54 protein-coding genes and 1 riboswitch (2 of these 55 cut by a window edge) are annotated in these 56,050 nt (G+C 69.6%); of the genes, 20 read left to right on the top strand and 34 right to left on the bottom strand.

From position 1 onward, the window contains the following. The 8 genes from MRBLWH10_RS15505 to MRBLWH10_RS15540 form a co-directional block, all read right to left on the bottom strand. Positions 1-1,411: the 5' portion of a peptide ABC transporter substrate-binding protein gene (locus tag MRBLWH10_RS15505; RefSeq protein WP_341940604.1), read on the bottom strand. It extends 398 nt beyond the left edge of the window; 1,411 of the gene's 1,809 nt are visible here — the first part of the coding sequence; the start codon lies at positions 1,409-1,411; the stop codon falls past the left edge of the window. A 156-nt stretch (positions 1,412-1,567) separates the two neighbouring features. After that, complete coding sequence (locus MRBLWH10_RS15510) at positions 1,568-3,055, bottom strand: M81 family metallopeptidase (RefSeq protein WP_341940605.1); 1,488 nt, start codon at positions 3,053-3,055, stop codon at positions 1,568-1,570. A gap of 78 nt (positions 3,056-3,133) precedes the next feature. Continuing rightward, positions 3,134-4,309: an ROK family transcriptional regulator gene (locus tag MRBLWH10_RS15515; RefSeq protein ID WP_341940606.1), complete on the bottom strand. Its 1,176-nt coding sequence runs from the start codon at positions 4,307-4,309 to the stop codon at positions 3,134-3,136. A 93-nt stretch (positions 4,310-4,402) separates the two neighbouring features. Continuing rightward, on the bottom strand, positions 4,403-5,161 hold the full coding sequence (locus MRBLWH10_RS15520; RefSeq protein WP_341940607.1) for a glucose 1-dehydrogenase: 759 nt from the start codon (positions 5,159-5,161) through the stop codon (positions 4,403-4,405). Positions 5,162-5,171: 10 nt separating this feature from the next. After that, the gene (locus MRBLWH10_RS15525; protein ID WP_341940608.1) at positions 5,172-6,314 is read right to left on the bottom strand and encodes an NAD(+)/NADH kinase; all 1,143 of its coding nucleotides are present in this window, start codon (positions 6,312-6,314) and stop codon (positions 5,172-5,174) included. A 6-nt stretch (positions 6,315-6,320) separates the two neighbouring features. Beyond that, positions 6,321-7,928, bottom strand: a complete 1,608-nt coding sequence (gene gcvPB, locus MRBLWH10_RS15530; RefSeq protein WP_341940609.1) for an aminomethyl-transferring glycine dehydrogenase subunit GcvPB — start codon at positions 7,926-7,928, stop codon at positions 6,321-6,323. Continuing rightward, positions 7,925-9,319 (bottom strand): aminomethyl-transferring glycine dehydrogenase subunit GcvPA, encoded by a 1,395-nt coding sequence (gene gcvPA, locus MRBLWH10_RS15535; RefSeq protein ID WP_341940610.1) that lies wholly within the window; start codon positions 9,317-9,319, stop codon positions 7,925-7,927. Before gcvPA ends, gcvPB begins: the two co-directional genes overlap by 4 nt. Beyond that, positions 9,316-11,394, bottom strand: coding sequence for a beta-galactosidase (locus MRBLWH10_RS15540; protein ID WP_341940611.1), 2,079 nt, complete (start codon positions 11,392-11,394; stop codon positions 9,316-9,318). Before MRBLWH10_RS15540 ends, gcvPA begins: the two co-directional genes overlap by 4 nt. Positions 11,395-11,541: 147 nt before the next feature. On the opposite strand from MRBLWH10_RS15540, the gene MRBLWH10_RS15545 reads away from it, so the two are divergent. Beyond that, the gene (locus tag MRBLWH10_RS15545; RefSeq protein WP_341940612.1) at positions 11,542-12,198 is read left to right on the top strand and encodes a GntR family transcriptional regulator; all 657 of its coding nucleotides are present in this window, start codon (positions 11,542-11,544) and stop codon (positions 12,196-12,198) included. 108 nt (positions 12,199-12,306) lie between these two features. On the opposite strand, the gene MRBLWH10_RS15550 is transcribed toward MRBLWH10_RS15545, so the two are convergent. The 4 genes from MRBLWH10_RS15550 to MRBLWH10_RS15565 are packed head-to-tail and all read right to left on the bottom strand — an operon-like array spanning position 12,307 to position 17,198. Further along, entirely contained in the window at positions 12,307-13,980 is a 1,674-nt protein-coding gene (locus MRBLWH10_RS15550) for a hypothetical protein (RefSeq protein WP_341940613.1), read from the bottom strand. A gap of 1 nt (position 13,981) precedes the next feature. Beyond that, positions 13,982-14,926, bottom strand: a complete 945-nt coding sequence (locus MRBLWH10_RS15555; RefSeq protein ID WP_341940614.1) for a carbohydrate ABC transporter permease — start codon at positions 14,924-14,926, stop codon at positions 13,982-13,984. Continuing rightward, positions 14,923-15,885: a sugar ABC transporter permease gene (locus tag MRBLWH10_RS15560; protein ID WP_105673124.1), complete on the bottom strand. Its 963-nt coding sequence runs from the start codon at positions 15,883-15,885 to the stop codon at positions 14,923-14,925. The genes MRBLWH10_RS15555 and MRBLWH10_RS15560 overlap by 4 nt, the downstream gene beginning before the upstream one ends. A 2-nt stretch (positions 15,886-15,887) precedes the next feature. After that, positions 15,888-17,198 carry a sugar ABC transporter substrate-binding protein gene (locus MRBLWH10_RS15565; protein WP_223587309.1) on the bottom strand — a complete coding sequence of 437 codons (1,311 nt, stop codon included), beginning with the start codon at positions 17,196-17,198 and terminating at the stop codon, positions 15,888-15,890. 236 nt (positions 17,199-17,434) lie between these two features. On the opposite strand from MRBLWH10_RS15565, the gene MRBLWH10_RS15570 reads away from it, so the two are divergent. The 5 genes from MRBLWH10_RS15570 to MRBLWH10_RS15590 are packed head-to-tail and all read left to right on the top strand — an operon-like array spanning position 17,435 to position 20,257. Further along, complete coding sequence (locus tag MRBLWH10_RS15570; RefSeq protein WP_341940615.1) at positions 17,435-18,517, top strand: M4 family metallopeptidase; 1,083 nt, start codon at positions 17,435-17,437, stop codon at positions 18,515-18,517. Then, entirely contained in the window at positions 18,474-18,803 is a 330-nt protein-coding gene (locus tag MRBLWH10_RS15575; protein WP_341940616.1) for a protealysin inhibitor emfourin, read from the top strand. Before MRBLWH10_RS15570 ends, MRBLWH10_RS15575 begins: the two co-directional genes overlap by 44 nt. Before the next feature lie 33 nt (positions 18,804-18,836). Continuing rightward, entirely contained in the window at positions 18,837-19,178 is a 342-nt protein-coding gene (locus MRBLWH10_RS15580; RefSeq protein WP_341940617.1) for a hypothetical protein, read from the top strand. 18 nt (positions 19,179-19,196) lie between these two features. Beyond that, entirely contained in the window at positions 19,197-19,412 is a 216-nt protein-coding gene (locus MRBLWH10_RS15585) for a hypothetical protein (RefSeq protein ID WP_105673119.1), read from the top strand. Between the two features lie 59 nt (positions 19,413-19,471). Next, positions 19,472-20,257 (top strand): ribonuclease H, encoded by a 786-nt coding sequence (locus MRBLWH10_RS15590; protein WP_341940618.1) that lies wholly within the window; start codon positions 19,472-19,474, stop codon positions 20,255-20,257. Positions 20,258-20,363: 106 nt separating this feature from the next. Here MRBLWH10_RS15590 and MRBLWH10_RS15595 read toward each other — a convergent pair whose 3' ends face one another. From MRBLWH10_RS15595 to MRBLWH10_RS15610, 4 genes are all read right to left on the bottom strand, one after another. Beyond that, positions 20,364-21,341, bottom strand: a complete 978-nt coding sequence (locus MRBLWH10_RS15595; RefSeq protein ID WP_341940619.1) for an SRPBCC family protein — start codon at positions 21,339-21,341, stop codon at positions 20,364-20,366. A gap of 1 nt (position 21,342) precedes the next feature. After that, complete coding sequence (locus tag MRBLWH10_RS15600) at positions 21,343-21,723, bottom strand: helix-turn-helix domain-containing protein (RefSeq protein WP_223587315.1); 381 nt, start codon at positions 21,721-21,723, stop codon at positions 21,343-21,345. 137 nt (positions 21,724-21,860) lie between these two features. After that, positions 21,861-22,178 carry a helix-turn-helix domain-containing protein gene (locus tag MRBLWH10_RS15605; protein WP_258132480.1) on the bottom strand — a complete coding sequence of 106 codons (318 nt, stop codon included), beginning with the start codon at positions 22,176-22,178 and terminating at the stop codon, positions 21,861-21,863. Next, the gene (locus MRBLWH10_RS15610; RefSeq protein ID WP_341940620.1) at positions 22,175-22,648 is read right to left on the bottom strand and encodes an SRPBCC family protein; all 474 of its coding nucleotides are present in this window, start codon (positions 22,646-22,648) and stop codon (positions 22,175-22,177) included. Before MRBLWH10_RS15610 ends, MRBLWH10_RS15605 begins: the two co-directional genes overlap by 4 nt. Positions 22,649-22,830: 182 nt before the next feature. Between MRBLWH10_RS15610 and MRBLWH10_RS15615 the strand changes: the two genes are divergently transcribed. Continuing rightward, positions 22,831-24,423 (top strand): SDR family oxidoreductase, encoded by a 1,593-nt coding sequence (locus tag MRBLWH10_RS15615; RefSeq protein ID WP_341940621.1) that lies wholly within the window; start codon positions 22,831-22,833, stop codon positions 24,421-24,423. Between the two features lie 24 nt (positions 24,424-24,447). Here MRBLWH10_RS15615 and MRBLWH10_RS15620 read toward each other — a convergent pair whose 3' ends face one another. From MRBLWH10_RS15620 to MRBLWH10_RS15635, 4 genes are all read right to left on the bottom strand, one after another. Then, entirely contained in the window at positions 24,448-26,148 is a 1,701-nt protein-coding gene (locus tag MRBLWH10_RS15620) for an AarF/UbiB family protein (protein WP_341940622.1), read from the bottom strand. A 48-nt stretch (positions 26,149-26,196) separates the two neighbouring features. Then, on the bottom strand, positions 26,197-26,757 hold the full coding sequence (locus tag MRBLWH10_RS15625; RefSeq protein WP_223587331.1) for a PadR family transcriptional regulator: 561 nt from the start codon (positions 26,755-26,757) through the stop codon (positions 26,197-26,199). A gap of 68 nt (positions 26,758-26,825) precedes the next feature. Further along, positions 26,826-27,308, bottom strand: a complete 483-nt coding sequence (locus MRBLWH10_RS15630; RefSeq protein ID WP_341940623.1) for a hypothetical protein — start codon at positions 27,306-27,308, stop codon at positions 26,826-26,828. 183 nt (positions 27,309-27,491) lie between these two features. Further along, positions 27,492-27,797 (bottom strand): helix-turn-helix transcriptional regulator, encoded by a 306-nt coding sequence (locus MRBLWH10_RS15635; protein WP_105673110.1) that lies wholly within the window; start codon positions 27,795-27,797, stop codon positions 27,492-27,494. Positions 27,798-27,877: 80 nt separating this feature from the next. Here MRBLWH10_RS15635 and MRBLWH10_RS15640 point away from each other — a divergent pair, with 80 nt between their 5' ends. Then, positions 27,878-29,101: an MFS transporter gene (locus tag MRBLWH10_RS15640; RefSeq protein ID WP_341940624.1), complete on the top strand. Its 1,224-nt coding sequence runs from the start codon at positions 27,878-27,880 to the stop codon at positions 29,099-29,101. 288 nt (positions 29,102-29,389) lie between these two features. Here the strand turns inward: MRBLWH10_RS15640 and MRBLWH10_RS15645 are convergent, their stop codons facing one another. Both MRBLWH10_RS15645 and map read right to left on the bottom strand, forming a co-directional pair. Further along, positions 29,390-30,733, bottom strand: a complete 1,344-nt coding sequence (locus MRBLWH10_RS15645) for a DUF222 domain-containing protein (protein WP_341940625.1) — start codon at positions 30,731-30,733, stop codon at positions 29,390-29,392. 93 nt (positions 30,734-30,826) lie between these two features. Then, on the bottom strand, positions 30,827-31,600 hold the full coding sequence (gene map / locus MRBLWH10_RS15650) for a type I methionyl aminopeptidase (RefSeq protein ID WP_341940626.1): 774 nt from the start codon (positions 31,598-31,600) through the stop codon (positions 30,827-30,829). Positions 31,601-31,663: 63 nt separating this feature from the next. Here map and MRBLWH10_RS15655 point away from each other — a divergent pair, with 63 nt between their 5' ends. Then, a complete protein-coding gene (locus tag MRBLWH10_RS15655) occupies positions 31,664-31,942 on the top strand; it encodes a helix-turn-helix transcriptional regulator (protein WP_223587489.1) in 279 nt (92 codons plus the stop codon). A gap of 52 nt (positions 31,943-31,994) precedes the next feature. Here MRBLWH10_RS15655 and panB read toward each other — a convergent pair whose 3' ends face one another. Genes panB through MRBLWH10_RS15675 form a run of 4 tightly spaced genes read right to left on the bottom strand, consistent with a single transcriptional unit; the run spans position 31,995 to position 34,937 of the window. Next, entirely contained in the window at positions 31,995-32,864 is an 870-nt protein-coding gene (panB, locus tag MRBLWH10_RS15660; RefSeq protein ID WP_341940627.1) for a 3-methyl-2-oxobutanoate hydroxymethyltransferase, read from the bottom strand. Beyond that, positions 32,861-33,232, bottom strand: coding sequence for an aspartate 1-decarboxylase (gene panD, locus MRBLWH10_RS15665; RefSeq protein ID WP_341940628.1), 372 nt, complete (start codon positions 33,230-33,232; stop codon positions 32,861-32,863). Before panD ends, panB begins: the two co-directional genes overlap by 4 nt. 11 nt (positions 33,233-33,243) lie before the next feature. Next, positions 33,244-34,188, bottom strand: coding sequence for a pantoate--beta-alanine ligase (gene panC / locus MRBLWH10_RS15670; protein ID WP_341940629.1), 945 nt, complete (start codon positions 34,186-34,188; stop codon positions 33,244-33,246). Continuing rightward, entirely contained in the window at positions 34,185-34,937 is a 753-nt protein-coding gene (locus MRBLWH10_RS15675; RefSeq protein ID WP_341940630.1) for a Rossmann-like and DUF2520 domain-containing protein, read from the bottom strand. Before MRBLWH10_RS15675 ends, panC begins: the two co-directional genes overlap by 4 nt. A gap of 310 nt (positions 34,938-35,247) precedes the next feature. Between MRBLWH10_RS15675 and MRBLWH10_RS15680 the strand changes: the two genes are divergently transcribed. Together MRBLWH10_RS15680 and MRBLWH10_RS15685 are read left to right on the top strand one after the other, a co-directional pair. After that, complete coding sequence (locus tag MRBLWH10_RS15680) at positions 35,248-36,297, top strand: hypothetical protein (RefSeq protein ID WP_341940631.1); 1,050 nt, start codon at positions 35,248-35,250, stop codon at positions 36,295-36,297. Positions 36,298-36,610: 313 nt separating this feature from the next. Further along, positions 36,611-37,693: a hypothetical protein gene (locus tag MRBLWH10_RS15685; protein WP_341940632.1), complete on the top strand. Its 1,083-nt coding sequence runs from the start codon at positions 36,611-36,613 to the stop codon at positions 37,691-37,693. A gap of 95 nt (positions 37,694-37,788) precedes the next feature. On the opposite strand, the gene MRBLWH10_RS15690 is transcribed toward MRBLWH10_RS15685, so the two are convergent. After that, positions 37,789-38,343 carry a TetR/AcrR family transcriptional regulator gene (locus MRBLWH10_RS15690; protein WP_341940633.1) on the bottom strand — a complete coding sequence of 185 codons (555 nt, stop codon included), beginning with the start codon at positions 38,341-38,343 and terminating at the stop codon, positions 37,789-37,791. A gap of 72 nt (positions 38,344-38,415) precedes the next feature. On the opposite strand from MRBLWH10_RS15690, the gene MRBLWH10_RS15695 reads away from it, so the two are divergent. Then, positions 38,416-39,411 (top strand): SDR family NAD(P)-dependent oxidoreductase, encoded by a 996-nt coding sequence (locus MRBLWH10_RS15695; protein WP_341940634.1) that lies wholly within the window; start codon positions 38,416-38,418, stop codon positions 39,409-39,411. A gap of 13 nt (positions 39,412-39,424) precedes the next feature. Here the strand turns inward: MRBLWH10_RS15695 and MRBLWH10_RS15700 are convergent, their stop codons facing one another. Next, positions 39,425-39,931, bottom strand: coding sequence for a hypothetical protein (locus MRBLWH10_RS15700; protein WP_223587348.1), 507 nt, complete (start codon positions 39,929-39,931; stop codon positions 39,425-39,427). A 321-nt stretch (positions 39,932-40,252) separates the two neighbouring features. Between MRBLWH10_RS15700 and MRBLWH10_RS15705 the strand changes: the two genes are divergently transcribed. From MRBLWH10_RS15705 to MRBLWH10_RS15720, 4 genes are all read left to right on the top strand, one after another. Then, positions 40,253-40,516 carry a type II toxin-antitoxin system prevent-host-death family antitoxin gene (locus tag MRBLWH10_RS15705; protein WP_341940635.1) on the top strand — a complete coding sequence of 88 codons (264 nt, stop codon included), beginning with the start codon at positions 40,253-40,255 and terminating at the stop codon, positions 40,514-40,516. Further along, entirely contained in the window at positions 40,513-40,887 is a 375-nt protein-coding gene (locus tag MRBLWH10_RS15710) for a type II toxin-antitoxin system VapC family toxin (RefSeq protein ID WP_341940636.1), read from the top strand. The genes MRBLWH10_RS15705 and MRBLWH10_RS15710 overlap by 4 nt, the downstream gene beginning before the upstream one ends. A gap of 82 nt (positions 40,888-40,969) precedes the next feature. After that, complete coding sequence (locus MRBLWH10_RS15715) at positions 40,970-41,779, top strand: class I SAM-dependent methyltransferase (protein WP_341940637.1); 810 nt, start codon at positions 40,970-40,972, stop codon at positions 41,777-41,779. A gap of 195 nt (positions 41,780-41,974) precedes the next feature. Continuing rightward, positions 41,975-42,081, top strand: a riboswitch (TPP riboswitch). Beyond that, positions 42,076-43,356 carry an MFS transporter gene (locus MRBLWH10_RS15720; RefSeq protein ID WP_341940638.1) on the top strand — a complete coding sequence of 427 codons (1,281 nt, stop codon included), beginning with the start codon at positions 42,076-42,078 and terminating at the stop codon, positions 43,354-43,356. Its footprint overlaps the riboswitch before it by 6 nt. A 127-nt stretch (positions 43,357-43,483) precedes the next feature. Here the strand turns inward: MRBLWH10_RS15720 and MRBLWH10_RS15725 are convergent, their stop codons facing one another. Then, a complete protein-coding gene (locus MRBLWH10_RS15725) occupies positions 43,484-43,933 on the bottom strand; it encodes a VOC family protein (protein ID WP_341940639.1) in 450 nt (149 codons plus the stop codon). 98 nt (positions 43,934-44,031) lie between these two features. Here MRBLWH10_RS15725 and MRBLWH10_RS15730 point away from each other — a divergent pair, with 98 nt between their 5' ends. Beyond that, complete coding sequence (locus MRBLWH10_RS15730; RefSeq protein WP_341940640.1) at positions 44,032-44,985, top strand: WYL domain-containing protein; 954 nt, start codon at positions 44,032-44,034, stop codon at positions 44,983-44,985. 179 nt (positions 44,986-45,164) lie between these two features. Here MRBLWH10_RS15730 and MRBLWH10_RS15735 read toward each other — a convergent pair whose 3' ends face one another. After that, a complete protein-coding gene (locus MRBLWH10_RS15735; protein WP_341942600.1) occupies positions 45,165-48,203 on the bottom strand; it encodes a family 43 glycosylhydrolase in 3,039 nt (1,012 codons plus the stop codon). 579 nt (positions 48,204-48,782) lie between these two features. On the opposite strand from MRBLWH10_RS15735, the gene purL reads away from it, so the two are divergent. From purL to MRBLWH10_RS15750, 3 genes are all read left to right on the top strand, one after another. Beyond that, on the top strand, positions 48,783-51,113 hold the full coding sequence (gene purL / locus MRBLWH10_RS15740; protein WP_105677218.1) for a phosphoribosylformylglycinamidine synthase subunit PurL: 2,331 nt from the start codon (positions 48,783-48,785) through the stop codon (positions 51,111-51,113). Then, positions 51,110-51,244 (top strand): hypothetical protein, encoded by a 135-nt coding sequence (locus MRBLWH10_RS15745; protein WP_258132733.1) that lies wholly within the window; start codon positions 51,110-51,112, stop codon positions 51,242-51,244. The genes purL and MRBLWH10_RS15745 overlap by 4 nt, the downstream gene beginning before the upstream one ends. A 229-nt stretch (positions 51,245-51,473) precedes the next feature. Then, on the top strand, positions 51,474-51,824 hold the full coding sequence (locus MRBLWH10_RS15750) for a TraR/DksA C4-type zinc finger protein (protein WP_341940641.1): 351 nt from the start codon (positions 51,474-51,476) through the stop codon (positions 51,822-51,824). Between the two features lie 132 nt (positions 51,825-51,956). On the opposite strand, the gene gnd is transcribed toward MRBLWH10_RS15750, so the two are convergent. From gnd to MRBLWH10_RS15770, 4 genes are all read right to left on the bottom strand, one after another. Continuing rightward, positions 51,957-53,012, bottom strand: a complete 1,056-nt coding sequence (gene gnd / locus MRBLWH10_RS15755) for a phosphogluconate dehydrogenase (NAD(+)-dependent, decarboxylating) (RefSeq protein WP_341940642.1) — start codon at positions 53,010-53,012, stop codon at positions 51,957-51,959. Between the two features lie 139 nt (positions 53,013-53,151). Beyond that, the gene (locus MRBLWH10_RS15760) at positions 53,152-53,745 is read right to left on the bottom strand and encodes a TetR family transcriptional regulator (protein WP_341940643.1); all 594 of its coding nucleotides are present in this window, start codon (positions 53,743-53,745) and stop codon (positions 53,152-53,154) included. 119 nt (positions 53,746-53,864) lie between these two features. Beyond that, positions 53,865-55,214, bottom strand: a complete 1,350-nt coding sequence (locus tag MRBLWH10_RS15765; protein WP_219844650.1) for an MFS transporter — start codon at positions 55,212-55,214, stop codon at positions 53,865-53,867. Positions 55,215-55,405: 191 nt separating this feature from the next. Further along, positions 55,406-56,050: the 3' portion of a GntR family transcriptional regulator gene (locus MRBLWH10_RS15770; protein ID WP_341940644.1), read on the bottom strand. Its footprint extends 60 nt past the window's final position; 645 of the gene's 705 nt are visible here — the last part of the coding sequence; the start codon falls outside the window, past its right edge; its stop codon occupies positions 55,406-55,408.

Consider the following 56,050-nt stretch of genomic DNA (forward strand, 5'->3'; position numbering starts at 1 on the left):
TGACGCCGATCTTGCCGAGCGAGGACTGGATCTCCGCCATCATGTTGTCGGTCTCCTGCGAGCCGTTCTGCGTGGTGACGACGATCTCCGCCTTCGCACCGGCGGCGATCCCCTCACCGCACTGGTCCTCGCCCGCGCCCGCCTCGGCGCACTCGAGGGTGCCGTCGGATCCCTTGACCCAGCCGTGGTCGGTGAACAGCTTCTCGGCCTTCTTCAGGTCGAACGGGTACGGGTTGTCCTTCTGCACGTCGGAGAGTCCGTTGGAGTCCGCCGTCTGCGGGATGGGACCGTAGTCGGGCGTCGCGGCGCCGTGCCAGACGACGTCGGAGATGCTCTCCTGGTCGACGGCGTGCTGCAGCGCCTGGCGCACGTAGAGCTGCTTGTAGAAGGAGCCCTTCTCGGGGTTGGCGAAGTTGTAGGGCATGTACGTGATCGACCAGCCGGCCCACGGCTCGATGCTGTAGCCGAGGTCGGTGAACTGCTTCTCGTTGGTGAGCTGCGAGCTGGTCACGTAGCCGTAGTCGACGTCACCGGAGCGCACGACGTTCATCTCGGCGTCCGCCGAGGTGAACGGCAGGAACTTGACGTTGTCGATGCTCGGCTTGTCCTCGCCGGTGTACTTCTTGTTGGCGGTGAGCTCCACGAGGCCCGAGTCCGACCAGCTCTTCACCGTGTAGGGACCGGCGACGGTCTTCCACAGGTCGTTCGAGGCGTAGGTCTTCATGTCCTCCGCCTCGGAGAAGAGGTAGTCCAGCACGTCGGCCGCGCCCGCGGCGTCGCGGTCGTGATCGCCGATCTCGCCGTCCGCACTCGTCTTGTCCCACACGTGCTGGGGCATCGGGTACATGAGGCTGAGCTGGTTGCCGAGGAGGAACTCCTCGTTGTACACCTTGTCCATCGTCAGCGAGAACGTCTTGTCGTCGACGGTCGTGAACTCGACGATGTTGTCGGGCATCAGGCCGGCCGAGTAGCCGCCGGTCTTCTCGCCGTTGAAGCGCACGAGGTTGTACCAGAACTCGACGTCGCGCGAGGTGACGGGCGTGCCGTCCGACCAGTCGAGGTCGTTCAGGGTGATGGTGATGGTCTTACGGTCCTCCGAGAACTCGTAGGACTTCGCTGCGGACGCCTTCTTGTCCCAGCCCATCTCACCGTCGACGCCGTTGTACTCGAACAGACGCGGCCACATCGTCGCCTTGATGGCGCTGTTGTGCGTGGCCATCTTGTCGGGAGACGAGATCGGCAGGATCCAGTTGGGACCCGTTCCCACCTGGAGCGCGAAGCTGACCGTGTCCTTCTCGCTCGCCGTGCCGTCGCTCGTGGCTCCGGCCTGGCAGGCGGTCAGGGCGAGCGTCGCGACGGCGAGCGCACCCAGGGGGGCGAGCAGCCTGCGACGCAGCGACTGAGATCGCATGTAAACCTCCTCGTTCACCGCCTCGTCACCGAAGCGTTCGTCCAATTTAAGACGCACTTTGAATCATGCACGAACTAAGTTAGTCACAAAAGTCGATCTTGTTACGTTTGAGTAACTAACTTGCTTCGCTGTCGAAACAAAGAGGAGCGGCCCTCGTCATCCCACCATCTCGGCGGTCAGGTCGGGTGCGGCGTCGAACGCGTCGAACGGATGCATCGGCCGCTGGATGCGGTGGTGCCCGAGGCGCTCGAGGTCCTGGTCGACGCCGCCGGGGGTGAGCGCCAGCGTCCATCCGCGCATGATGGCGTAGAGCTCGGGCTCCAGGTAGCCGATCTTCGTGACGACGATCTGCGCCGCGACCGGGTCGAGTCCGATCGAGGTGAAGTCGGAGACGTCGTGGTACGCCTTGCGGTACTCGGTGACGATCACGTGGAGCCCGCCGACCCGGATCACGGCGATGCCGCCCGCATCCTCATCGCCCTCGTGCAGGCTGTGCAGCACCCCGTCGACCAGGACCGGCCCGCGCGGACCGCTGTCGACGCGCGCGCCCACCTCGACGGACACCCGCTCCCCCACCGTGCAGCCGCGAAGGATGTCCAGCGCGCTCTTGTCGAACACCGACGCGCACAGCGTCACCGGCGCATCGTCCGCGGTGAGCTCGGGCTTCTGCAGCAGCTGGGCGAGCGTCCAGGTCACGTCGCCCGTGCCGCCCGCGCCGGGGTTGTCGCCCGAATCGCTGATGAAGTACGGGGTGTCGGTCGCGGCCAGCCCGGCAGCGACCCCCTCGTCGAGCGTGCCGGGAGGGCCGACGAACTCGAAGTCGTCGCGCACGTCCCAGAACGCGCGACCGAGCTCCGACGCGGCAGCGGACGTCGCCTCGTCATCGGTGCCGGTCACGACGACCGTGGCGTGGCAGCGGGGCTCATCGGCCCAGGCGTAGCCGATCCAGATCGCCGCGTCGGTGACGCCGGGGCGCGACTCGATCTCGGGGATGCGGGCATAGAGGCTCCTGGCGGGCTCCACGCGGGTGCTGGTCTTCTCGCCGGGCAGCAGGATGGGCACGCGCACCCAGGCGCGACGCGGGGTGACGCCGCTCTCGAGCGCCTCGACCAGGTTGCGGATGGCGCGGTCGCGGGTCTCCCACGTGTCCTCGTGCGGCGCCAGTCGGTAGCACGTGATGATGTCGACGTTCTCGATCAGGGCACGCGACACGTTGCCGTGCAGATCCATCGACGCCGAGACGACGACGTCCGCGCCGATCACCTCGCGGATCGCGGTGATCAGGTCGCCCTCGGCATCGTCCATGCCCACCACGCTCATCGCCCCGTGGATGTCGAAGAAGAGACCGTCGAGCCGCCCACCGTCGGCCACGAGTTCGCGCAGCCCGTCGCAGATGCGCGCCTTGATGGCGTCGTACACCTCGCGCAGCACCGCGCCGCCGGGGATCGACCGGGCGTAGTACACCGGCAGCCACTCGGCCCTCTCCGTGAGCTCTCCTTCGCGCAGTGCGTCGTAGCGCATGACGAGGTCGTCGCCCTCGATGCGGAGGAAGTCCCGCTCGCCTGCTCGGTGCGGCGAGAAGGTGCTGGACTCGATGGCCATGCCGGCGATGGCGATGCGCGGGAGCGGTGAGGTCTCGGTCATACTCCGAGTCTAGAGTCGCTCTCGAATCAAGATGAGCCACTTGCTGCTACCGGCATCCGACTTATGCCGATGATCGAACTACTGAGTGACGAGACGCAGCTCCTCGTCGATTCCGGCGGGGTCGAGCAGCCGCTCCAGTAGCTCCCAGGCCACGCCGCGCGCGCCCGCCAACGCGCCGGCGCGGCTCACGCCGATTTCCAGAGCGTCCGTCGACATCGGGAGGCAGAGGGTGAACAGCGCCTGTCGCACCCCCGCCACGAAGGCATCGGCCGTGGCCAGACGCCCGCCCAGAGCGAGCGCCTGGGGGTTGAAGAAGTTGATGATCGTCGCGAGCACCTCGCCCGTGCGGGCACCCGCCTCCCGCAGGGCGGAGGTGGCCTTCGGGTGCGCGTCCTGCGCCAGCGCCAGCACGTCGTCGAGCGTCTCCACGGCCGCCCCCGCCTCCCGCAGCGCATCGACGATCGCCGCCCCGCTCGCGACCACGTCGAGGCAGCCGACCCGACCGCACGAGCAGATGATGGGCGGTGCGTTGTGCAGGGCGACGTGGCTGATGTCGCCCGCGACCCCGCGGAAGCCGCGGTAGACCGCACCGTCGAGGATGATCCCGCAGCCGATGCCGCTGCCCGCCTTCACGAACACCAGCTGCTCCTGCTCGCCGCCGCGCTCGATGAACTCGCCGACGGCCATCGCGTTCGCGTCGTTGTCGATGAGGAAGGGGAGCCCCGTGGTCTTTCCGAGGACCTCTCCGACGTCGACGCCGTTCCAGCCCGGCATCCGCATCGGCGCGAGCAGGCGCGAGGTGCGCGAATCCACGGGACCGGGGAGGCTCATCGCGATGCCCTCGATCGTGAGGCCGCCGTGGTCCTCCGCCAGTCCGCGAGCGTGCTCCCACACCTGGTTCACGACGCTCTCGACACCGTCGAGGAGCGACACCCGGGCGACGGTCGAGGCGACGACCTCCGCCCGACGATCGAAGAGCGCGACGGTCGCGTGCTGCTCGCCGAGATCGACGCCGACGACGACGCTGCCCCCGGCCTTCACCGTGAGCACGCGGGGCCTCCGCCCGCCGCGCGACACGCCCTCGCCGTTCTCCTCGATGTAGTCGTGGGCGATCAGCGCCTCGATCCGGAGCGCGACGGTCGACGGGGAGAGCCCGGTCAGCCGGGCGAGGTCGGCGCGCGACTGCGCCGCTCCCGTGCGCACGAGCCGGAAGATCTCACCCTCGGAGAATGCGGTCTGGGTCGCCGGCGCCACGGTGTCCTCGAATCATCTTGTTTCGGTGGTCAAACAAAGATACTCCCAGGACCGCACAGTGTCACCCCGTGCGACACGAGGTGACACACGTGCTCAGGCGATGCCGCCGCCGTCGACCACCAGGGCCGAACCCGTGACGTAGGAGGAGTCGTCGCTCGCGAGCCAGACGACGGCCTGGGCGACCTCGCTCGGCTGCCCCATGCGGCGCAGCGGGCGATCGGCGGCCTCCGCGAGGAACGACGCCGTGTCCTGCCCGAGCTGACGGGCCTCGTCGCTCAGCATCCCGGTGTTCACATCGCCGGGGTTGACCGAGTTGACCCGGATGCCGGCGGGGCCGTGGTCTATCGCGAGCGCGCGGGTCATGTTCACGACCGCGCCCTTCGAGGCGCAGTAGGAGATCGCCTGCCCGCCACCCTTGAGCCCCCAGCCGGAGCCCGTGTTGATGATCGAGCCGCCGCCCGCGGCCTCCATGATCGGCACGACGTGCTTGCACATGAGGAAGATCGAGCGCACGTTCACGCCGAACACGCGATCCCACTCCTCGACGGTCGTCTCCACGGCGGTCGTGCGGCGGATGATGCCGGCGTTGTTGAAGACGACGTTCACGCCCCCGAGCTCTGCGACGGTCGTGGCGATGACGCGCTCGATGTCGGCCTCGCTGGCGACGTCGGCGGCGATCGCGACCGCGGCTCCTCCGGCCGCGCGGATCTCGGCGGCGACGGCCTCCGCGGCCTCGGCGTTCAGATCGACGACGGCGACCGCCGCCCCCTCCGCGGCGAGCGCGAGCGACGTGGCGCGGCCGATGCCGCCCGCGCCGCCGGTGACGATGGCCTTCTTGTTCTCGAGACGCATGATGTTCCTTTCAGAGGGTGTGGGAAGAGGCGACGGCGTACAGGCTGCTGGTGCCGACGCCGGTGGTGATGCGCACGTGGCCGGAGAGGCGCGCGTCGAGCGCGGCTTCTCCGGTGTCGACCAGCAGCGGACGTCCGCGCAGGTCGATGATCTTCTGCTCGGGGGCCACGACCATCAGAGGTTCGTCGCCGAGGGAGCGGATGACGGATGCCGAGAGCTGCTGATTGCCCCGGCCGAGCAGGAACCCCTGGCCGCCGATCACGGTGACGACGGCCTGGGCGGGCCCCGCGGCGGTCTCGGCGAGAAGCTGCTGCTCACTCGCGCCCGCCACAGTGACGGCGCCGTCGAGCACGACGTCGACGCCGAGCGGGGTGCCGACGACCCCGAGCAGACGGGCGATCTCGGCAGTGGTGCCGCCGGGGCCGAGCAGGTAGCGGACACCCGGCCGCATGCGCGCGACGGCGCCTCTCGCCGCGGCCTCGACGGCGGCGGCCTCGCTCGCCGGGGTCGGCGCCTTGCGGGCCTGGGTGCGGCCGCGGCGCACCGGAACCCGCAGGAATCCGTGCAGCACCGGGTCGACGCGTGCGCGCCGCAGCGCGGCCTCGTCGATGTCGAGCACCTCGCGCTCCTCGGTCGGCAGCACGCCCTGCGCCACCCAGTCGGCGGCGATCGCCCCCGCGGCGGCCGGGCTCACGGCGAACACCGGCGAGTACATCTTCACTCCGGCCGGGATGCCGAGCACCGCCGGCATCCGTCGCGCGTCCGAGAGACCGAGCCCCGCGACGGCGTCGCGCAGCGTCCCGTCCCCGCCCACGACGAGGATCAGTTCCGCGCCCGCCCTCGCCACCGCCTCCACGGCACGCGCCGTGTCCGCGGCATCCGTGTCCTCAGTGTCGCCGTCGAGCGAGTACACGACGCGGGGCACCAGGGCGGCGGCGCGCACGGCGTCGGCGCCCATCGGGCCGGCGGCGGTCAGGACGACGAGGGACGGATGCCGGGCGGCCAGCACCGCGAGGGCTGCGGCCGTGCGCTCCTGCACGCGCGAACGGGCGCCGCGCGCGAGGGCGAGGCGCTGCACGTCCGCGCCGTCGGAGCCGGCGAGGCCCGCGGGCCCGCCGACTCCGGCGACAGGGTTGACGACCAGTCCGATCACGTCGCGTCAGGCCTGCGCGGCCAGCTCCGCCGCACGCCGTCCTGAGCCTGCCGAAGGGTACTTGCGCTGATACGCCCGCCAGGTGATGGCCCAGCGCTCGGGGTCGTCGAGATCGTCGTGATGCGTGTGGTGCACGGTCTGGTTGTGCGGGGCCGTGCGCACGACCTCCGGGGTCTCCCTGGCCTCGCGCGCCACCTCGGCGAGCGTGGCCGCGTACTCCTCCAGCTCCGCCTTCGAGTACGACTCCGTGGGTTCGAGCGTGAACGGCTGCGGCACCACGTAGGGGTGGTGACTCGTCCAGTAGTGCATCCCGAAGTCGGTCATGCGGATGCCGATCTCCTCCGACGAGACGCCGGTCTCCTCGAACAGCTCCTCCCACGAGTAGCGCACCTGCTCGATGCGGCGGCGGCCGGTGGCATAGGGGGCGGAGGCCCCGGGGATCGCCAGCACGAGCGACATCAGGTAGTTGTTGTTCAGCACCGCGGTCTCGGCGGCGGCGAGCAGGCCGGGGGCGCCGAGCGCCATGATCCACGAGTACGCCTTCACGAGCGCGGGGATGACGCCGTAGAACGGGGCCACCGCGCCGATGGACTGCTCGCCCGCCTCGGAGACGGCGAACGTCCCGTCGTCCTCCCGCACCACACGGGGTCCGGGGAGGAAGGGCGCGAGCGCCGCCGAGACCGCGTTGGCGCCGGAACCCGGTCCGCCGCAGCCGTGCGGCGTGCCGAAGGTCTTGTGCAGGTTGAAGTGGCACACGTCGAAGCCGGCGTCGCGGGCGCGGGTGATGCCGAGGATGCCGTTGGCGTTGGCCTGGTCGTAGGAGGCGAGGGCGCCCACGGCGTGCGCGGCATCCACCCACTCCCGGATGGCCGGGTTGTAGATGCCGGTGTCCTCAGGGTTAGTGACCATGATCGCCGCCGTGCGGGGGGACAGCGCGGCCTTCAGCGCGTCGAGCGAGGGGTAGCCGTCGGCATCCGGGTAGACCGTGATGACCTCGTAGCCCGCGGCCTTCGCGGCCGCCGCGTTCGACGGGTGGCTGAAGATCGTGGTGATGACCTCGCGGCGCTGCTCGCCCTCGCCGTTGGCCTCGTGGAACCTGCGGATCATGGCGATGTTCGACCAGATCGCGGCGGATCCGCCCTGGGTGTGCAGGGAGACCTCGTCCATCCCGGAGATCTCGGCGAGCATCCGCTCCAGCTGCCAGAGGATCTCCAGCACGCCCTGGGCGTCGGCCGGGTCCTGATGCGGGTGCATCGCGGTGATCTGCGGGGCGCCGGCGAGCTGGTCGTTGATCTTCGGCGCGTACTTCATGGTGCACGTGCCCTGGCCGATGTCGACGTTGAAGTCGGCGCCGAGGTTCTCCTGCGACAGGCGCAGGTAGTGCTTGAGCACGCGCATCTGGCCCATCTCGGGGAGCTTCGCGGCCGACGGGCGACGCAGGGATGCCGGGAGCTCCGCGACCACGTCTCCGACGGCCTCGCGGATGCCGGGCTCGACCTGCGAGACGAGCACTCCGCGCTCACCCGGGGTGGACAGCTCGAAGATGATCGGCTCGTCCCAGCGGGCCTGCTGGAAGCGCCGCAGCGCGGGCTTCGGGGCGACGGGAAGTGTCACTTCGGCTCCTCGATGACGGTGGCGGATGCGGTGGCGGATGCGGTGACCTCGGCGAGCGCCGCGGCCAGGGTGTCGATGTCGGTCTGGGTGGTGAGCTCGGTGACGCACACCAGCAGGCGGCGCTCGCCCACGACGACGCCGGGCTCGATGCCCTTCGCACGCAGTGCGGAGACGACATCGGATGCCGGGACCGGCAGGGTCACGGTGAACTCGCGCAGGTGCACGGCGTCGTCGTCGAGCGCGACGCCGGGGATCGCGGCGAGCGTCTGCTGCGCGTAGCGGGTGCGGGCGAGGAGGGTCTCGCCGAGCTCGGCCATGCCGGCGGGGCCCATGAGGGCGAGGTAGACGCCGGCGGCGATGCCCCAGAGGGCGGCGGCCGTGCCGACCCACTCCTTGCCGTCTTCGCGGTGGGCGAAGGAGGTGCGGTCGTAGGCGACGTCGCCGAATCCGTACTCGCCTGGCACGTCGGTGGACTCCAGTCCGAAGAGCCGCGAGGGCATCTCCATCACGAACGTCGGGTCGTCGTGCACGGCGATGAACCCGCCGTGGGCGCCGCCGAACCACTGGTGCAGGCCGAGCGACTGGATGTCACCGGTGACGATGTCGGCGCCGTGCAGCGACGGCGGGGTGAGGATGCCGTAGCCGATCGGGTCGGTGCCGACGACGACCACGGCGCCGGCGGCGTGCGCGGCATCCGCGATCTCCTGCAGCGAGGCCTCGACGGCGCCCGTGACGCTGGGCGTCTCGACCCAGACCGCCGCGACGTCGTCGCCGAGCGCGGCGCGGATCGCGGTGACGTCGGCCGTGCCGTTCACCGTGGGCACGTGCTCCAGCGCGAGGTGCGCGCGGACGTAGTCGTGCACCTTCGACAGCTTCGCCGGCAGCACGTCGCTGACGACGAGCACGCGGGGGCGCCCGGTGATGCGGCCCGACATCGTGAGGCCGGTCGCGGTGGCCTGGTAGCCGTCGTAGGTGGGGACGTTCACGACGTCCATCTCCAGCAGCTCGGCCATCAGCGACTGGTACTGGAACAGCGCCTGGAAGCGGCCGTGGTCCTCGTAGGGCTCACCGGCGTAGGCGGTGAGGAACTCGCTGCGGCCGATGACCTCGTCGACGACGGCCGGCACGTAGTGGTTGTAGACGCCGGCGCCGAGGAAGCTCAGGCGCTCCTGCGTGGAGCGGTTCCTGGCGAGCAGCCCGCGCACGTGACGCGCGAGATCCTGCTCGGCCACGAGCGGTGCCGGCAGGTCGAGCGGGCGGCCGAGGCGCAGGGACTCCGGCACGTCGGCGTAGAACTCGGAGACGTCGGCGGCGCCGACGGCGGCGAGCATCGCGGCCCGCGACTCCGGCGCCGTGTTGGGGATGTACGGATGCACGAACGGCTCGGTCATGCGTCCTCCTTCGCGGTCGGGATGAGGGTGGAGAAGGGGATGGTCTCTGCACGGGGCGCCGCGAGCACGGCGACGCCGTAGCGGCCGAGGTCGAGGCGGCCGGAGTGGCGGATACCGGTGAGCAGGTCGGTCGCGTCTCCGGGGAGCGCGAACGCCACCGGGCTCTGTCCGTGGTTCAGGTAGAACGTGTAGTCGGTGGTCTCGTCGGCGCGGGTGACGACCTCGGCGTCCACGTCGGTGTCGTCGCGGGCGGGGAGGCCGGCGCCGATCAGCACGTCGCGGAACACCGGCAGCATGCTGTCGTGCTCGAGCATGGCGCTGAGGTACCAGGCCGCGCCGGTTCCGACCGGGCGCCGGGTCACGGCGGGGAGCCCGGCGAGCTCGCCGGAGGAGTACGCACCGCGCACCTCGACGTCGGCATCCGCCTCGATCCATTCGCTCCAGCTGGGCGCCGTGAGCGTCTCGCCGGCGTAGTCGACCGTCTCGGTCAGTCCGTCGGCGATCGGCCACTGCTCGTCGACCTCGACGCCGAGGAGGTCGCGCAGCAGGCCTGGCGCGCCGCCGTCGTGCACCTTCTCCGTCGCGTCGACGACACCCGAGAAGGGGCCGACCACGAGGTGCCCTCCGCGCTCGACGAAGGCGCGGAGCGCATCGGCCTGCGGCTGCTCGATGATGTAGAGGTTCGGCACCACGACCACGTCGTACTCGTCGAACGGCCCCGTGGCGCGAACGGCATCCGTCGGCTGGCCGAGCGTGTGGAGCGCGCGGTGCCAGGCCCGGGCCTGCTGCGCCCACTGCAGGCGCTGTGAGGGGAGGGATTCGAGGGCGCTGGAGCCCCACCAGGAATCCCAGTCGACGACGAGCGCGACTCGGGAGCGCACGCGGGTGCCGCGCACGGGCTCCAGCTTCTTCAGCTCGAGTCCGAGCGCCCTGGTCTCCTGGAAGCTGCGTGACTTCTCGCCGCGGTGGCCGAGCATCGACGAGTGGAACTTCTCCTGGCCGTACTTGGCCTGGCGCCACTGGAAGAACATCACCGCATCCGACCCGTGCGCGACGGCCTGCAGGCTCTCGACGCGGATCTTGCCCGGCGCCTTGGGCACGTTGACGTCGCGCCAGCTGGTGGCGGATGCCGACGACTCCAGCAGCAGCCACGGCTGTCCGCCCTTGAGCGAGCGCATGAGGCCGTAGTTCAGGGCGGCGCCGACGTGCGAGGTCGGGTCGGCGGGTTCGGGGTAGGCGTCGTCGGTCACGACGTCCTCCGCCGCGGCGAAGTCCCAGTAGTCGAGGTCGCGGAACATGCTCATGAAGTTCGTCGTCACGGCGATGTCGGGGGTGACCTCGCGCAGCACGTCGATCTCGATCTGGAACAGCTCCAGGAGGGCGTCGGAGGAGAACCGCTCGAAGTCGAGGAGCTTGGTGGGGTTGATCGGCCCCGGAGCCTTCTTCGGGGTCTCGATGTGGTCCCAGGAGGTGTAGCGCTGACCCCACACGTTCACGCCCCACGCCTCGTTGAGTCCGTCGAGGTCGCCGTAGCGGTCCTCCAGCCAGCGGCGGAAGTGAGCGGCCGACTCGGGGCACCAGCAGCGCGAGGTGTGGTCGCCGTACTCGTTCGAGATGTGCCACAGGGCGAGCCCGGGGTGCTCGCCGTAGCGCTCGGCCATGGCACGCGTCATCCGTGCGACGTTCTCGCGCCAGACGGGAGACGAGGGGCAGTACGTCTGGCGGGAGCCGAACTCCAGCCGGTGCCCGTCGGCGTCCCAGGGCGCCATCTCGGGGTGGGCGCGCAGCAGCCAGGAGGGCGGCGTCGCGGTGGCGGTGGCCAGGTCGATGCGGATGCCGGCCTCGTGGAGCAGGTCGATGATGCGGTCGAGCCATCCCCAGTCGTAGACGCCGGGCTCCGGCTCCAGCTGCGGCCAGCTGAAGATCGGCAGGCTGACCATGTTCACGCCGGCCTCGCGCATCAGGCGGATGTCCTCATGCCACGTCTCCTCCGACCACTGGTCGGGGTTGTAGTCGCCGCCGTAGGCGAGCGCGTCGATGCGGACGCGTCGGATCGACTGGTCGGATGCGGGCACGAGGGCTCCTCTCTGAGTCATCTGCGGCGGACTCTGGTGCAATTCGCCTGTCCGCTGTATTCTGTATACACCACAGTAGATCGTCGTACCGGAGCCGTCAACCCATAGGCTGACGGGCAGGGGCGACGCAGAAGGGGGATGCCATCCATGGCCATCGAACGCAAGAACCTGCGCTCGCAGGTCCGCGAGGAGCTCCTGACGCGGATGCGGGCAGGTCTCGTGCAGCCCGGCGAGGGCATCAACGAGGTGCAGCTCGCCGGTGAACTCGGAGTCAGCCGCACACCCCTGCGTGAAGCGCTGATCGCCCTGGAGTCCGAGGGGCAGATCGAGAGCGAGAACGGCAAAGGCTTCCGATTCGTGCCGCTCAGCGCCTCGGAGTTCCGCGACCTCGCCCCCGTCATGGCGGCTCTCGAGAGCCTGGCCCTCGAGCTCAGCCCGCTCGACGAGCTGCAGGCCATCGGCGCGCGGCTCAAGGAGATGGCCGATGCGTTCGCCGACGAGCTCGTCGAGCACCAGCTCGTCATCACCAAGGACGACGAGTGGCACAGCCTCATGCTGTCGGCGTGCCCGAACCAGCGTCTCCTCGACGTGATCGAGAGCGTGCGCAGCTCCTTCCACCGGTACGAGTCGCTGCTCGTGCCGGAAGACGTCAAGGTCGAGCGCGTCGCCGCGGAGCACGCCGAGATCGCGAGGCAACTCGCCGCCGGTGACGTCCCCGCCGCCATCGTGGCACTGAAGGCCAACTGGACGCACGGCATGCAGCGCATCCTCGACAACGCATCGAGCTCGTACTTCACGGCCTGAGCTCCCTCCCTCTCTCCTCCCCGCGTTCCCCGCACTCAGGTCGCAAACCTGGCTCCGAAACGATGGCATTCACGACCGGGTTTGCGACCGGAACCCGAGCGACAAGCGTCAGCTCAGGCGGACGGCGAGGTCGATGAACAGCGCAGCCGACCAGCCGAACGCCGTGGTCGCGCGCTCGGCCTTGAGCCCCGTGTGCGGGTTGAAGTACTCGTGCGGGCCGCCGCCGTGGATCACGAGGGCGACGGTCTGCTCGCGCAGCTCCCGCGCGCGCTCCAGGTACCCGGAGGCCTCGAGCCCCTCAGCCACGAGCACGCTCGTGTTGACCCAGATCGGTCCCCGCCACATCCGCTCCGGCGAGAAGTCCGGGTCGGATGCCGCGACGGTGGGCAGGCCCCACTCCAGGGCGAACCGGGACGGATCGTCGACGGCCGCACGCAGCGCCTCGGAGACGGGAGCCGGGAGCGTGCCGGTGAGCAGCGGCAGGAGTCCGACGACCGTGTCGCTGTGCAGCACCTCGCCTCCAGGTGCGCCGAGGGCTCCGGGGATCGCCCCACCGCCGTACGCGAGGAACCGGCTCTCCTCCGACGACCACATCGTCAGCAGGAGCTCCTGCGTGCGGGCCGCGCGCTCGCGGAAGCGCGTGACATCGACGCCGGGCTCGTACCGCTCCAGGAGCGCCGCGATCTCGAGGTCCTGCCGCACGAGATAGGCGCCGAGGTCGGGAGCCGCCGTCGGCAGCGGTCCGTCGAAGATGGGGCTGTCGTCGAGGCCGGAGGAGTAGGGATGCCCGTACTCCGGCATCCCGTCATGATCGAGGTCGCTGCCCGCGAACCACCAGTCCTGCGAGCGGATGACACGGGCGAGCTGGGTGCGCGCGTAGTCGGGGTCGTCCTGCACGGCGAGCACCGTGCGCAGCGCCCAGGCCGCGAGCGGAGGCTTGGTCAGCGGCACCGGCGCGCTCGGATCGGCGATCTGCGACCCCGCGCGGCGCAGGTTCGCGCGATCGCTCTCGGGCAGGTCGTCGCTCGTCGCGAGCGCCCCGTGCTCGTGCACGACGTCGGGCAGCTGGCCGTCGGGCTGCGGGAACCGGAACGCGAGGTCGAGCTGCTCACGCGCCAGCTCCGGGTCGCCGTGACGCAGGCCGACCGCGATGAAGTAGGCGTCCCACTGCCACAGACCCACGTAGCCGATCTTCGACGGGACGATCGCGCGGGCATCGCCCAGAGACGGCAGCTCGACGATGTTCGCTCCGAGCACCCACCAGCAGAACGCGGTCATCTCCTGCAGGTCGTCGCGCACGATCGGGCACTTCGCGAACCACTCGTCCCAGACGGATGCCGTCGCCGCGAGCGCGGCCGCGTGGCCCCCGCTCTCCACGGAGACGGTGCGGTCGGCCGCGATGCGCAGTCGGATGCCGTCGCCCAGCGGATGCTCCTCGACGGAGCCGTCCGGCCGCACCAGACGCACGCGCGCGCCCGGCGCTCCGCCGAGGCTCAGCGCCGATGGGCCGTCGAAGGTGAGCGTGGCGTCGCCCTCGAACCGCACGCGCCCAGGCAGCACATCGGCCACCGGAAGCACCGCGCCCTCGGCATCCGTCACGACGATCGCATCCAGCACCCGGCACTCCGACAGCCGCTTCTCGTACTCCGAGGTGTGCACGCGCACGCCGTCTCCGTGCTCCGCGCGGAACACGAGCACGCGCGAACGCGGCAGGGTGAAGGGCGCGGAGACGAGGTCGAGATGGCGGCCGGCGTGGGCGGCCAGGTCGGCGGCATCCGTCATGTCATCGTCCTCCGAGGCCCGAGGCGGCCATGCTGTTCAGGATCTTGCGCTGACCGATCACGAACACGATCAGCATCGGCACGGTGGCGATCGCCGACGCCGCCATCACGAGCCCGTAGTTGACCGAGCCCTGCTGGCTCTGGAACGCCTGCAGCAGCAGCGGCACGGTGAAGAGGTCGGGCGTGTTCAGCAGCACCAGCGGGAACAGGAACGAGTTCCACACGTCGAGGGCGACGATGATGCTGAGCGCGGCGAGGCCCGGCTTGAGGTTGGGCAGCACGACGCTCCAGAAGGTGCGCCAGCGTCCGGCGCCGTCGACGAGGGCCGCCTCCTCGAGCTCCCGCGGGAGCGCGAGGACGAACTGCCTCATGAGGAACACCGCGAAGGGGTTCGCCATCATGCCGGGGACGATCAGCGCGAGGTGCGAGTCGACCCAGCCGAGCTGCGACATCAGCAGGTAGAAGGGGATGAGCGTCACCTGCTTGGGGATCATCTGCGTCGCGAGGAAGACGACGAAGAGGATCCTGCTGCCGCGGAACCGGATGCGGGCGAACGCGTACCCCGCCATCGCCGAGGTCAGCAGCGTGCCGACGACCACGAGGACGGCGATGTACGCGCTGTTGAGATACGCCTGCCCGAACAGCACCGCGTTCCACGCCGTCGTGTAGTTGTCGAACGTCCACGGGTCGGGGAGGAACTGCAGCGGGTTCTTCAGGAGCTGCGACAGCGACTTGAACGACGTCAGCAGCATCCAGATGAACGGGAAGACCATCGCGATGCCCGCGACGGCGAGCACCACGTGCAGCAGGGTCGCGCCGATCCGACGGCGGGCGCGGTCGGCGCCGGGTCCGCCGCGTCCGCGCGAGCGGTAGCCCGGAGCGGTGAGCGCGACCGTAGACCCCGTCGGAGGGGCCTGCCGGGTGAGGGAGGGGGTCTGGGAGGTCATGCCGGGTCATCCTCGTAGTGGACGAACTTCTTCTGCGCGGCGAACTGGATGCCCGTGATCACGAGGGTGATGAGCAGCAGGATCACGCTGGCCGCGCTCGACAGGCCGAACTCGAACTTCGTGAAGCCGAGATCGAAGATGTGGAACACGATCGTGCGGGTCGCGTTGTCGGGTCCCGCGTTCTGCACGAGCACGTAGACGGTGTCGAAGGTCTGCAGCGACGAGATGAAGGCGACGATCGACGAGAAGAACACGATGGGCGAGAGCAGCGGGAGGCGGATGCTGGTGAACAGCCGCCACGGGCCCGCCCCGTCGATGCGGGCGGCCTCGATGACAGAGGGTGAGATGTTCTGCAGGCCGGCGAGGAAGATCACCACGTTGAGGCCCATCGACGACCAGATGGTGACGATGCAGACGGCGAGGAGGGCGAGCTTCGGATCCTGCAGCCAGTCGGGGGGCGCGATGCCGAAGATCTTCGATATCGCGGTGGAGAGCACGCCGTCTGCGCGGAACATCTGCTGCCAGATCATCGCGACCGCGACGGTCGACGTGACCACCGGCGCGAAGAACAGCACGAGGTACAGCGTGCGGGTCTTGAGCTTCTCGAGAGCGATCGCGACGATCACCGCGAGCGCGAGCCCGATGGGCACCGTGATGATCGCGATGAGGAGGGTGTTGAGGATGGCGCGTCCGAGCAGCGGGTCGGACAGCTGGTCGGCGAAGTTGGCGAAGCCCACCCATTCGAGGTCGCTCAGCCCGTCCCACGAGGCGAAGGCGAGCACCATGCTCCCCAGGAACGGCAGCACGACGAACAGCCCCATGCCGATCAGCTGAGGGCCGACGAAGACGTAGCCCCAGCGGCGGTCGCGCCGGCGCCAGGCCGCCTCCTTGCGCAGGGGCAGGGCGGATGCCGCAGGGGTGGCCTGCGGCATCCGTCCGTTGTCGGTGAGCGTGGACACTCCTACTTCTCCGACCGGTCCTTGACGAGGCTCGCGACGTTGTCGAGCGCGGCCTTCGCGTCTTCCTTGCCCTCGTAGAGCTTGAGGAGCTCGTCGGCGATGTCGACCGGCAGGCCGGGGACGGCCGCCTCGGCGGGGTAGTCCTCGAAGCCGATGTCGCGCATGTCGAGGAAGGTCTGCGCGTGCGCCGGGTAGCCGTCTTCGAGCACGACGTCGTCGGCGCCCTTGATCGACGGGACCGCGTTGCCGCCGCCCTGCAGGCGGAAGGTCTGCCCCTCGGCCGAGAGGAACTCGGTCCAGAACGTGAACGCCGCGTCCTTCACCTTGGTCTTGCCGTTGATCGCGAGGAACGACGTGGCGACGCCGGTCGGGGCGGCTTTTCCGTCGGGGGTCGGCCACGGCGCGATGTCGTAGCTGGCCTCCTCGCCGGTCGCCTTCACGGTGCCGATCGTGTACCGGCCCTGCACGAAGAAGCCGGCCTTGTGGGTCACGAACACGCTGTCCGCTCCGGCGCCGTCCGGCAGGCTGTCGGCGACCACGAAGGTGCCGTCCTGGAACAGGTCGCCGAACTGCTGCATCGCGTCGACCGCGGCGGAGTCCTTGTTCGCCGTGAACTCCCCGGAGTCGCTGTACGGCGCGTCGACGCCCTGCGAGGAGAGCCAGCTCCAGTGGGTCGCCCAGTAGTTCCAGTACATCGTGCCGGTGAGGCCGGCGTCGTGGAGCTTGGCGTTCATCTCGAGGAACTTGTCGGTCGTCCACTCCCCGTTCTCGGCGAGCGTCGCGGGGTCCTCGGTGATGCCGGCGGTGGCGAGGGCCTGCTTGTCGTACCAGAACACGTCGGGGTTGGAGTCGTTCGGGGCGGCGTAGGTCTCACCGTCCTTCTCGGCGGCGCCGAAGAGGCCGGGGAAGAAGTCGTCCTTCTTGGTCTTGCTGTCCTTCGAGTCCATGAGGTCGTTCAGCGGCATCAGGCGCTTCGAGTCGACGAACTGGCCGATCTTGTCGTCGCCGACGTAGAAGACGTCGGGGGCGGTGTTGCTGGTGAGCTGCGCGAGCAGCTTGGAGTGGTAGTCGCCGTAGCTGGCGACCGGCTGCAGCTTGACCTTGATGTCGGGATGCCGCTTCATGAAGTCCTTGTTGAACTCCTCGTAGCGGGTGAGTTCATCGGCCGTGCCCCATGTGGACCACACGACGGTCGCGGTGCCGTCTGCCGAGACGCCCCCGCCTCCGCCTCCGCCGCTGCACGCGGCGAGCCCCAGGACCAGGGCTCCGGCGGCCCCCACTGCCAGATACCGCGTCACCTTCGCTCGTGCCATCTCGCTACCTCTTTCGTCATCGGAAGATCGTGTCGGGAACCCCTCGGGGCATACTCGTATTCTGTATACAGAACGCAGATGTGTCAAGAGACACCCCTCTTCCCCGGGGCATCGAGATCATCTCGTGACGTCGCGCACGACCCCGCTCCCGGTCGTTGAGCGAGCGGAGCGAGACGACACGCCACACTCTGCGGATGCCCCGGGCGAACGTCACACCTCCGGCGTAGGGTCGGGGCATGAGCAGCCGCACCGCATCTCCCGGAGTCGTTCCCTCCTACCTGCTCGCGCGCCTGGCCGAGTCGGGGCGGTTCCCGCGCGCCGCCGCCGCCGCACGGCAGACGCTGACCGCGGGGCGCCCGCCGTTCCGCGCGCGCATCGACCTGTCGATCGACGAGAACGGCGACCTCGTGGCGCAGCTGTCCGATGCGCCGAACCGCACCATCAGCGACGCCGGCAACACGCAGAAGCTCCCCGGCATCCTGGTGCGCAGCGAAGACGATCCCCCGGTCGAGGACGCCGCCGTGAACCAGGCGTTCGACGGGCTCGGCACCACCTTCGAGCTGCTGCTCGCCGCGTTCTCGCGCAACTCCCTCGACGACGCCGGGGCGCCGCTCGACGCGAGCGTGCACTACGGCGTCGACTACGACAACGCCTTCTGGGACGGCGAGCGCATGGTCTTCGGCGACGGCGACGGAGAGGTCTTCACGGGCTTCACGGCGTCGACCACCGTGATCGGGCACGAGCTCGCGCACGGCGTCGTGCAGCACACCGCGAACCTCGAGTACCAGGGCCAGCCCGGCGCGCTGAACGAGTCGATCGCCGACGTCTTCGGCGCGCTCACCGAGCAGCATCTGCTCGGGCAGACGGCGGCCCAGGCCACATGGCTGATCGGCGCGGAGATCTTCACGGATGCGGTCGAGGGCGAGGCCCTGCGCTCCATGCTGCACCCCGGGACGGCCTATGACGACGACGAGCTCGGCAAGGATCCGCAGCCCGACCACATGAGCGGATTCGTGCGCACGACGGAAGACAACGGCGGGGTGCACATCAACTCCGGCATCCCGAACCGCGCCTTCGCGCTGTTCGCCCGCGACCTCGGCGGCAACGCCTGGGAGCGCGCGGGTCTGACCTGGTACCGCGCGCTGACCGGAGGACTGTCGAGCACCGCCACGTTCGCGCAGTTCGCGGAGGCGACGATCACCGCGGCATCCGCGATCGATGACGCGACGGCGGCAGCCGCTCGACGCGCCTGGACGACCGTGGGAGTCTTGGAGGATGAGCGAGACCCCTCCTCCGGCCGAGGAGCGCACGCAGACTGACGACGACGTCGTCGTCATCGCGGTCGTGCGCACCGGCGGCATCGCCGGCATCCGTCGCCGCTGGCGGGTGACCGCCGCCCCCGAGGACGCAGGGGACTGGATCGCGCTCATCGACCGCTGCCCCTGGGACGCACCGCCCTCCGACACGGAGGGCGCCGACCGCTTCGTGTGGAGCATCCGCGCCCGCACCCCCTCCGAGCGGCGAGAGCAGGAGCTGCCCGACGCGGCGCTCGACGGTCCGTGGCGCGCGCTGGTCGACGCCGTGCGAGCAGCATCGGCGGAGTGACTACGCTGAACCCACGTCGACCCAGGGGGAACCATGCTCACACCGGATGAAGCCACGCGGCTGCTGTCGCTCGCCCAGGATGCGCAGACCAGGGGCGATGTGCTCCTGCATCTGCACGTGGAGATCGGGCGCCTGACCGGGCAGACGTCGTCATGGGGCTCGGCAGACAACGGCCTGGCCGTGAACGAGAGCATCGGGTACTTCCTCGGGCAGGTCGAGCGGATCGGGTGGAGGCTCGCGCACACGGGGTACACCTTCATCGAGTCCGGGGCGACGACCTCGAACCGCGTCCTGAGCACGGGAACCGGCGTGGTCAACCACGGCGCGGTGTCGGGGTACTTCACGTTCCGGCGCGCCGCCCCCACGGCATCCTGAGCGGCGCACAATAGGGACATGGGACTTTTCCAGCACCGTCCAGAGGAAGAGGAGAACCAGTGGGTCCTCCCCTCCGAACCGCTCGATCGCGATGCGGCCGATGTGCTCGACGCCGTACCCTCGGCCGACCCGCTGTCGCTGGGGTTCGAGGGGCAGGTGACCTCGATCGTCTTCCCCGTCGCGCCGGTGCTGCCGGAGGCCGGGGCCGACGAGACGGGCGAGCCGAAGGACTGACCGGGTTCTGACCCCGCCCGCCGCCGGGCGGTGTCGCCGACCGCGGCTACGGTGGAGGGATGACGATCACCGCCGCCGCAGACGGCTCCGCCCTGGGCAACCCCGGCCCGAACGGCTGGGCCTGGTACATCGACGACGCGAACTGGGCCGCCGGCGGCTCACCGCACGGCACGAACAACCAGGGAGAGCTGCAGGCCGTGCTGGAGCTGCTGCGCGCCACGGCCGGCACCTCCGAGAAGCTGGTGATCGAGTGCGACAGCAAGTACGTGATCGACTCGATCACCAAGTGGATGCCGGGCTGGAAGCGCAAGGGATGGCGCAAGTCCGACGGCGGACCCGTGCTGAACCGCGACCTGATGGAGGCGCTCGACGAGGCCATGCGAGGCCGCGACGTGACGTTCGAATGGGTCAAGGGCCACGCAGGACACCCCTTGAACGAAGCGGCGGACGAGCGCGCGAACGGTGCAGCCAAGGCGTACCAGGCGAAGCAGGAGCCGAATCGCGGCCCCGGTTTCACGCGGGGCGCGGCGAATGTCGATGCCCCCATGGCGACGCAGCCCGACCGGGACTGGCTCGCACCCGCCGACGACGCGCGGGCGGATTCCCCCTCCCCCGCCGCCTCACCCGCTGCTGCATCCGTCGCACCCGTCGCGCCTCCCGCCGACCTTCCCGCCGAGCCGCTGTGGGCCGAGGCATCCGACCTCTTCGACGGGCTCGACGACGCTCCCACAGACGACCCGATCGAGCTGCGCCTCACGCTCAGCGGCGATGAGCACGCGCGTCTCGCCGATCTCGCCGACGCTCAGGGCGTCACCCTCGAAGAGGCGCTGCGCCGCCTGATCTGAGCCGTGCGTCGACACGGCGTTCACAACTCCTCACGAATCACGGCCGACGGCGCAGAAAAGGCCGGCTCCCGCGGGATCCGACCTTTTCTTGAGGAGTTGTGAACGCTCAGACGGCGAGCAGCTCCCGCTCCAGGCGGGCGTACGAGGCTTCCATGCCGTCGGTCATGCCGGTGGCGAGGATCATGTCGCGCGTCTCCTTGTCGGGGTACTCGATGAGGAGGGTGATGAGCGTCGCGCCGTCCTCTTCGTAGAGGTTGAGGTCGTTGAGCGTCTCCGTCGGCATCCCGGTCATGCGTTCCGTGGTGACCGCGCGGCGAGGGGCGTCGACGAGCAGCGCCTCGCCCTCGAATCCGAAGGGCTGGCCTTCGGTGTCACCCACCGGCGCCCACGAGGTGCGGTAGGTGTCTCCGGGTGCGGTAGCGACCACGCACTCGGTCATCTCCCATCCGTCGGGTCCGAGCAGCCACTGCTTCATGAGCTCGGCCTCGTGGTGTGCGCGCCAGACCAGCTCGCGCGGACCCTCGACGAGCCGGGTGATGCGCACGTGCGTGTCGTCGATGAGCTCGGTGCGGGTGCCCTTGCCCTGCGCGTAGTCGCGGAGGTCCTGCAGCACGGCGTCGAGCTGGGCCATCGCCATGCGGATGCCCTCGCTCTGCCCCATCTCGACGACCTGCTCGAGCGCCTCGATCGAATCGAAGTGGCTCATGGTCACCATTCGGGTGCCATCGCCGGTCGGCTCGAATGTGAAGGACATGCGCTGGGCGGGGAAGCCCTCCAGCGGCTGACCGTCAGCGTCGGCGAAGGAGTCCAGCACCGCGAACGCGGTCGGCTCCTCGATCGAGAGGAACTCCCACGAGCCGGAGGAGGCCTCGCCGCGCGGACCGTTCATCGTGTAGTTCGCGCGTCCGCCGACGCTGTGGTCCCAGGCGGTGAAGGTCGCCGGCCATCCGGGAGGACCCCAGAAGCGCTCGAGCTGCCGCGGGTCACTGTAGGCGCTCCAGACCCGCTCGATCGGCGCCGCGAAGTCCGCGACGACGGTCATGGTGAGGTTCTCGGCATCCGTGGTGATGTCGGTGACAGGCATGTCAGTCTCCCTGCTCTTTCGGTTCGGTGGTGCTCTGCTGCATGGGTGCCGGCTCGGCCAGCAGGTCGTCGAGCCGGGCGATGCGCGACCGCCACAGCTCTTCGTATCGGGCGAGGAGCGCCCTGGCGCGGGCGATCATCTCGGGGTTCGCGCGGACGAGCCGCTCGCGCCCCTCGGCGCGCTTGACGATGAGGTTCGCCGCTTCGAGCACGGACACGTGCTTCTGCACCGCGGCGAAGGACATCTCGTATTCGGAGGCGAGGGTCGAGACGGACTGCTCCCGCTCGATCGTCCGGCGCAGGATGTCGCGCCGGGTCGCCGTCGCCAGTGCGTGGAACACACGGTCGACCTCCGCTTCGCTGAGTTCTCTTTGTACAACCATTTGGTTGTACGTTATGCGACAGCGGATGCCGTGTCAAGAGGTTTCTGCGAATGCGCCGGCGAGCGCGGCAGCCATCCGGCGCGCAGCCCCACCGATTCTCGACGCAGGCCGGAACGCGCCGACTCGAACCGGACGGCTCACAGCCCTTCGGCGATCTCCTTGATCGCGGCGAGGCGGCGGTCCCAGTCCCGGCCGATGGCGTCGAGCTTCGCGGCGGTGACGGCGAGCTCGGCGCCGATCACCCGGAAGCGCACCTCGCGCCCGACCGGGATCGGCTCGACGAGCCCGACCTCCTGCAGGACCACCAGGTGCTTCGCGATGGCCTGACGGCTCACCGGCAGGCGCCCGGCGAGGGCGGATGCCGAGGCATCCCCCTCGCCGAGAGCCGTCAGGATGCTCCACCGCGTCTCGTCTGCGAGAGCGGCGAACATGGGGATCAGGGTGTCCGCGGTCACACTTCACCTTCGACCAGGGCGACGAGCTTGTCCAGCTCGGAGTCCCAGCCGGCGCGGTGGCTCTCGAGGTTCTCGAGCGGGGACGACGTGCGCTCGAAGCCGCTCTCGACGACGGTGAGCTGCGTGCCGCCGTCGATCGGCTCCAGCGTGAACGTGAAGACCGTCGAGGTCTCGGGGTCGAGCACCTCGGGTCGTGCATCCTGCGCGTCGTCGTTGCCCCAGCGGTAGGCGATGAGGTTCGGCTCCTCGCAGGCCTCGACGCGCAGCGGGATCGCCCCGTAGTCGGGGAACGTCATCGTGCCGGTCGCTCCGACGCCGGCGCCGTCGAGCAGCGTGCGGCCGAACCAGCGCGAGATGTGCTCCGGTTCGGTCACGGCGCGCCAGACCTTGTCGACGGATGCCGCGATGCGGATCGTGCGCCGCACCGAGAACGTCTCCTCGTCGACGACGGATGCGGGGTTCTCTGTCATGTTGACCATCATGGTTCCTTTCCCGGGGTGCGGCCGGATCGCCGTTCACCTGCAACTCAAGAGTTGCACACACCCTTCGATGCCGCAACCCTGGAGTTGCACTTGTTCGACGGCCTGTTTCACGTCCGGAGCGTTCGCGCAACCCGCTGTGACCTCGAGCACCACGCGCCTACGCTCGGAGCATGGCCGATCTCACCCAGCCCACCGGACACGAAGACGCACTGCGCGCCCTCCCGCGCGACGACGGCACCCCTCCGCGCGCGCTGGTGCTCGGCGCGACCGGCTACATCGGCGGACGCCTCACCCCGCGACTCCTGAACGCCGGATACCGCGTGCGCATCCTCGCGCGCGACGCAGCGCGGGCGGCATCCTTCCCCTGGGGAGCCGACTGCGAGATCGTCGAGGGCTCGGCCGACGACGCGGATGCCGTCGCCGACGCCGTGCGCGATGTCGACGTCGTCTACTACCTGATCCACTCGATGAGCGCGGGCAAGGGCTTCGAGGAGGCGGACGAGAGGGCGGCGGAGACCGTCGCCGGGGCCGCGGCGACCGCGGGCGTGCACCGCATCGTGTACCTGGGCGGGCTGCATCCCGCCGACGTCGCGCTCTCCCCCCACCTGCGCTCCCGCGTGCGCGTCGGAGAGATCCTCCTGGCGTCCGGCGTGCCGACGCTCGTGCTGCAGGCGGGGGTCGTGATCGGCTCCGGCTCTGCATCCTTCGAGATGATCCGGCACCTGACCGAGGTGCTGCCGTACATGCCGGCGCCGAAGTGGGTGCGCAACCGCATCCAGCCGATCGCGGTGCGCGACGTGCTGCACTACCTCCTCGGGGCGGCCCGCGTGGATGCCGGCGTCAATCGCGCCGTCGACATCGGCGGACCCGACGTGCTGCGGTACGGACAGATGATGAACGGCTACGCCGTGGAGGCCGGACTCCCGCAGCGGGCGATCGCCGCGCTGCCCGTGCTCACGCCGGGGCTCGCCTCGCACTGGGTGAACCTCGTCACCCCGGTGCCCCGCGCGATCGCGCGGCCGCTCGTCGCATCGCTGCAGAACGAGTGCGTCGTGAAGGACAGGGCGGTGGACGCGATCATCCCGCTCCCGTCGGGCGGGCTCACGCCCTACCGTCAGGCCGTGTCGCTCGCGCTGGGCCGGCTCGACGCCGACAGCGTGGAGACCAGCTGGCAGGATGCGGAGGTGTCCGGCGCCCCGAGCGACCCGCTGCCGAGCGACCCCGACTGGGCCGGCCGCACGGTGTTCACCGACGCGCGCACCGTCGAGACCGGCGCCTCCGCCGCCGACCTGTGGCGCGTCATCGTCGGCATCGGCGGGGAGAACGGGTGGTACTCGTCGCCGCTGCTCTGGGCGGTGCGCGGGTGGATGGACCGGCTCGTGGGCGGAGTCGGGCTTCAACGAGGACGCCGCAGCCGGAGCGCCGCGAGGGTCGGCGACGCGATCGACTTCTGGCGCGTCGAGGCCGTCGAGCATGCGGATGCCGGGAGCCTCCTGCGCCTGCGCGCCGAGATGAAGGTGCCCGGCGACGCCTGGCTGGAGCTGCGGGCGGTGCCGGAGGGGGATCGGGCGAGGTACGAGCAGCGGGCCGTGTTCTTCCCCCGCGGGCTGGGCGGGCGGCTGTACTGGTTGGCCGTGCTGCCGTTCCACGGCTTCATCTTCGCGGGCATGGCGGCGCGGATCACCGCGGCGGCCGAGATGCCCAGGGAGCCGATGACTCCGGTCGCGGACATCGCGGACGACGCCGCCCCCTCGCACACCTGACCGTCGCGCGACGACCAGGACGGACTAGCGCGGCCCGCGCCTGCCCACGCCCGCGAACAGCGAGTGCAGCAGCGGGAGCACCGACACGCAGACGAGCGTGATCCCCAGCGGCGGAGCGGACGGGACGAGCAGGGCGCCGCCGATGAGCAGCGCCGCGAACAGCACGCCCGAGGCGATGCGCCTCGCGATGCCCTCCAGACGATCGAGCCGTCGTTCGAGACGCGACGTGTCGAAGGTCACGCTGCCCTCGTCGACGCGCGTGATGATGTCGTCGATCCGCTTCGGCAGCCGCCAGGTCACGGCGGCGTTCTGCATGGCCTGCTTCGCGAGGTCCTGAATCAGGTTCCCGGACTCGTCGCGCAGCAGGCGCCCGGCGTAGGGCTCCGCGGCATCCCACACGTTGAACGACGGGTCGAGGCTGCTGCACATGCCCGACGTCAAGGAGACGGCACGGATCAGCAGCAGCATGTTCTCCGGCAACTGCAGGGGCAGCGAGCGCACCATGTCACCGAACTCGTCGGCGAAGTCGCGGAACTCCCGCGGGTCGACCGTGCTGAGCTCGGCGAAGCCCATGCCGCCGAAACGCGCGAACAGGGCGGTCAGCGCGCGTTCGAGCTCGGCCGTGTCGGCCGAGGGCAGCAGCACGCCGATCTCCTGCGCGGCCGTCACGAGGCCACGGCTGTCGCGCCCGGCGATCGCGATGAGGAGGGTGCGCAACCCGTCGCGGAGGCTGTCGGGCACCTCGGCCATCATCCCGAAGTCGATGAAGGTGAGCCGGAAGCCGCGTTCCCTGGCGGCGGATGCCGGCACCGGGGTCACGAAGATGTTGCCGGGGTGCGGGTCGGCGTGCACGAAGCTGTGGGTGAAGACCTGGTCGAACATGACTTCGGCGAACACGTCGGCGACCTCGGAGGGGTCGATGCCTGCGGCGCGCAGGGCGTCGGTGTCGTTGATCTTGATCGCGGTGACGTCCGACAGGGTGAGCACCCGACGCGTCGAGCGCTCCCAGACGATCTCGGGGGTGTCGACGCGGGGGTCGTCGGCGAAGTTCTCGCGGAACCTCTCGGCGCTCGCGGCCTCGTGCAGGTAGTCGATCTCCTCGAGGCTCGTCTGCGCGAACTCCTCGACGAGACCGCGGGCGTCGACGCGGTCGGCGACGATCCGCACGCGGGTGAGCCAGCGCGCGACCCGGCGGAGGGCGGCGAGGTCGGTCGCGACGATCGCGTCGATGCCCGGTCGCTGCACCTTGACGACGACGTTCTCGAGGCCGGTGTCGGCGGCGTCGAGGTCGGAGAGCCGGGCGCGGTGCGCCTGGCCGAGGGATGCCGCGGCCACGGGGTTCTCGTCGAACCACGCGTAGGCGCGCTCCAGCGGAACCCCCAGCTCGTCCTCGGCGACGACGCGGATGTCGGCGAACGGCACGGCGGGCACCTCGTCCTGCAGCCCCTCCAGCTCCTTCGTGATCTCCGGCGGGAGCACGTCGAGGCGGGACGACATGAACTGCCCGACCTTGATCATGAGCCCGCCCAGAGCGATCGCGAGGGCGTGGAAGCGCCGGGCGAAACGCTGCATCCGACCGGCGCGCGTGCGCTCGGACACCCGGCTCAGCCCGATGCGGGGCAGGACGAGCTCGAACCACCAGATGGCGAGGAACTCGCGCGCCGCGAACGACAGGATGCGACGGTAGCGGGCGCGGTGGGCGCCCTGCGCCGCAGCATCCGTCATCGCGCCGTCCTCTCGCTGCTCCTCAGCGGAGGCCGCACTGCCACGCGGTCAGTCCTGGGCGAGGATCGAGTACAGCCTACGACGGGCCTCGTCGAGCACCTCGATGGCCTGCTGGACCTGCTCGGGCGACCCCGTGCGCCCCACCTGGGCGGCAGCCGCGGCGAGGTCGACGCCGGCCTTGGGCAGCGCGCTGAAGCGGGTGTGGTCGCGGGGTCCTGAGGCCTCCCACGGCGCGGGGGTCTCGGTGGCCTCGGCGGCGACCTCTGCTCCGGCATCCGTGAGCGAGTAGGTCTTGCGGCCGTTCTGCTCCTCGGCGGTGATGAGACCCTCGTCGGCGAGCAGCTGCAGGGTCGGGTAGACCGAGCCGGCGCTGGGCTTCCAGCTGCCGCCGCTGCGCTCGGCGATCTCGTTGATGATCTGGTAGCCGTGCATGGGCTTCTCGGCGAGAAGCGAGAGCACGGCCGTGCGGACGTCGCCTCGCGCCATGCGCGAGCCGCCGCTGGGTCGGGGCGCGAACGAGGTGCGCAGCTGCTCCATGGCCTCGAAGAGGGCGGATGCCGGTCCGGCGCCCGCACCCGCGAACGGGTTCGAGGGGAATGAGTTGTTCATGGTGACCTCCCGATATCGGTAGCGATACTCAACGATATGTCGTTGGGGCTGGGAGTGGGGTGGGAATCTCAGACGTCGAGACGGCCGTGCACGACGCCCCACGACTTCGTGACCGGGTCGAGGATCGCGGGCACCTCGGAGTGCGGAGCCGCTCGGCCCGCCTCCACGCACTGCCCCTGGCTGCACTGATGCTGCACGACCACGAGCTCCTCCCTTGGCAGGCGGAGGAAGAGCCGGAAGACGATGCTCTCGTCGGCGATCTCCTCCGCTCGCAGCACGCGGAGGGCGGTCGGGGCGCCGACCCTGACCAGCTCGACCGTGGCGGCCGCGCTCATGCCCACGTGGAACCAGAGGCTCAGGCCGATGATCCCGAGGAACACGCTGACGAGGAACACCGCCACGACGACCCACCAGTCGGGCACGGCGAGGATGCTCAGAACCACGCCGACGAGACCGACCACGACGAGCATGGCCGCGATGATGCGCTGACCGACCGCGCCGCGGTGGCTGGTCAGCTCGACCTCGGTCCATTCCGGGGGTTCGACGGGCATGTGGTCACTCTAGGGCGCGCCGTCGCGGACACGGGCTTCCGGGGGTCCCGTCGGCTTTCGGAGTCCCCGTCGACTTCCGGCGGCCTCGGTCGGTTTCCGGGGGCCCAGTCGGCTCCCGGAGGGCTCAGCCGGATTCCGGGGCCTCAGTCAATTTTCGGAGGACTCAGTCGGTTTCCGGAGGTCTCAGTCGCGCAGCACGGAGTCGAGCAGGCCGGGGAACAGCTCGTCGAGGTCGTCGCGGCGCAGGGTGAGCGTGCGCCGGCGCCCGTTGGGCTCGTTGCGGATGACGCCCGCTTCACGGAGCACCTTCATGAAGTGCGACTTGGTCGACTTCGGCAGGTTCGGGTCGGTGGAGTGGCAGGCGGCCATGTCGAGAGGGCCGTCTGCGAGCTGTCGCGTGATCGCCAGGCGCTCGGGGTCGCTGAGCGCGAAGAGCACGTCGGTGAGCCGGATGTCGGATCGATCCGGGTGCGGGAGGTCGCCAGGCATGGTTCGAGAATAGTTGAACAATCGACGGATGGCGAGTACGCTCCGATAGTTCGATGATTCTCGAACCGACAGGAGAGGTCATGACCATCACCCAGCCGATCGTCACTCCGGGGGCGACGCGCTCGCCCGCCGGGCCGCGGCGCGCACGGTTCGGTTTCGCGCTCGCGATCGCGGCGCAGATCGCGATGATGATCGGCGCGAGCGCACCGTCGCCCTTCTACCCGGTGCTCGCGCAGGACATCGGGTTCGACGCGATCGTGATCAGCGCGGTGTTCGCCGTGTACGCGATCGCCCTGCTGCTCGCGCTGCTCACCGCGGGGTCCCTCTCCGATCATGTCGGGCGTCGGCCGGTCGCGATCGCCGGGTTCCTGCTGCTCGCCGCGAGCATGGCGCTGTTCTGGCATGCCGACTCCGTCACGGCGCTCGTCCTCGCCCGCGTGCTGCAGGGCGTCGCGAGCGGCATTCTGATCTCCGCACTGTCGGCCGCCGTGCTCGACCTCGCGCCGGGCGGACGGACGGCCACCGCCGCACTGTGGAACGCCCTCAGCCCCGGCATCGGCCTCGCGCTGGGGGCGCTCGTCTCTGGAGTCGCCCTGGACCTCACCGGTCAGCCGCTGCTCGACGTGTTCGCCCCGCTCACCGTCGTGTACGTCGTGCTGGCGGCGCTGTTCCTGCTCGCGCCGGAGACCGCTCCGCGGCGACCGGGGGCATGGGCGTCTCTGAGCTTCCGGCTCTCGATCCCCGCCGGCATCCGCGCAGACTTCTGGCGTGCGGCGCCCGCGGTGATCGCCGGCTGGGCGACCGGCGGGCTGTTCCTGTCGCTCGGCGCGACGATCGTGCGCACTGAGCTGGGCGGCGAGGCGCACACCTGGCAGGGGCTCTCGGTGGCGATGCTCGCCGGGGTCGGAGCGCTCACCGCGTTCGCGATGCGGCGGCGTCGCCCCCGCACGACGGTGATCTTCGGCACGGCCGCTCTCGCGTCCGGCACGGCGCTGTCTCTCCTGGCGCTCGGGGCGGGGTCGCTGCCCTTCTATCTCGTGGCCACGGCGATCACCGGCATGGGCTTCGGCACCGCGTTCTCGGGGGTCGTCGCTTCGCTGGCTCCGCGCATCCCGGCGACGGAGCGGGCGGACACGTTCGCCGTGATCTTCCTGCTCGCCTATCTCGCGTTCGGCGTGCCGGCGGTCGTCGCCGGCGCCCTGGTCGGCATGGTCGGGCTCGGTCCGGTGTGCGTCGGCTACGGGCTCGTCGTGATCGCCCTGGCGGTGGTGGCGCTCGTGCTGCGGGTGCGGCGCGGGGAGTAGTGGGATGCCGGCGCGGCCAGTGTGACGGATGCGCTGGGGAGCTCGGGCGTCGGTCGGGTGACGGTCATCCGTGCGAGCCCGCGGGCGGTTGTTCGCGTGAGTGCAGCTCACGGGCGGTTGTTCGCCTGAGTTCGCGCGACGGTCATCCGCGCGAGCTCACGTGAGTTCTTTCTCGCGTGACGGCAACCCCAGTGACGCTGACTCCAGTGACGCCGACTCCAGTGAAGGCAGCCCAACGACCTCTCGTGACACCTCACGCGAACGCACGCGAGGGGAGCCCTCGCCGCCTCACGCCGCTATGTCGAACCGCGCGCGCCCGCCCAGTCTCGGCGTGCGGGACGCGTCGACGTATGCGGGCGGGATGAACCACACCCGCGCCGAGACCCCCGCACCGTCGATGCGGATCTCCCACCCGTTGTCGTGGATGCGGTGATGACAGCTCTCGCAGAGCAGCACGCCGTTCGACAGGTCCGTCGGACCTCGGTCCCTCCGCCACCAGCGGATGTGATGAGCCTTCGTCATTCCCGGTGGGAGGCCGCACATCGCGCATCCGCCATCGCGTTCGACGAGGGCGAGGCGCTGCGCCCGCGTGAAGAGCCGCTTCTCCCGCCCCCAGTCGAGGATCTCGCTGTCGCCGCCGAGCACACAGGGGATGACTCCGCCACCAGCGGCCATCCTGCGGGCTGCTCCGACGCTGATCGGCTGATCGATGCCGTCTATCGTCGCCGATCCGGTGCCGGACTCGAGGTCATCGAGGGTCATCCGCACGATGACGGTCGCACCGGCGAGCGGGAGCCGTCGGTTCTCGCACCCGAGGATGTGCGCGCACACGGCCGACAGCGCGTCGGCCTGAAGCATAGGGATCGTCCGCCGGTCGACATCGGGCGCATCGACGTCGGGCGCATCCTTACGCGCGGCGAACGCCGCGGTGACGTACCCGCGGATGGAGGTGACGAGCGGCGCCGCGGTCTCGGCATCCAGTTGCGCGGAGAGATGCAGCATCCCGTCGCGCTCGAACATGGTGAGCGACCGGCGTGAGCGCTGCTCGTCCGACCGCGGCTCGACGCCGTCGGGGTCGAGCCACGCTTCGGCGCGCACGATGAGTGTGCGCACCTCGTCGAGCGCGAGCCCTGCGGCCGCCGCGGTCAGCACGCGCTCACCCTCCGCCACTCGCTCCGCGCCGGCCGCGACGCGGCAGCGTTCGAGCAGGCCGATGATCAGCGACGCCGCCTGCGCGCCGATCTCCCCCGCGGCGAGCGCGGCACGGACGAGCGGATAGCGCGCGGGGAGACGAGCCCCCAGCAGGTCAGTGCGGGGCGCCGTCGCCTCACCCACCGAGACCAGCCTTGACGCGTCGCCGGTCGAGACGCCGACCGTCGCGGCGATCAGCTTCGCCGGCGACCGGAAGCCCTGTTGCTTCGCCAGCCCCTCGGCCCCCAGTTCAGGGCGCGACTCCCGCGAGATGGAGGCCGCCACGTCGACGTGCACGGCATCCAGTCGCCTGCGCACCACGCCGAGGGCCTCGTTCACGGCGAGAAGCTGCTCTCGACTCAGGTCGGTCGAGTCGCCGGCATCCGCCCACGCCTCATCGAGGCGGGACATCGCCTCCTGCAGACCGACCAACTTCGACATGCCTCCATTTTAGGAGAGATGAGGGCGAGTTTCGTAGTTATGTTCGAATGGATTCCGGAACACCAGCATGCGTCGTGGCACTCTCTCGCCTCGTCATCCGCGGGGCAGCGTCAGCACCTCCGCGCCCGACTCGGTGATCGCGATCGTGTGCTCGGCGTGCGCCGTACGGCATCCCGTGGCGCTGCGGAGCGTCCAGCCGTCGTCGTCCGTCACGAGCCGGTCGGTGTCGGCCATGACCCACGGTTCGAGGGCGAGAAGCAGTCCGGGGCGCAGGATGTAGCCGCGCCCCGGGCGGCCGTCGTTGGCGACGTGCGGATCCTGATGCATCGTCGAGCCGATCCCGTGCCCGCCGAACTCGAGGTTGACCGAGTACCCCGCACCGCGCAGCACGGTGCCGATGGCGCGCGAGAGGTCGCCGATGCGCGCGCCAGGGCGTGCCGCGGCGATGCCTGCCGCCAGTGCGCGCTCGGTCGCCTCGATCATCGCGAGATCGTCGGGAGACGCCGCCCGCCCGACGACGAAGCTGATGGCGGCGTCGGCCGCGATCCCCCGCAGTGAGACGGCGAGGTCGAGCGTGAGCAGGTCGCCGTCTGCGAGCGCGTAGTCGTGCGGCATGCCGTGCAGCACGGCGTCATTGACCGCCGTGCAGATGTGGTGGCCGAAGGGTCCGCGCCCGAAGGACGGGGCGTAGTCGACGTAGCAGGACTCGGCGCCGGCATCCTCGATCATCTCCTTCGCCCAACGGTCGAGGTCGAGCAGATTCACCCCGACCACCGCGCGCTCCTTCAGGGAGTGCAGGATGCCGCCCACGAGCGCTCCCGTCTCCCGCGCCCGCCCCAGCTCGTCGGAGTTCAGTATCTCGATCATGATGCGCCTGCTTTCCAATAACTATCCCGGTAATACTATCCCGGTATTAGAATCGTCACCATGATGGTCCGCCTGCCGCTGACTCCCGCCGAGATCGAGCGAGGAGAGCGGCTCGGCGCGCTGCTGCGGCGGGCGCGAGGTGAACGCTCCATGCTGGGCGTGGCGCTCGACGCCGGCGTCTCGCCGGAGACGCTGCGCAAGATCGAGTCCGGACGCGTGGCGACGCCCGCGTTCGCGACGATCGGCGCGATCGCTCACGTGCTCGGCCTCTCGCTCGACGAGGTCTGGGCGGAGGTCGGCCCTCAGCCCGTCGACGCGACCCGCACCCGACTCGCGTCCTAGCGTCGTCCTACCGCCCGCGGCAGTTCCCCGAGGCGGTCTGCCTCTGGCTGGGTCACCGCCCCGCGAGCAGCTCCCCGAGCCGCCGGGCCTCGGCCTCCGGCATCCCGTATCCGTGCTCCGGCGCCGGGTACACGCCTTCACGCACCTCGTCGGCGTAGGCTTCGACGCCCGCGACGGCGGCGGCGCGGAGGTCCGCGTAGCGCTTGACGAACTTGGCGGCGCTGCCCGGATAGAGGCCGAGGAGGTCGTGGAAGACGAGGACCTGCCCGTCGGCATCCGCTCCGGCGCCGATGCCGATCACGGGGATGTCGAGCAGCGGCATGAGCACCGCGGTGACCTCCGACGGCACGGCTTCGACGACGAGCAGCGAGACGCCTGCCGCCTGCAGGGCGAGGGCGTCGTCGATCACAGCGAGGGCGGCCTCGGCGGTGCGTCCCTGGGCGCGGTAGCCGCCGAGCGCGGTCGCAGTCTGCGGGGTGAGTCCGACGTGGCCGACGACGGGGATGCCGGCGTTCACGAGCGCGCGGGCACGGTCGACGGTCGTGCCGCCGCGCTCGATCTTGACGAGGTCGACGCCCGCCTCCTTGACGAAGCGCCGGGCCGTCTCGATCGCCTCGGCGTCTGAGGCCTCGTACGAGCCGAACGGCAGGTCGCCGACGAGGAGCGGGCGGTCGAGTCCGCGGCGGACCGCCTTCGTGAGCATGAGCATCTCGTCGACCGTGACGGGCACCGTGCTGTCGTAGCCGAGCACGGTCATCGCGGCGGAGTCCCCGACGAGCACGAGGTCGACGCCGGCATCCTCGACGATCTGCGCGCTCGGGAAGTCGTAGGCCGTGACCATGACGAGGCGCTCGCCCGCGGCCTTCTTGGCGGCGAGGTCGCCGAGGGTGAGGCGCTTCGTGGGGGCGGCGTGGGCGCTCACGCTGTCACCAGCTCTCCGACGGCGTCGTCGACCCTGATGATCGTGTTGCTCCGGTCGACGTGCACGACGGTCGGCACATAGTCTTCGAGGTCTTCTCGGGAGTAGTCGGCGTAGGAGATGACGATGATCGTGTCGCCCGTGTGCACAAGGCGCGCGGCGGCGCCGTTGACCTGGACGACGCCGGTTCCGCGCTCTCCTTCGAGGGCGTAGGTCACGAAGCGCGAGCCGTTGTCGACGTCGACGACGTGCACCTGCTCGTGCGGGCGGATGTCGGAGGCCTCGAGCAGGATGGGGTCGATCGTGATGGAGCCCACGTAGTGGAGGTCGCTGCCGGTGACGGTGGCGCGGTGGATCTTCGACTTCAGCATGGTGCGGAGCATCAGCGAGTGCCGTTCTGTTCTGAGGTGCGGCGGGGTTCTGCGGGGTGGGCGGGTTCGGAGATGCGGCTGGGTTCGGAGATGCGGTCGTGTTCCGAAGGGTGACCGGTGAGGAGGTGGTTGTCGATCAGGCGAGCCGCGCCGACGTGCGCGGCGACGGCGAGGAGGGCGTCCCGTGACGTGTTGGCGACGGGTTCGAGCGTCTCGGCGTCACGGAGCTCGAGGTACTCGGTGCGGATGCCAGCGGCGTCGAGGACGTCGCGGGCAGCGGCGAGAATGAGGTCGGCATCCCGTTCGCCGCCGTTGTGCAGCGCCTGGGCGGCGTCGAGGGCGCGGTTGAGCGCGGTGGCCTGCTGCCGGGCGGCGGGGTCGAGGTAGACGTTGCGCGAGCTCATGGCGAGCCCATCGGCCTCGCGGACGATGGGGCACGCCTCGATGCGGACGTCGAGGTCGAGGTCGCGCACCACGCGCCGCACGACCAGGACCTGCTGAGCATCCTTCTGTCCGAAGTAGGCGACGTCGGGGCGGACGATGCCGAACAGCTTGGCGACGACGGTGGCGACGCCGTCGAAATGATGCGCGCCGCGGCTCGCGCCGTCGAGGACGTCGGTGATGCCTGTGACGTGGATGCTGGTGGCGAAGCCGTGCGGATAGACCTCGTCGGGCGCAGGGGCGAAGAGGATGTCGACGCCCTCCGCTTCAGCCTGCGCGGCATCGCGCGCTTCGTCGCGCGGGTAGGTGCTGAGGTCTTCGTTCGGGGCGAACTGCGTCGGGTTGACGAAGAGGGAGACGACGACGAGGCCGTTCTCTTCGCGTGCACGGCGCATGAGGGAGAGGTGGCCCTCGTGGAACGCGCCCATCGTGGGGACGAGGCCGACGGTCTGGTTGTTCGCCTTGGCCTCTCGGACGGCGGCGCGAACCTCGGGGATCGTGCGGAGGATCTTCATGCGCGGTCCTTCTCGGGGCTGTGCAGGTCCGCCTCTGGGTTGCGCGGGCCGGCGATGCGCCTCGTGGCGGTGGCGAGCGCGTCGAAGAGGTCCCGGTGCGCGCCCGTTGCCGCCCTCTGCGTCGCGACGGTGAGCTCATCGCCGCGGACGATGGGCCCGGTGAGGGCATCCGCCGCGCCCTCATGCTGCCAGTTGTCGACCGACTGCCGGACGAGCGGGGCGAGGACCTCACGCGGATTCTCGACGCCCGCGGCGGTGGCGAGCTGCTCCGCCGCATCGAGCACGGTGAGCACGAAGTTCGATGCGAAGGATGCTGCCGCGTGATACGCCGCCCGATCGGTCACAGTGAACGGGGTCATGCCGAGGGCGCGAGCGAGGTCTCTTGCGAGGCTCTTGTCGTCGTCGGTGCGTCCGTCGATCGCGGCGCCGATGCCGTGGAACACCTCGGGCGACTCTGTGCCAGTGAAGGTCTGGAGCGGGTGGATGCTGAAGTCGACCGCGTCGAGGCTAGTGGCGCCGGAGAGGTGGACGGTTCTCGTGCTTTTCGTGCTCTTCGCGGCATCGGCAATCGCCGCGTCGGGAACGGCGAGGATCGCGATGTCGGTCTCGGGGATCTCGTCGGCTCTCCGGGACGGGCCGCGCACGTCGAAACCGGAGGCGCGGAGCGCTCGGGCGAGAACACCGCCGAGACGTCCAGCGCCAACGATGGCGATGGACGTCTCAGGCGTGAGCGAGAAGGTGGGATTCATGTCGGATGCCGGGTCGCGATGTGGCGATCCGGATGGGACGAGTATCCGCCTATGACAGCATCCGCTCCAAATCTGCCAGCAGAGTGCTCTAACTATTCGTCATATTGATTGCAGTTCTGATTACTCTGATCGAGATTGGATTACCTATACGCACTTTCTCCATCGTCGCCGAGCAGGCTGAGAGATGAAGCGCGGCAACCGAGCGCGGGGCCATGTCGGATCAGCCATGTAGCAAGGGCGTATGACAACTCGAACTCGCACTGAACCTCGATCACTCACCATGTTCGCTCGCCGCTGTCTCGCATGGCTGATGCTCGCAGTCCTGGGGAACGTGACCCTACTCGTTACGCTCTTCATTCTCAGCCAGCAGCCGTTCGCCGTCGATTGGGCCGCGTCTCTTTCGGCGGTCAGCGCGATTGTCGCCCCTGCGTACTCACCCGCTCTGCTCCTGTTCAGCGTGATCCTGACGGTTCTTGAGAGGAAGAGTCCATCCGCCGAACTGGATCCTGACGATCACGCGCAGGGGAATCGGATGGTTGCGAACGCCGTGCGGTTGGCGCTGACCTTCGTCCTCAGCTTTGCGGTCACCCTCGTGCTGAACGATGTCACGATGATCGCGCCCGTGCTCTTCGCGATCTTGCTCGGCTTCATCGCGATCGTGCGAGCAGAGATGTTCGCCCCACCCCAGCCTGTGAGCACAGAAGCCGCATACCGACGGAGCGCCGAGACGATGAGGAATGCCCAGGCGTGGGTATCTGACTCTTTCGGATCAGACATTCCTGTCACGACGACGAGCCGAGTGTGGCACCTCATCGCGCTCTTCATTCTTGCCCCGATCGTCGTTGCCGGAATCGCCATGGTGGTCGGCGGCATTGCGGTGTGGGGACCCGGGGTCGCTCTCACACCGGGGTTCGTTCTCATGTGCGCGGCATCCGCCGCGATGCCGACGACACTCGTGCTTGTCTGGCTTGCCGGCGCCGACAAGGCAGAGTCGCCACGGAGCAGGGCGTGGGTTCGCGCGTTCCTGCTCACGATGAGCGCCATGGGGATCATCACAGTCACTCTCATCTTCCTCCTCTCCGGGAAGAACACCATATGGATGGCCGCCATCGTGGCCGCAACTACCGTCCTCGTCAGCGTCGCCCTGTGGGCTCCGCGCCCCAGGGGGAAAGTGGGGCTCCGTCAGACTGTGGAGCTTAAGTGGACCGCATTGCACCTCGAACGGATCCAGAGGGTCTTTCAGGCCTCCCAGGCTGCGTGGGAGCGTGAGCAGGTGCGCCCGACGATCATCGTCCGAGCACTCACGCAGATCCTCCTCCCCTTCCACCACGCACTCCGCCGCGTGAGGGAAACACGGTGAGGGCAACGTCGGCCATCGGCAGGGAGACAGGGGAGCGATACGCTGCGAACCAAGGAGGCTGCATGACTACTCACCTTCACGCCCGCGGGTTCGACTCCCGATTGCGCGCACGGCGTCGAGCGCTGCTGGATTCTCGCGCGGGAACAACTGGAGAGGATGTGCCGCATTGGTCGCACGCAGCACTTTGACGGCTTTCGGACTGCCACCTCACAAGCAGCCCGGAGAGGCACTCACGTGGTCCACACCGAGCGGGCAACTCGGGCAACGCGGGCAACGCGTGTGCGTCGGCGTTGATGTCGGTGGTCGGCCGGAGATGGGTCGCCTCGTCGCACAAGCGTCTCCGACCATCCTCGTACTGACGCACGATGACCACGACCACATCGGCGGGTGGGAGGGATTCACCGAGGCCGGGCTCGACACTCTGGATGAGCTGTGGATCCCATACGAGTGGGACGTCGTTGCCAGGGCGGCCGAGGCTCTCGCTCAGGGGGCCATACTCGTATCGAAACTTCCGGAGAGCTCATTGCCAGAGCTGGAGGAAAGCCTTCGGTCTGGATACTCCGCGGTCGTATCGGACGCCCGGAACCCCACCGATGCTCCGGGGGATGCCATGCTCGAGGCTGTCGATCTCTCCGCAGCACTCTCTGACGCGCAGAAGGACGAGCTGTCGGTCTCGGTGCAGCGCTACGTGCGCCTGCTCGCAGAGGACTCTGAAGACCTCGATGAGTTCTTTGACGGTACGGCAGCAGAGATCGGCCGCCGCGCAGCATCAAAGGCGGGTGCTCTGCAGAAGTTGATGGTCGACGCCTATCAAAACAGGGTCGAAGTTCGTCTCTTCTCCGTCGACCACGGACGCTCCTCGACGCCGTGGTGGTCGGCCGGCAGACCCGGAGTAGCCACACTGGCGAACGCCGTGGAAGTGCGACGTCGAGCTGCCGCTTCAAGCTCTCTGCCCCTGCTGTCGTTCGCTCTCGCCCTCAGCGTCCAGAACAGACGGGCCCTCTGTCCAGTCCTGTGGCATGCCGGCAAACTCGAAGGCGGAGCGATCGTCTGGAGCGACAGCTCCGGCAGCTGGGTGACATCGAACGCACGCACGGAACTCCTACCGAAGCTCCACATCTCGACCGCACCCCACCACGCTTCTGCAAGTCCCGATCATGATCCCGCATGGGAAGCTCTCTCCTCATTCTTGACGAGAGCCGAGCCGGTGATGCTCTCTGCGGGCGGGCAGTGGAACCAACAAGTTCGCAAGGAGTATGCCTCCCTCGCCCCCAGCCGGAAGCGATGCACCCGGTGCCGCTGCGAAGTCCGCAGTCCGGAATCCCAGACGATCGTCCTCCATACAGACGAACGCCGCGCGGGATTCGCTCGCGGAGAGCGCTGTCGTGAGCCCTAGACATCACGACACGCTCATCTTCGTCACCGCACACCGAAACGACTCCCCGCGCACTCTGCGTCTCAAAGGTCACGGTGTTCACTAGGTCGTGATGTTCAACAGGTCGCAATCCCCCGCACGACTAGCTCACTCATCTTTTCCACCCGCTCCGCATCCATCCCCACCCCAAGCAAGGCCGCATACGACCCCAGCGCAATCAGCTGATCCGCCACGACCGCAGCATCCACGTCCGCCCGCACGTCACCTGCCGCAACTCCCCGGGTGAGCCGCTCCGCCGTCCACTCCCTGATCGGCGCCGCCAGCCTCTCGTTCAACCGTGCCCCAAGTTCTGGATCAGTCGCCGTCACCGCGATGAGCGCCCGTGCAAGTGCGACTGTCTCCCCGTCGTCCTGCACAGTGAAAAGCGCCCGAAGATCTGCCGTCAGGTCGTCCGTCATCGGTAGCTCAACTCCCGGAAGCTCCCCCTCCAGCAGCGCCTCCCCGAGGATCGCGGCCTTCGACGGCCACCACCGGTAGATCGTCTGCTTCGAGACCCCGGCGACCTCGGCGAGGCCCTCGATCGTCACGGCCTCGTAGCCCGAAGAGGACAGGGCGGCGCGCATCGCCTCCAGCACGGCCTGCCGGGCGGATTCACTTCGAGGTCTGGGCACGATCACAGGCTACTCAGGCGTACACTGATCCATAACGAGACGCACCGTTGCGAAACAAGAAGGAGCACCAGCATGGCCCTCACCGCTCACTCCACCATCGGCGACTGGCTGAACGACGAGGTCGGCGGACCGCTCATCCGCGGACTCTTCGAGAAGACCGGCGCCGACCCCGAGCTCCTCACCCCCGTGCTCGGGCTCCCGCTGCAGCAGCTCGTCGCGATGAGCCAGGGCGCTCTGCCGCAGTCGGTCGTCGACGATCTCGTCCGCGCGGCCAACGGCGGCGAGATCCCCGAAGACACCGGCACCGAAGGTTGGGCCGAGAAGCCCACTACCGGACGCTTCGCCGGCAAGACCGTGATCGTCACGGGCGCGGCATCCGGAATCGGCAGGGCCACGGCATCCCGCATCGCCCGCGAAGGCGGACGCGTGATCGCCGCCGACATCTCCGCCGAGAAGCTCGACGCGCTGAAGGCCGAGCTCCCCGACATCGTCACCGTTGCCGGAGACCTCACGCAGCAGAGCGCGATCGACGCCGTCATCGCCGCCGCGGGCGACCGCATCGACGGCCTCGCGAACGTCGCCGGCATCAACGACGACTTCTCCCCCGCGGGCGAGACGACGGATGCCGTCTGGGACCGCGTCATCGCGATCAACCTCACCGCCCCGTTCAAGCTCATGCGCGCGGTGCTCCCGATCATGGAGGCGGCCGGCAGCGGATCGATCCTCAACGTGTCGAGCGAAGCGGGCCTGCGCGGCAACGCCTCCGGCAACGCCTACACGGCCAGCAAGCACGGCATCATCGGCGTGACGAAGTCCGCGGCGTTCATGTACGGGCCGAAGGGCATCCGCGTGAACTCCGTCGCCCCGGGCGGCGTCGCCACCGGCATCCCGATGCCCCCGAACATGTCGGAGTACGGTTCGGGTCGCCTCGCACCGTTCCAGCAGGCGATCCCCACCATCGCGACCGCCGAGCACCTGGCGGCATCGATCACGTTCCTGCTCAGCGACGACGCCGTGAACATCAACGGCGCCGTGCTCGCGAGCGACGGGGGATGGTCGGTGCAGTAGACCCCGGTGACGCTTATGCCTTGACTGCAGACTCCAGACCCCGCTCAGGCGTCCAGCACCATGCCTGCTTGGTCGGGTCTTCGAAGGAGATGCACGTCACGGCGTACTTCTGCGCTTTGAGCAGCGGCTCGTAGGTGACGTCTGCGCGCACCGCTTGGGGCTCTCCCCACGCATGGTCGGATCCGTATGCGTTGCTGACCAGTACGTACGAACCGGGTGGCAGCGAGGTGAAGGTGATGAAACCCTTCTCACCTTTCGCGATCGAGTTCCCCCGCGTCTCGATTCGAATGTCGCGGAAGACGGTCGCCCCCTCACCCGCGTTCGTCACGAAGACTCCGTACGCGTCGCCGGCGCCTTCGTTCCATTTCACCCACCACGCTTGCAACTGACGAGCCACATCGGCATGCTGCCGCGAACGCTCACGCTCCCGCGTCTCGTCGGCGAAGACCTTGGCCTCGCTACGCGTGCGCTCCGCCGTGGCGTTCGCCGCCAAAGCTGTGCGCAAAGCGAAGATGCTCACGAACGCTGCCGCCACTGAGGCCACTCCCGAAAGGAGTTCTGCCCAACTGCCTATTTCCAAACCTGCGAATTCCCCCACGCATTTGAGACTAGGCAACGAGCCTCTCCGTCGCAGCCCCGAGTTCTGCCGGTTGTTCCCCTGGAACCACCCACTCACCCTGCACCGATCGACCTCCTCAGGACTTCTCCACAGCTTCTGACAACCGCCTCCTCGACGCACGCCTGCTGCCTGACGGACGAGTTATCGTGCCTGCATGTGGCTTCCATCCCCACCAACGCAACAGACCTACTATTTCTACTACTTCGCCCGTAGACTTCCAGAGTGGCAACCGTGACGAGAACCGAGCTCAACCAGCAGACCGCGAAGGTCCTGGCGCGTGTCGCCGCGGGAGAGACGCTGACGATCACCGATCGCGGGCGCCCGATCGCACAGCTGTCCCCTCCGCAGGCCAGCGTCTGGGACGACCTGATCGCCGCGGGGCACGTACGACTACCGTCGCAATCGGGAGCGTTGAACATACAGAGGGTGAAGCTCGATCAGACGAGTGCGGAGATCATCAACGATCTGCGGGCGGATCGGCTGTGATCTATCTCGACACCTCCGCCGCGGCGAAACTGCTGATCGACGAAGCCGAGAGCGAGGCCGTCGCCGAACTCTTCGAGCGCGGAGCCGAGTTCGTGTCCTCACGCCTCCTGGCCGTCGAGCTGGCCGCGATCGTCGACCGGCGGCTGATCGCCGGCCACCACGTGCAGCAGGTCATCGACCGCGTCGCCCTCGTGTCGCTCGACGACGACATCGCCGACGCAGCCGTCGCCCTGCGGAGCGGACTGCGCACACTCGACGCTCTCCACCTCGCGACAGCGCTGCGACTCGGCACCACTGTCGACGGCATCCTCACCTTCGATCTCGAGCTGCGCGCACGCGCCGAACACCACGGACTCGCAGCGGTGCTCTGACCCCACAGGCAGATCCGGTCGCCGCAGCAAACCCCTACCGCACCCCCTCACTCAGGCGTACCCTCGCCTCAGAGGTGCACTGATGCCCGTTCCCGACAGCATCTTCTCCGGGTCCATCCCCGAGAACTACGACCGCTACATGGTGCCGCTGATCTTCGAGCCCTATGCGGCCGATGTCGCGCGCCGGGCGGCGGCGCTGGAGCCGCGGCGGGTGCTGGAGACCGCGGCCGGAACGGGCGTCGTCCCGCGATTCCTGCTGCCGCTGCTGCCCGCCGGCTCGGCGTACGTCGCGACCGATCTGAGCGCGCCGATGCTGGACTACGCGGCATCCGTCCTGCCCGATCCGCGGCTGCGCTGGCAGACCGCCGACGCGCAGGACCTGCCCTTCCACGACGACGCCTTCGACCTGGTCCTGTGCCAGTTCGGGGCGATGTTCTTCCCCGACCGCATCCGCGCCTACCGCGAGGCGCGGCGGGTGCTCGAACCCGACGGGAGATTCGTGTTCGCCGTCTGGGACGCGATCGAGAGGAACGACTTCGCCGACGAGGTGGGGCATGCGCTCGCGGCGATGTTCCCCGCCGATCCTCCGCGCTTCATGGCCCGCACCCCGCACGGCTATCACGACGTCGCCCTGATCGAGCGGGAGGTGCGGGATGCCGGCTTCACCACCGTCACGATCGACACCGTGACCGCGCAGAGCGTCGCACCGTCGGCCCTCGTCGCGGCGACCGCGTACTGCCAGGGCACACCCCTGCGCGGCGAGATCGAGGCGCGGGACCCGTCGGCCCTCGCGGAGGCGACGGTGCGGGCAGCCGCCGCGATCGCCGCCCGGTTCGGCGACGGCGAGGTGCGGGGGCGGATCCAGGCGCACGTCGTCACGGCCTCGGGCTGACGCACGACGGACGACAGGCGACAGGCGACAGGCGACAGGCGACAGGCGACAGGCGACAGGCGACAGGCGACAGGCGACAGGCGACAGGCGACAGGCGACAGGCGACAGGCGACAGGCGACGGACGACGGACGACGGCGAACGTTTCGTCTCGCTGCGCTCGCTCAACGACCGGGGACTGTTCCCTCCCCTAGACTTCCCTCAACCATGGGAGTCCCGGCAGGGGCTGAGAGGGCGCTGACGCCGCGCCGACCGTCATACCTGATGCGGGTCATGCCGCCGTAGGAAGTCGAGCCATATGTCGCGTCTCATCGCCGAGCCCACCGTCTCCCCCTCTCGAGCACGCAACGCCGTCCGCGGCGGACTGCTCGGCAACTTCGTCGACCAGGTCGACATCTTCCTGCCGGTCATCGCCCTCGCCCCCGCGGCTGCGATCGTGCTGGGTCCCGATGCGGCCGCCGCCCAGACGGGCCTGATCTTCGTCGCCACCCTGCTCGGACGTCCGCTCGGCGCCGCGATCTTCGGGAGCCTCGCCGACCGTCACGGACGAACGAGAACCACCACGGCGGCGATCGCCGGCATCGCGATCACGACGCTGCTGATCGCCCTGATCCCCACCCACGACGTCGGCGGCGCGGCGACCCTGTGGACGTTCGTGGCCCTGCGCTTCGTCGGCGGCGTCTTCCTCGGCGGTGAGTACTCCGCGGCCATCCCCCTCGCCATGGAGTGGACCGCCCCGCGCCGGCGCGGCCTGCTCAGCGGCGGCATCATGGCCATGTCACCGCTCGCCAACGCGTTCATCGCCGGGCTCACGCTGACCCTCGTCCAGGTGCTCGGACCCGACGCCTACGCCGGCTGGGGGTGGCGGATGCCGTTCATCGCCGGCGCCCTGCTCGCCGCGGCGATGCTCTGGTACTACGTCGCCGGCGTCGACGACGCCCCGATCTCGACGACCGGCGCCCGCCGCACACGTCCGCTCACCGCCATCCTCATCGGTCCGTTCCGCCGCCAGCTGTGGCAGGTGTTCGTGCTGATGACCGGGCTCTGGTTGTTCACCCAGATGGCGATCCCCGTGCTCACCGGGATGCTGCGCGAGGCGCCGCAGGTCGGACCGACGACCGTCCCGTTCATCATGCTGATCGCGACCCTCGTCTCGGCAGCCGCGATGCTCTCCGCCGGCGCGCTCTCGCAGCGGATCGGACGGAGACGCTTCTTCGTGGTCTTCAGCGCGGGGGCGCTCGTCGCCGCACCCCTCGCCTTCGCGTGGGCGCTGACCTCGCAGGGCGTCGCCGCCGTGCTCGCGGTGACCGTCGTGCAGATCGTCACGGTCTCGGCCTACGGTCCGGTGGGCGCGTACCTCGCGGAGCGCTTCCCCTCCGCCGTGCGGTCGAGCGGCTACGGGGTCGGGTACTCGCTGTCCCTCGTCGTGCCGGCGCTCTTCCCGTTCTGGCTGCCCTGGTTGCAGAGCGCACTCGGCCCGGTCGCGGCGGTCATGGCCGTGCTCGCCGCGGCATCCGCTCTCATCGTGATCGGTGCGCTCCTCGGCCCCGAGCCCGACCGCACCGCCGCCCTCAAGTGAGCGACGCGTGAGGAGTCAGAGAACGTCGGATCCAGGCGGTCGGATGCCGCGATCTCTGACTCCTCACGGCCACTTGAGGCGCGGACGCGAGCTGCGAGCCGCCGCTCGGGGCGCGGAGCGAGCGCGCTCAGGAAGCGCGCACGTCGAGCACCCACGTGACGCCGAAGCGGTCGGTGAGCATGCCGAACCCGGCGGACCACGCGGATGCCGCGAGCGGCTCGACCACCTCGGCGCCCACGGCGAGTGCGCCCCAGTATCCGGTGAGCTCGTCGAGCGACGTGGCCCGCAGCGACTGGAAGAACGGGCGATCGGTGATGGTCAGGCCGTTCTCCCTCCGCGTCTCGCCCGCGGTCGCGGAGGCGTCGTCGAGGCCGGGGATGTCGTAGGCCATGAGACGGATGCCGCCGCCGTCCAGCTCTCCGAACACGAGGCGGTCCGCGCCGGGGGCATCGGCCGGCATCCCGAACTCCCCGTAGGTGGCGAGCGCGATCTCGCCGCCGAACACGGAGCGGTAGAACTCCAGCGCCTGGCGCGCAGTGCCGCGGAAGTTGAGGTGCGTGGTGGTGGTGATGGTCATGGTGTCTCCTCAGATCGGCGACGGCCGAGTGCCGTCTACGACCACGATTCCCGCAGAAGAGGTCGGTTTCTGTCCTCTACTCGGAAGAGAATGGGGGAATGACCGGCAGCTCCTCCCGCATGCTCGCCCTGCTGTCGCTGCTGCAGACGCCGCGCGACTGGCCGGGGAGCGTGCTCGCCGACCGCCTCGACGTGAGCCCGCGCACCGTGCGGCGTGACGTCGAGCGGCTGCGCGAGCTCGGCTACCGCATCTCCGCGATCAAGGGCCCAGCCGGGGGCTACCGCCTTGCTGCGGGTTCGGAGCTGCCGCCGCTGCTGTTCGACGACGACCAGGCCGTGGCGATCGCCGTCGCTCTGCAGAACGCCCCGTCGAGCGGCATCGACATCGACGAAGGGGCCGCGCGCGCCCTCGCCACGGTCCGCCAGGTGATGCCCTCCCGGCTGCGGCACCGGGTCGACGGCATCCGCTTCTCCGGCACGGGAAACGAGACCAGGGTCGATGCCGCCGTGCTGGAGGCGACGAGCGCGGCCGTTCGTGACCGGAAGGTGCTGCGCTTCGACTACGGCGCCGATGACGACCGGCCGGCGCGGCGCACCGAGCCGCACGAGATCGTCGCGCGGGAGAACCGCTGGTACCTGCTCGCGTGGGATCTGGATGCCGACGACTGGCGCATCTTCCGCCTCGATCGGATGCGGCCGCGCATCCCGACCGGCCCGTCGTTCACACCGCGACCGCTTCCCGCGGGGGATGCGCGCACCTATCTCGCCGCACGCGCCAAGGGCTCGGATACCGAGGACCGCTGGCCCTGCGTCGGGGAGGTCGTGATCGAACTGCCGGCACGCGAGGTCGCGGTGTGGGTCGGCTCCGACGGCACGGTCGAGCCCCGCGACGAGGGGTCGTGCCAGGTCACCGTCGGGTCGTGGTCCTGGGTCGGCATGCTCGCGTCGGTGATGAGGTTCGACGCCCCGTTCACCGTCGTGGGCCCCGAGGAGCTGCGCGCCGCCGCGCAAACTCTCACCGCTCGCCTCGCCGCCGCGGCATCCCCGCGCTAGCGCTCCCCGCGTTAGCGCGCCCCGCGCCCCGCGCCCACGCTGAGGGGCCACGAAGTGCCGCGTCAAGGGGCGCGGATGCAGCGCTTCACGACCCCTCACGACCGAGGAACGAGCATCGCCCCGCCCGCGGGATGCGGACGGAGCGATGCGTTCAGGGTGCTGCGATCAGGATGCTGCGGTCACTCGCTCTCGGTGGCGCCGAGCGCGCGGCGACGACGGTGCGTCATCCACGCGCCCGCTCCGAGCGCCATCAGCAGCGCACCGAGCAGGGCCGCGTTCGCCGCCGCACCGGCGTCGCCACCGGTGTTCGCCAGCGCGCCGCCGGTTCCGCTGCCCGTTCCCGCCGCCGTGCCCGAGCCGCCGGCGCCGCCGCCGGCTCCGGCCGTACCGGTCCCGGCCGCCGTGACCGTGAGCGCGAGCCTCGCGAGCTCGGTCTCACCGTCGCGGATCACGATGTGATGCGCACCGGGCTCGATGTCGGCGGGGATCACCAGGGCGACGTCGAGCGCGCCCTCGGAGACCTCGACGTTCGCGAGCGCACGGTACGTGCTCTCGATCCCGATCTCGACCGTCTCCGACGGAACCCCGGATGCCGTGAGCGTCACCGATCCGCCCGCGGCGACCTCGGTGCGCGACAGCTGGGCGACGAGCTCGGCGCCGGGGCCGTCGTCGACCGGCGTGAACGCCCAGTTGTCGACCTCGAACAGGTCGGCATCGGCGTCGGCGCCCTCGGGAGCCGCGAAGACGAAGAACACGTCGTGCTCTCCGGCGGCTCCGGTCACGTCGGCCTGGACGGTGGTCCACTCGCCGACGGTTCCGTCGACCGGGATCTCCGCGACGACCTGCCCGTCGACATCGTCGAGACGCACCTGGATACTGCCGCCCTCGACGAGCGGCTTCACGCGCGCCGACACGGTCTTCGCGCCGGAGCCGAAGTCGACGCCGGAGACACCGGCGAAGTCGCCGTCATCGACACCCGACAGCACCATGTTGCCCCCGCCGTTGTGCTCGGGGAACTCGACGGATGCGGCATCCGTCTTGGCCGTGCTGATGCCGAGCTGCCAGGCCAGGGTCTCCGCCTCGAACGTGCGGTACGGGTCGAAGCTCTCGACCTGCGCGACACCGGCGCGCGTGCCGACGATCGGCTTGATCGTCCCGTCGGCGTTGAACTCCAGCTTGTCGATGTGCACCGAGCGGTAGCCCTGGGTCGCCCCGGGGGTTCCGAGCGCCGCCGCCCACGCCGCGCCGCGCGTCTGCGCGTGATACGTGAAGTACGTCTCGCCCTTGAAGGTGAACATGTCGGAGTGGTTGTTGCCGCCGTTGCCCGCTCCGAAGAACGTGCCCTGGTTCTGGAACGCCACCCCCGCGTACTCCGACGATCCGAGCTTCATCGGGTCGTCGGTCATCATGTACGCGATGCCGCCGCGCGACGGGTACTGCCCCGGCACCTCGTTGACCTGGAAGTTCGACGAGTAGGAGTAGTAGTACGTGTCGCCGCGCTTGAACATGCTCGAGGCCTCGAACATGCCGGGCCCGTCGATCTCGACCGGGTCGCCGTCGAGGGTGACCATGTCGTCCTTCAGCTTGACCACGCGGGTCGACTTCGGGTTCTGCGGTCCCTGCACGTTCGGCGCGGTGCCGATCTGGGAGTTGCCGCCGAAGTACAGGTAGCCCTGGCCGTCGTCGTCGATGAACACCTCGGGGTCGAAGAGCCACATGCCCGCGGGGAATCCGCCGCCGGCGATGTAGTCGCGAGACACGGTGTCGGGGATGATCTTCTTGCCCAGCGGGTCGTTCCACGGGCCGAGCGGCGAGCCGCCCACGACCACCGCGGTGCCGGTTCCGCTGTCGCAGAAGTAGAGGTAGACCTTGCCGTCCTTCTCGATCGCGGCGGGAGCCCAGGAGTTCCTCGACCACGGAGCCGCTCCGCCCTCACGGGCGATCGGGATGCTGCCGTGGTCGACCCAGTTGACCATGTCGCTGGTCGACATGACGTTGAGACGGGTGATGCCGCCGTACCCGTTCGACTGCGTCGGAAGCCCGTTGGCGTCCTTGCTGTTCAGCTCGTACTGCTGCGTGTCGTCGGTCGAGTAGATGTAGAGACGGCCGTTGTAGATGAGGTGGTGCGGGTCGGCGCCGAACTTGTGGCCGACGAGCGGGTTGTGGTCGCCGACCGGCTTGGTCTGCACCTTCTCGAGGCTGGTGAACTCCGGCCCTTCAGGGGCGTCGGCGATCTTCACGAGCGACAGCTCGTCGACCTTGAAGTCCTGCAGCGCACTCGATCCCCACGGGGTCTCGACGAAGAGCCAGCCCGCGGCGACGTGCTTCGCCTCGGCCGTGAACTCCTGCGAGAACGCCCCCCACTCGCCCTTCGTGAACGTGTGACCGTAGTCGGCGCATCCGTTGAAGTTCGTGGGGCAGAACGTGAAGTTGAACTGCTGGGTGGCGTTGCCCTCGTCGTACTTGAGCTTGCCGGTGAGCCGGTAGGAGGCGCCGAGCTCGATCTTGTCCGCGACGTTCGCGAACGGACCGGACTGGGTGTTCTCGCGCCCCGTCACCTGCAGGGAGTGGGCGCCGCTCGCGGCGTCGTCGCTGAGGGCGAGCGTGCCGCCGCGGGTGTTCGTCCATCCCGTGAATCCCGAGACGAATCGGCCGTCCGGCAGCAGGTTGCCGGGCACGGCGGGCGGCTCGACGACGGCGGGGCCGCCGTCGTCGGTGGTCAGGGAGACGTCGTCGATCACGAACGACTGGATGTCGGTGTTCCAGGGCGTCTCGACGAAGAGGATGTCGTAGTCCGAGGTCAGCGGGGTGAACGTCTTCTGCACGCTCGCCCACTGCCCAGCGGTCGCCGTGGTCGACGCGACGACGTCGCAACGGCTGCGCGACGACGTGCACAGCACGATGTTGAAGTTCTGCGTCGCCCGCCCGGTGTCGAACTTCAGCGAGAGGTTCAGGTCGTAGGACGCGTCGGTCGACAGCAGCCCGGTGACGGTGGCCGTCGGCCCCGACTGGAACGAGGTGCGTCCGCTGATGGCGAGCGACTTCGTGCCGGACTTGGCGTCGGTGCTCTGCGAGAGCGTGCCGCCGAGCGGGGCGCTCCATCCGGAGATCCCGCTCTCGAACGTCCCGTTCTGGACGATGCTGGTCGGCGCCGCGTAGGCGGCGCCGCTGATGCCCACCGCGGTCACGGACGAGGCGATGAGCGCGGTCACGCCCATCACCGCCGCGGCGCGAGCGCCCGGTCGCCGTCTCCGGCCCGATCTGACTTCTGGTCTCACGTGTCTCACTCCTTGCTGTCGATCGCTCGAGGGCGCACGAAAGCAGCGGCTCCCGTTGATGGACGGAGCCTGCGATCGGCCTCGGGCGAAGCGGGGATGTCGCCGGCCGACGCAGCGTCTTGGGGGTCGCTGCGGAAGGCCGGTCCTGCGTCGGTTCTGAGAGCTCGATCCCGCACTGGCCGCTGATGCGCGGCCCAAGGCGAGTCTCCCTGGCGTTCTCCTCCTCGAGATCCGAGCGCACGGCCATCGTGCGCGCATCGCACGGTGCGGGGACGTGCGTCTGGGGACGCTTCGAAAGTTACCGGTAACAGAGAGTTCTGGCAACCCTCATTGAGAATCCTGTGACGTTCTCGTGACCTTCCCTCCCACCTCCGCGGCGCGAGGGGTCGGAGAACGTCGGATGCGCGCCCCGCGATGCCGCGCTTCGCGACCCCTCAGGGTGCTGACCCCGCGAGGGAAGGGGGCTCGCACGCCCGGTAGAATGGGATCGCCCGCCGGCCCCCTTCCTGAGGAGTGCGCGTGACCAACGCCCCCGAAGCCACCGCCCACACGCACGTTCCCGACTCCGTCGAGAACGCGATCGCGACTCCCGAGAAGGAGCAGCCCTACGCGGCCCTCGGACTCAAGGACGACGAGTACGCGCGCATCAAGGAGATCCTGGGCCGCCGCCCCACCTCGGGCGAGCTGGCGATGTACTCGGTGATGTGGTCGGAGCACTGCTCCTACAAGTCGTCGAAGAACTACCTGCGCCGCTTCGGCCAGAAGGTCTCCGACGAGATGAAGGAACGCCTCATGGTGGGCATGGGCCAGAACGCGGGCGTCATCGACGTCGGCGAGGGCTGGGCCGTCACCTTCAAGGCCGAGTCGCACAACCACCCCTCGTTCATCGAGCCCTTCCAGGGTGCGGCGACCGGCGTCGGCGGCATCGTCCGCGACATCATCTCGATGGGCGCACGCCCCGTCGCGGTCATGGACGCCCTGCGCTTCGGCGCGATCGACCACCCCGACACCGCCCGCGTCGTGCACGGCGTGACCAGCGGCATCAGCTTCTACGGCAACTGCCTCGGCCTGCCGAACATCGGCGGCGAGACGGTCTTCGACTCCGTCTACCAGGCGAACCCGCTCGTCAACGCGCTCGCGGTCGGCGTCCTGCGCCACGAAGACCTCAAGCTCGCCAACGCGACCGGCGTGGGCAACAAGGTCGTGCTGTTCGGCGCCCGCACGGGTGGCGACGGCATCGGCGGCGCCAGCATCCTGGCCTCCGACTCCTTCGACTCCACCGGCCCGACCAAGCGCCCCGCGGTGCAGGTCGGCGACCCGTTCGCCGAGAAGGTGCTCATCGAATGCTGCCTCGAGCTCTACCGCGACGAGCTCGTCGAGGCGATTCAAGACCTCGGAGCCGCCGGCATCTCCTGCGCCACGAGCGAGCTGGCCGCCAACGGCAACAGCGGCATGAAGGTGTCGCTAGACAACGTGCTGCTGCGCGACCCCACGCTGACCGCTGAGGAGATCCTCATGTCGGAGTCGCAGGAGCGCATGATGGCGATCGTCGCCCCCGAGAAGCTCGACGCGTTCCTCGCGGTCGTGAAGAAGTGGGACGTCGAGACCTCGGTGCTCGGCGAGGTCACCGGAGACGGCCGCCTCATCATCGACTGGCAGGGCGAGCGCATCGTCGACGTCGACCCCTCGACCGTCGCGGTCGACGGCCCCGTCTACGACCGTCCGGTCGCGTACCCGACGTGGATCGACGCGCTCCAGGCGGATGCCGCCGAGAACCTGCCCCGCTCGAACGACGCCGAGGTGCTGCGCGAGCAGTTCCTCGATCTCGTCGCGAGCCCGAACCTCGCTGACACCCGCTGGATCACGAACCAGTACGACTACTACGTGCTCGGCAACACGGCCCTCGCGTTCCCCGACGACGCCGGCATGATCCGCGTCGACGAGGAGTCGGGCCTGGGCTTCGCTATCTCGACCGATGCGAACGGCCGCTACTGCCAGCTCGACCCGTACGCGGGCGCGCAGCTGGCCCTCGCCGAGGCGTACCGCAACGTCGCCGTCACCGGCGCCGTGCCCACCGCGATCACGGACTGCCTGAACTTCGGCTCCCCCGAGAACCCCGAGGTCATGTGGCAGTTCGGCCAGACCGTCGACGGTCTCGCCGACGGATGCTACGAGCTGGGCACCCCGGTGACCGGCGGCAACGTGTCGTTCTACAACCAGACCGGCGACGTGCCGATCCACCCGACCCCGCTCGTGGGCGTGCTCGGCATCATCGACGACGTCTCCCGCCGCATCCCCTCGGGGTGGCAGGACGAGGGCCAGAACATCTACCTGCTCGGCACGACCTCGACCGAGCTCTCCGGCTCGGCGTGGGCCGATGTGGTGCACCAGCACCTCGGCGGCCTGCCCCCGAAGGTCGACCTCGCCGGCGAGAAGCGCCTGGCCGGTCTCCTCGCCGCCGCGCGCGACGAGTGGCTGATCTCCTCGGCGCACGACGTCTCCGAGGGCGGTCTGGCTCAGGCCCTCGCCGAGGGCGTCATGCGCTTCGGCGTCGGCGCGCGCGTCTGGCTGAACGAGATCATCGAGCGCGACGGTGTGGACGCGGCATCCGCCCTCTTCTCGGAGTCGACCGGTCGCGTGCTCGTGACCGTCCCCCGCGAGGACGACGTGAAGTTCCGCGGGCTGTGCGAGGGTCGCGGCTACCCGGTCGCGCGTATCGGCGTGACCGACAGCGAGCCTCAGCTCGAAGTGCAGGGCGTCTTCACCGTCTCGGCCGCCGAGCTGCGCGAGCGCTCGCAGGCCACCCTTCCGGCGGCCTTCGGCCCGACCGTCGCGGAGCCGGTCGCATGACCGACGACAGCGACTACGGCGACCTCGACGTCCGCCGCAACCGGCGCGTCCGCATCGTGGCCTGGACGGTCATCATCGCGCTGATCCTCGGCGGCGGCGGCGCGACCGTCCTCACGCTGCTCTTCGGCTGAGCCGGCCCGGGCACAGCTTCGGAGCGCCCGGCGGGCACAGCTTCGGAGTGGAAGCACGACGCGCCGCCCCGAACCCGGCATCCACCGGTGCGTTCTCCGGCGGATCCGCAGCTGTGCTCGCGGGAGAGCGGATGCGGAGGCGAACCCCACGGCGGAAGCCCCGCCGCGGGGCAGCGACCTCACGCCGACCGGGCGACCCGCTGTCAGCGCCCCCGCCTAGAGTGTCGGGGTGAGTCCCGATCCGCGCACGATCCTCGAAGAGCTCCACGCCGCGGCCGTGGCCCGCGTCGCGGCGACGGCGGCGACCCTCGGCGAGCTCATGCACGACCGCGAGGGCTCGAACGACGACGACGAGCACGATCCCGAGGGCGTGACGCTCTCGTCGGAGTGGTCCCGGCTGACAGGGCTGGCGGATGCCGCGGCATCCGAACTCCGCCAGGTCGATGAGGCACTCGCCCGGCTCGACACGGGAGAGTATGGCGTCTGCGCCGGGTGCGGTCAGCGGATCCCTGCGGCGCGCCTCGAGGCGCGCCCGTTCGCGACGCACTGCGTGGTCTGCGCAGAGAAGCTCGGACGCTGACGCGCACGCGCTGAGCGCGCCGAGGGGTCAGAGAACGCGGCATCCGACCGCCGTGATCCCGTACATTTCGGCCCCTCACGGGGAGGGAAGTCGCTCACATGCGAGTGCGTGCGCACGCGGGAAGGCGCGCGCTCAGTTCGCGTCGACGTTGCGGCCGCCCGCTTCCAGCACGTCGCCGGCGGGGCGTTCCTGGTGCCCGCCGAACTGCAGGCGCATCGCCGACAGCACCTGGTTGGCGAAGCGGTCCTCGTCACGGGAGGCGAAGCGCTCGAAGAGGGATGCCGCGAGCACCGGCACCGGCACGCCGACGTCCACCGCGGCCTTCACGGTCCATCGGCCCTCGCCCGAGTCCGACACGCGTCCGGCGAGACCGTCGAGTCGAGGGTTCTCGTGCAGGGCGGCGGCGGTGAGGTCGAGCAGCCACGACGACACCACGGATCCGCGTCGCCAGAGCTCGGCGACCTTCGCGGTGTCGATGGGGAACTGGTAGTACTCGGGCTCCTCGAGCGGAGCGACCTCGGCGGAGTGCTCGGCTTCGCGGATGCCGGCATCCGCGTTCTCCAGCAGGTTGAGCCCCTCGGCGATCGCGGCCATGATGCCGTACTCGATGCCGTTGTGCACCATCTTCACGAAGTGACCGGCGCCGGACGGACCGCAGTGCAGGAAGCCCTGCTCCTCGGGGGCGAGGTCTCCGCTGCGCCCCGGGGTGCGCTCGATCTCGCCCACTCCGGGGGCGATCGTGCGCAGGATCGGCTCGATGTGCTGCACGGCGGCATCCGATCCGCCGACCATCAGGCAGTATCCGCGGTCGAGGCCGAAGACGCCGCCGCTGGTGCCGATGTCGACGAACTCGATCCCGCGCTCGCGGAGAGCCGCGGCCCGACGCACATCGTCGCGGTAGTTGGAGTTGCCGCCGTCGATGATGATGTCGCCGCTGTCGAGCACGGCGGCCACCTCGTCGACGACCTGGCCGGTGAGGGATGCCGGCACCATGAGCCAGACGACGCGCGGCGTGTGCAGCTTCGCGGCGAGGTCCGCATAGCTGTCGGCGCCCGTCGCCCCCTCGGCCACGAGCGTGGCGACCGCCTGCGGGTTCACGTCGTAGACCACGCACTCGTGCCCCGCCCGCATGAGGCGCCGCACGATGTTCGCGCCCATCCGTCCGAGTCCCACCATCGCCAGCTGCATGTTCGCTCCTCACACCACGGACGGCTCTCTGCGGAGCCGGATGCGCTCATCCTGACACGCGCGCCTGAATCCCTCAAACGCGCGGGGTGCCGACCGGCGGATGCTCAGTTCGAACAGCGGCGGCCACGACGACCGAGCGTCAGGCGACGGGGTCGAGGCGGGACTGTGCGGCGAAGCCGTTCCACACGGCGCGGAGCCGCGCGACCATGTCGATCGATCGGTCGAGCAGCCACTGCTGCTGCAGTCCGTCGGCGGCCGCGACGATGATGTCGGCGATCAGCTCGGGGTCGGCGTTCGGCCCGAACTCCCCGCTCTCCTGCGCCGCGCGCACCGACTGCGCCGACAGCTCGCGCACCCACGCGTAGCGCTCGACGAAGTACTCGTGGGCCGGGTGCTTGCCGATGCTCGCCTCCGCCGAGAACTCGACGTAGAGCTGCACGAGACCGGGCACCCGCGTGTTGTGGTCGATCACGTCGAGGAAGCCCTGGAAGTTGCGCTTGTCGACCCAGTGCGCCGCGGTGTCGCGCTCGTCACGGGCGCGGAGCACGGCCAGGTACAGCTCTTCACGCGAGCCGAAGTAGTGCATGAGGCCGGGCTGGGTGAGCCCGACGCGGCGGGCGATCTCGCGGTTCGAGGCGTTGCGGCATCCGAATTCGGCCACCACGTCGAGCGCCACCGCGAGGATCTCCTCCCGCTTGGCAGCGCCCTTCGCATACTGACCCCGACGATTCATCGCCATAAGTCTAGGAGACGGAAGAATCCGGCAGGCGAAGAGCCCTCCTCCGTGCACCGCGCGGTGGTGGGGCGGCCGGAATCCCCCGAGGATCCGGCCGCCCGGTCTGTGTCACGCGGTCATCTCACCGACTTGATCGGGAAGATGACCAGCGCGCCGATGAGGGCCGCGATGGCGCAGATGGTGAACCAGACGGAGTAGTCCGACCCTGCCGCTCCTCCGAACGCCGCCATGACGAGACCGCCGACGAGCGGGGCGGCCGTCTGCGGCAGCGCGTTGGCGAGGTTCAGGACGCCGAGGTCCTTGCCCGCGTCATCCGGGTTCGGCAGCACGTCGACGACGAGCGCGAGGTCGACGCCCACGTAGATGCCGTACGCGGCGCCGAGGAACAGTTCGAGCACGTAGTAGGACGGGACGTCCTGGATGAAGATCAGGGCGAGCGTGCCGACCGCGAACAGGGCCGTCGACGTCCAGACGAAGACCTTGCGCCTGCCGATCCTGTCGGAGACCTTGCCCGCTATCCACGCCGTGACGACGAGCGCTCCGGTGTAGACGAGGGTCGTGTTGGCGATGAGGAGGCCGACCTCCTCGACGGGCACCGACAGGTGGTACTGCATGTAGAAGAAGCGGAAGGTGGTGAAGCCGAACGCGGCGAACGTGATCAGGAAGCGCGACCACCAGGCCAGCGCGAAGTCGGGGTGCTTCGCCGGGCTGACCCAGATCGTCCCGAGGATCTCGCGGAAGGTGATGCGCGTCGGCTTCACGGGGAGCTGCTTGTCGGGGAGCACGATGACGAAGATCAGCAGCGCGATGATCGACAGGATCGCCGGGATGACGAAGACGATGAACAGGCTGAAGGAGAACCAGCCCGCGACGTACACGCCGCCCACGATGCCGAGGTTCTGGGCGATGCCGAGACCGGCGGTGATCGATCCGCGCTGGAACTTGGGCACCTGGTCGGCGATCGTCGCGACGAACGGCGCGAGCGTCATGTTCGCACCGAGCTGGGCGATGGCCCACCCGACCGTCGCGATGGCGAGGCTGTCGCCGAGCGCCATGAACACGAAGCCGATCGTCATGATGACGGCGCCGAGCACGATCCAGATCCGGCGACGCCCCCACTTGCTCGTGGTGCGGTCGGAGATGCGCCCGAACGTCACGTTGGCGATGGCGGCGAAGAAGGCGCCGACGCCGCCGAGGATGGCCGAGGCCGAGTTCGCCGCGGCGGCCCCCTCGGCGATCGCACCCGCGGCCTGCAGGGAGGTGATCTTCAGGCCGACACCGACGATCGCGGGGCCGAGCAGCGCGATGAAGAAGACGAACTGCGCGATGATCAGCCACGTCACGTAGCTCTTCTTGGCCGGCTCAGTCGGCTCCGCGAACCAGTGATGTCCGCCCGAGCCGAGTGTGCGACTCGCAGACGTCATCCCGGACGGATTGCCCGCGGCCGCACCGCTGACTGAACTCATAGCTGCCTCCTTTGGCTGGAGGGCGCCCCGTCGCTCATCACCGAGCGCGAGTCGGGTGACGCCCTTGTCGATGAAAACCTAGACGGCTAAGGTTTCTAGCACAAGAGGCGTCGCGAAGTGTGTCGATCCGGTCGATGCACTCCCTCTGCCGACCGCCGGGATAGGCGCGACGACCCGCAGAGCGCGCGGGTTCAGCGCCGCGACGGCCGCCCTGTACGTGCGGGCTGCGCAGCGTCGAACAGCTCCGGATGCTGCGTTCGCACCGCATCGAGATCGGCGAAGACAAAGCGGAGGTGCTCGCGCAGCGCATCGGCCGCGGCATCCGCATCGCCCGCGGCGAGCGCCTCGACGACCCGCTCGTGGTCGTCGACGTAGTCCTGCACGGTGCGCGTGGCGCTCATGCCGACGTACCGCGCACGGTCGAGGTGCCCCTTGGCTGCGCTGACCGCGGCCCAGGCGTTGGCGTGACCGGCGAGTCCGAGCAGCGCGCGGTGGAACTCCTCGTCGAGCGGGTAGAACGCGTCACGGTCGGATGCCGCCCGCTGCCGCGCGATGATGTCGCGCAGCATCCGCTCCTCGTGATCCGACGGCGTCGCGCACGCCGCGAGGGAGGCGAGCTCGATGGCCTCGCGGATGAACTGCGCCTCGCGCACGCGGTCGGGGTCGATGCGCGTGACGTAGGTGCCGCTCTGCGGGCGCACCTCGACGAGCCCCTCCTGCGCGATGAGCAGCAGGGCCTCGCGCACGGGCTGGCGGCTGATGCCGAGCGCGGCGGCGAGCTCGTTCTCGGAGAGCAGGGCGCCGGGGGCGCTGTGTCCGGCGATGATGTCGTCGCG

Source organism: Microbacterium sp. LWH10-1.2 (assembly GCF_038397765.1).
Classification (GTDB): domain Bacteria; phylum Actinomycetota; class Actinomycetes; order Actinomycetales; family Microbacteriaceae; genus Microbacterium; species Microbacterium natoriense.

Bases quoted from the DNA above. Each gene is read 5' to 3' on its own strand.
- MRBLWH10_RS15630 (WP_341940623.1), bottom strand. From the start codon at position 27,308: ATGCCCGTCGAACCCCCGGAATGGACCGAGGTCGAGCTGACCAGCCAC.
- MRBLWH10_RS15610 (WP_341940620.1), bottom strand. From the start codon at position 22,648: ATGACAGAGAACCCCGCATCCGTCGTCGACGAGGAGACGTTCTCGGTG.
- MRBLWH10_RS15550 (WP_341940613.1), bottom strand. From the start codon at position 13,980: ATGACGGATGCCGCCGACCTGGCCGCCCACGCCGGCCGCCATCTCGAC.
- MRBLWH10_RS15685 (WP_341940632.1), top strand. From the start codon at position 36,611: ATGGGTCGCCTCGTCGCACAAGCGTCTCCGACCATCCTCGTACTGACG.
- MRBLWH10_RS15555 (WP_341940614.1), bottom strand. From the start codon at position 14,926: ATGACCTCCCAGACCCCCTCCCTCACCCGGCAGGCCCCTCCGACGGGG.
- MRBLWH10_RS15580 (WP_341940617.1), top strand. From the start codon at position 18,837: ATGCTCACACCGGATGAAGCCACGCGGCTGCTGTCGCTCGCCCAGGAT.
- MRBLWH10_RS15625 (WP_223587331.1), bottom strand. From the start codon at position 26,757: ATGAACAACTCATTCCCCTCGAACCCGTTCGCGGGTGCGGGCGCCGGA.
- MRBLWH10_RS15680 (WP_341940631.1), top strand. From the start codon at position 35,248: ATGCTCGCAGTCCTGGGGAACGTGACCCTACTCGTTACGCTCTTCATT.
- gnd (WP_341940642.1), bottom strand. From the start codon at position 53,012: ATGCAGCTGGCGATGGTGGGACTCGGACGGATGGGCGCGAACATCGTG.
- MRBLWH10_RS15725 (WP_341940639.1), bottom strand. From the start codon at position 43,933: ATGACCATCACCACCACCACGCACCTCAACTTCCGCGGCACTGCGCGC.
- MRBLWH10_RS15730 (WP_341940640.1), top strand. From the start codon at position 44,032: ATGACCGGCAGCTCCTCCCGCATGCTCGCCCTGCTGTCGCTGCTGCAG.
- MRBLWH10_RS15765 (WP_219844650.1), bottom strand. From the start codon at position 55,214: ATGAGTTCAGTCAGCGGTGCGGCCGCGGGCAATCCGTCCGGGATGACG.
- MRBLWH10_RS15520 (WP_341940607.1), bottom strand. From the start codon at position 5,161: ATGCGTCTCGAGAACAAGAAGGCCATCGTCACCGGCGGCGCGGGCGGC.
- MRBLWH10_RS15635 (WP_105673110.1), bottom strand. From the start codon at position 27,797: ATGCCTGGCGACCTCCCGCACCCGGATCGATCCGACATCCGGCTCACC.
- panC (WP_341940629.1), bottom strand. From the start codon at position 34,188: ATGAAGATCCTCCGCACGATCCCCGAGGTTCGCGCCGCCGTCCGAGAG.
- MRBLWH10_RS15565 (WP_223587309.1), bottom strand. From the start codon at position 17,198: ATGGCACGAGCGAAGGTGACGCGGTATCTGGCAGTGGGGGCCGCCGGA.
- MRBLWH10_RS15510 (WP_341940605.1), bottom strand. From the start codon at position 3,055: ATGACCGAGACCTCACCGCTCCCGCGCATCGCCATCGCCGGCATGGCC.
- MRBLWH10_RS15590 (WP_341940618.1), top strand. From the start codon at position 19,472: ATGACGATCACCGCCGCCGCAGACGGCTCCGCCCTGGGCAACCCCGGC.
- MRBLWH10_RS15545 (WP_341940612.1), top strand. From the start codon at position 11,542: ATGGCCATCGAACGCAAGAACCTGCGCTCGCAGGTCCGCGAGGAGCTC.
- MRBLWH10_RS15575 (WP_341940616.1), top strand. From the start codon at position 18,474: ATGAGCGAGACCCCTCCTCCGGCCGAGGAGCGCACGCAGACTGACGAC.
- MRBLWH10_RS15595 (WP_341940619.1), bottom strand. From the start codon at position 21,341: ATGCCTGTCACCGACATCACCACGGATGCCGAGAACCTCACCATGACC.
- gcvPA (WP_341940610.1), bottom strand. From the start codon at position 9,319: ATGACCGAGCCGTTCGTGCATCCGTACATCCCCAACACGGCGCCGGAG.
- MRBLWH10_RS15615 (WP_341940621.1), top strand. From the start codon at position 22,831: ATGGCCGATCTCACCCAGCCCACCGGACACGAAGACGCACTGCGCGCC.
- MRBLWH10_RS15735 (WP_341942600.1), bottom strand. From the start codon at position 48,203: ATGGGCGTGACCGCGCTCATCGCCTCGTCCGTGACCGCGGTGGGCATC.
- MRBLWH10_RS15620 (WP_341940622.1), bottom strand. From the start codon at position 26,148: ATGACGGATGCTGCGGCGCAGGGCGCCCACCGCGCCCGCTACCGTCGC.
- MRBLWH10_RS15655 (WP_223587489.1), top strand. From the start codon at position 31,664: ATGGTCCGCCTGCCGCTGACTCCCGCCGAGATCGAGCGAGGAGAGCGG.
- MRBLWH10_RS15745 (WP_258132733.1), top strand. From the start codon at position 51,110: ATGACCGACGACAGCGACTACGGCGACCTCGACGTCCGCCGCAACCGG.
- MRBLWH10_RS15600 (WP_223587315.1), bottom strand. From the start codon at position 21,723: ATGGTTGTACAAAGAGAACTCAGCGAAGCGGAGGTCGACCGTGTGTTC.
- MRBLWH10_RS15695 (WP_341940634.1), top strand. From the start codon at position 38,416: ATGGCCCTCACCGCTCACTCCACCATCGGCGACTGGCTGAACGACGAG.
- MRBLWH10_RS15645 (WP_341940625.1), bottom strand. From the start codon at position 30,733: ATGTCGAAGTTGGTCGGTCTGCAGGAGGCGATGTCCCGCCTCGATGAG.
- MRBLWH10_RS15640 (WP_341940624.1), top strand. From the start codon at position 27,878: ATGACCATCACCCAGCCGATCGTCACTCCGGGGGCGACGCGCTCGCCC.
- MRBLWH10_RS15760 (WP_341940643.1), bottom strand. From the start codon at position 53,745: ATGAATCGTCGGGGTCAGTATGCGAAGGGCGCTGCCAAGCGGGAGGAG.
- MRBLWH10_RS15675 (WP_341940630.1), bottom strand. From the start codon at position 34,937: ATGAATCCCACCTTCTCGCTCACGCCTGAGACGTCCATCGCCATCGTT.
- MRBLWH10_RS15720 (WP_341940638.1), top strand. From the start codon at position 42,076: ATGTCGCGTCTCATCGCCGAGCCCACCGTCTCCCCCTCTCGAGCACGC.
- MRBLWH10_RS15715 (WP_341940637.1), top strand. From the start codon at position 40,970: ATGCCCGTTCCCGACAGCATCTTCTCCGGGTCCATCCCCGAGAACTAC.
- MRBLWH10_RS15570 (WP_341940615.1), top strand. From the start codon at position 17,435: ATGAGCAGCCGCACCGCATCTCCCGGAGTCGTTCCCTCCTACCTGCTC.
- MRBLWH10_RS15585 (WP_105673119.1), top strand. From the start codon at position 19,197: ATGGGACTTTTCCAGCACCGTCCAGAGGAAGAGGAGAACCAGTGGGTC.
- map (WP_341940626.1), bottom strand. From the start codon at position 31,600: ATGATCGAGATACTGAACTCCGACGAGCTGGGGCGGGCGCGGGAGACG.
- panD (WP_341940628.1), bottom strand. From the start codon at position 33,232: ATGCTGAAGTCGAAGATCCACCGCGCCACCGTCACCGGCAGCGACCTC.